Origin of the sequence: Bradyrhizobium elkanii WSM2783, from assembly GCF_000472865.1 — a bacterium.
Lineage (GTDB): Bacteria > Pseudomonadota > Alphaproteobacteria > Rhizobiales > Xanthobacteraceae > Bradyrhizobium > Bradyrhizobium elkanii_A.
This window is the reverse complement of the sequence record NZ_AXAP01000045.1, coordinates 1-56175: the sequence shown is the minus strand read 5'-3', so window position 1 is coordinate 56175 and position 56175 is coordinate 1. Positions and strand designations below refer to the sequence as shown.

The following is a 56175-nucleotide window of genomic DNA, read 5'->3' as shown; positions in this document are numbered from 1 at the left end:
CCTCGGCCGCGTTTCCAGCCTCGATCACGTCGAAACCGGCGTCCTCGATCATTGCTACGGCATGCCATCGAAGAAGCGTCTCGTCCTCGACGACGAGCACAACCGGGCGACCGCCAGCTAAGTGCTGCATCGGCGCTACCAACCTTGAATAATCGCAGATGGCGCTTTGAAGCCCGAGTCCCACTGCGGGTGCGCTTCACCCTGTTCCTATTGTCGGAAAACGGACATAGGCGGTGCAGAGAGGCCAATTCGCTTGTTGACTATTCGTTCCGAGAAGCGCCCACTGTGTAAGAAGAAGTACCAGAGCTACGGCAGAAACGAACCTGCATCTGCGTCAATGTCATTGTCGGAATTCCGACAGACAAGGCTCTGACGACCCAGCTTTCCGACGAGAAAGCTCGGATAGCCTTATAGCTAGGCACCTCAGCGCTAATCGGCAGCAGCTCGGCTTAGGACGGAAACCGGACCGACACGGACTGCCGGGACTCTTAATGTAACCCTGATCCCGCGCGGAGCGTCCCCTCGGAGCTCGCACCCATCACCCTGCGGTATATCGCCCGACCGACCACGGACACCGCATTTGCACGCACCTTCGCCCACGCCGCTCGACAACAGGCTGCTCGCGTCACTGCCAGGCAGCGAGTTTAGCGCGCTCGCGGTCCATCTAATGACCGTGGTGTTGCCGCAAGGCACTTCTGTCTACGAAGCAGGCACCGAGGTCGAACAGATCTATTTCCCTCACCACGGCATGTTTTCGTTGCTCGCAGTAATGCGTGACGGCAAGGCCATCGAAACCGCGACTGTCGGCCGCGAAGGCGTAGTTGGCGCGATGGCGGGATTAGGTCTCTACAAATCGCTCGTCCGGGTGAACGTTCAATTGCCAATGACGGCCAGCGGGATATCGTCAGCCGCTTTCAGGAGGTCAGTTACCTCAAGTCAAGCGATACGAGACCTCTGCATACGCTATAATGAAGTCCTCTTAACCCAAGCTCGCATTACGGCAGCCTGCAATGCACTGCATCCAATCGACCAACGTTTTTGTCGTTGGCTATTGCAGTCGGCCGATCGCGCAGCGGGCGATCCCATTACGCTGACGCAAGAACTGCTTGCCGATATGCTGGGAGTGCGAAGGACATCTGTGACAGAGGTGGCCGGCAAGATACAGGATCAAGGCATTATCACCTACTCGCGAGGCGTCATTAAAATATTGGACCGCGGCGCGTTGGAGCGACTGTCGTGCGAATGCTATCAGACGCTCGTCGAGCATGAGGCGACTCTAACAAATTGACCCAGCCGCCGATTGAACCCAGCCGCATCCCGCCCTTGATAAAGCAGCCCGGCCGGGGGCACGACCGAGCTGCCCAGGCACAAGTGCACACACGAGTTGGGACCATCTCCGGATATAGACGAGCCGCCGTCGAAGCCCGCGCGCACCGAGCGAGGAATACGTGGCCGATCTGCGGGAGATCATGAAGAAGATCCGCCGAAAACTGAATTAAGCCGCCGCCGCAGTGCTCGCCCCGCTGGGGTGTCATCCCCCTTTCCGGGTCAATCGCCAAGGCCTAGCGCTTGCCTTGGAGCCGCCCTGGCGCGATGCTGAGGCATTGGGCACTAATTCCCGAGAGACCATCTACGGGACCTCTGTGAGGGCCTCAGAGGAGCGCGCGGCAGAAGCTCGGAGGCAGGCCGACAGGCCTGGATGAGGTCAAAAGCATGAGTGTGAAGGTGCGAGAGTTTATCGATTTTTGGATGCAGAATAGCGTTCACGCCGCCGAGCAATTCGGCGATCCAGGCGCCTCGCAAGACGTGGCCGAGTTAACGCGGCGCTGCATCGAAATGGCCAAGAGCGAGGGGATCACGGAAAATGCCATGCGCGACGAGGTCGGTGACGTGGCTGAATATATCCGAGGCCGATTAAAGGCAGCGAACAAATCCGAGTCGGATCGCCAGAAGTAGGCCTTTGATCGGCACCGTTAGGAACGAAGACCTTCCGGCATCGTCAACTTGTGCCCCTGGCCCCACGCCGCCTCAGCTTGGCCCAGGTAAACCTCCAAGGATGGCGGCCCCGACGGTTCTGGGCCGTTTCTATTGGCAAAGGCCGCTATCCGTATTTGAATGTCGGAGCGTCCTGATTTCGTGTGTGCACAATTGAACTTTAAGCCCGGCCCCTTACTGTTTGTGCATCGCCGACGGAACGATGGCATCGGCGCCTGAGAGACACCGCGCTCCCGCCGCACCCAGCGGAGCGCCCCATGTGTGCCAGATGCGACGAGATCGACGAGAGGATCGCCCGTTACCGCTGGATCAGAGAGCAAATTTGGGATCAACAGGTGCACGATGCTACCCTGCAGTTGGTGGCAAAGCTGGAAACTGAGAAGCAAACCCTGCATCCCAAGCAGTAAGATCGCCTCTACCAGCAATGAAAGAGCAACCTTTCCAGCGAGGTGACGCGATGGATGAGTTCAAGATCAAGATCGCGCGCATTGAGATAATTTCGCCTAACGAACGGGGTGAGGACCTTCGCTTAGCGTTTCAGTTCGAGAGCGATCAGACCAGTTTTTCACTGCCAGTCTTGCTGAACTCCCGCGAATTTGACGATACCGAACTCGTCGAAGTTGCGCGAAGCAAGCTGTATGACGTTTTTAGGCAGCTTTGCAGTCAGTGCAAGGGTTGGCAGTTGTCCGATGACGAGCGCCGGGAGCTCGCAAGCATCAGCGCGCGGCCCGCCTGATAGGCTCGGGGGTCGAAATGGCGGAAGGAGGAGGAGCGGCCCCGACGGGACCCGGCAACCAGAAGGCTGCTGTTCATCACTGGAATGTTGACGGTCAGGAGCGCATATACAGTGGATGGCAAAATCACTTAGGACGCGCCTGCTGGAAGTGAAACTAATCGCCCTGCTTCCAACGAAATGGGAGTGGCAGGTTTGCGAAAGCGACGTGCCCATAATGTCTGGTTATGAGACATCGCGCGAAACTGCACAGATCGAGGGGAATAGCGCGCTATTTTACTTGCTGCGATGCCCGATGTGACCATTCGAAGCGCCTGATGCGAATTGTGTCGACTCCCGGATGAAAAGGTTGTCTGGTCGCTGACATCACCGCCCGGCCCATGGCTTCTATCGGTGATGAGAACGCCGGTTGCGCTCCCGCCCAATCGAACAGGGAGCGCCGTTATGCCGCTTCGGCGACGTTTCGAGCTGTCATCATCCACATTCGAGTTCCGCCTGACGCAAGAGGCGATCAACCTTCGCAAACAGGCTGAAGGCATGCCCTTTAGCATTCGTCGCGACGAGCTTTTGCGAAAGGCGGCCCAGATAGATGCTGCCACCCAGATCAATAAGTGGCTGACTTCGCCGGGAATGCGTGCTCCCACGTAATTTTCAGTTTCAAGCCCGACAGAAGCCGCAGGATCAGCCCCAACCGTTACGTGGTAGCCGGCGCAGTAGACCTTCTAACGGGTCGACGCCCGGTCCGGCGCTTCGTGTAGGCGCCGCTAGGAATTCAGCCAAGGAGAATTGACATGATATCGAACAGGAGATCTCTCAGTTCCTACAGCCACAAACTCGAATATGCTTTGCTTGTTGTGGTGCTGGTTGCGATGGCTCTATTGCTCGCCGTCTGATCCAATGCGGATGCAGCGCTGCCACTCGTGAAATTTCCCGGCTGGCGGAGCGCGGCTTTAACTATGCGAATCCTATTCTCGGTCACTGTGACAACGCTCGTCGTGATCGGCACGTTCGCAGTTATTCGTTTCCTCGCGGGAAGCTGATCCATAGTCGACGAACATTTCATCACCCTATAATCTCCACTTGAAGATCGGTGCGTTTCTCCTACGATGCTGTGGTCGTCGCGCCGATCTGGCGTCCTAGCATCGTGGCGGAATGGGTCGCGGCCAACTGGGTACTTCGGCGGCGCTTGGATTTTGCCCCCAAACCGGGGAAGGCCTCCCGGCGACGTCCCCCGCTCCTCCAGTTGCCCTGTTGAAGTCTTGAGCCTCAGTTGGCTTTTCGCGACTTTAGCCCTACATTTTGCCGCGAGACGCATCCTCGGGAGACTCCGCGAATGACCGTCCTTGACGTCTATACCTACGCGCTCCCGTTTCTGATCGTTGCCGCGGTCGGCATCATCTATTGGTGGACCGGCCGCCACGACAGCAAGCATCGTGCTTGACCTTGCAAACCTTCTGGGAGCCTTGTCCCAAGGTCGACTAAAGCACAGGTACTGCTGCTGAGCTCCCACCGCCCTTCCCGAGAGGAACAGGTGTGGCGCTGATCTGACTATCGCCATGTCCGCTTCTGGGCCTTTTGAGACTAGCAGACCGAGTCTGAAAAGGTCCGCTCATCGGGGTAGACCGGAAGTGATCGGCGCAGGGGTCAAAGCGGTCGCACCCTAGTTTGGGCCGAATGGCAGGTGCAGATCACCGACGAGTACGGCAAGATATTTCAGCTTAACAGGTTCGAGGAGCTACTCAGATTTGACCGAAAGCCTCCGATCAGGTTTTGAGCTTCCGCGCTGCTTCGGCCTCGCGAGCCAATCGCTCCGCCTTTAACCGCTCGTGGTTTGCATGGAACGCCTTTTGAGTGCGTTCATACTCGGCCATCGCTACCTTGACGTCCGCCTCCTTGAAGGCCTTTCGTGCCTCACGCTCGGCCACGGTGGGCATCTTCCGTTCGTATGTGTAATTCCTCATTTCCCTCCTCCTTTGCGTTTGCTCACTACGCAGTTTTGGGGTCGAAAGTCGCATCGGAGTTTCCCGGGAGCGGCCTAATTTGCCCTTTTGTGTTTACACTTAACTACGTCGGCGAGTGCAAATCGCCTAGAAGCCAGCGTCCAAGAGCCTTGGACTTCATGGGATCTTCATACGCGGCCAGGGCCGTAACTACGTGATTGCAGACAGCACATTCAAACGTATGCAAGTCGACGCCTGGGCATGCTGGCTCGATGCTGGTAAGCATCATCTCGGCCTTGCACTTCGGACAGGCAGGGCGCCCAAATGCAACCGGCGGAATGGCGGACGACATGTGTTGAGATTGGGGCATATGACGCCTCCCCTCGAATAAGCGGGAGCGCAACACTCTCTCTCACCGGTGGATGCCCGTGATGCGGCGGTGATGGAAGCTATATGGATCCCGATCGAACCAAATAGCCAGTTAATTCGTGTTCGGTTGCCGAATTCGTGGTTACACAGCGATTCAAGGGTCAAAACAGAGGCGGCCGCGCGCCATTCGCGCGGTGCGATCAGGACGCTAAATATTTCAGATTGGACGGAACGATTCACCTGGGCTGGTCTTGGTCCTCAGCAAACGGCGATCCTATCCCCGAACGCTAAGCCACCGACCGGTCGACATTTTGCCCAATGCCCGGCGGGAGGTCTCAAAATGGCCTCAGATGCGCGCGCACTGAGGCCATTTTGCTTGTTCAATGACCCGTCTGCGATATTGGGCAGCACTCAAGAAAGTGCACGATCTCACTTGATCGGCGGAATGGTTCGCCCAGGCGGCGATGTCCTGAGCCTACGCGCTTATGTTCAACTGCCGCAGCACGTCAGCGATGAGTTGCTTCACGTCCTGATGGCACCGTTGTTGAAGGCGATGGCGTGCCATGCCCGAGCGGCTCCATCCAATCGAGGACTTGGCGGGAGCGCAACCGGCGTTCTCATCACCGAAAACGGCCGCGAAACCGTAGTCGGGGGATGCGCCTTTATCCCGTGCAATACAACAGTAATTCCCCGGGAAGCAACAAAAGATACTGTTGCACTGCTCGCGTTGATCGGGGTTACCCGTCGATTATGGTTGAGGTGGCTATCTAGCCACAACTCGATCGACGCACTATTGGAAAACAGGGAGTTATCTTTTCACAATAGCTCCCTGTCGGCGGTGAACGCCCGCCCGTCAACCCATAACTCCCGTTCAGGTACCTTTCCGTTTTGGATGCTCGCAGAGGCGCCTTCCACAACCTAATGCACGCTGACGCCGAAACAGGAGCACACGTGAGAGACGGTGACCAGAGATCGGTAACCGCGCGGAGCCGATCCCAGACGCGGAAACTTGCCCTTAGAGCCCTCTCAGTGTTGAACTTCTTTCAAGCGAACGACGACGCCGGTGGGTTCGGGCCGATGTGTCGTCAACTTTGTAAAGCTCGCGTCGCTCCAATCTGCGAGACTTATTAGCTCTCCTTCCTCAGCCTCCATCCCAGGAACTTCGAGCAACTCCAAAACATGCAACCCCGTGGGGTCGAGAAAGAAAGTATGCTGCCCGAACAATTCGCGAAATTGTGCAACTGCTGGATGATCCTCAGCAAGCACCTGCGCTGGAAACTGAGACAGGGTTTTGGTTATCTGTGCTTCGTTTAATTTCATGGCGTGTTCCTGATCTTTAGCATCCGAACGCCCTTCCTCGGTTCCCCGTCATCATAGCTTCTCGGCCCCACAAGGCGGCGTTACGCGGAGTATTGCGAATACCGCGCGGACGACGATCCGCCTCCCGCGGCTTGTTAGGTCTCCCGTGTGCCACGAGTAGTGGCGGGCAGCATTTGCGCACGCTTGATCAAGACTTTCTCCCTTTTAGGCGGCGCGGCGATGAGTCCGTCGCGGATGGCCTGTTTCCGAGCAAGCTTACGGGCACGGCGGACGGCGTCAGATTTCTCTCTGGTCCTTTTCTCCGAGGGCTTTTCGTAAGAACGACGGCGCTTCATTTCCCTGAACACGCCCTCGCGCTGCATCTTCTTCTTGAGAACGCGAAGCGCTTGGTCGACATTGTTATCGCGAACGATTACCTGCAAAGTTGTGCTCCTTCAGAGTTGCAGGGCCAGATTGGCTGAAGATCGTGGCAGCTGAAGCGCGGCAACGACTCCTTCGCAGTAGATCCCGCTCGACTAACGATCCAAGTTCAAGGGACAGATTGCCCCTCGCGCAAAAGCCCGCTCAATCCCGGTATCGCGCCGGCCGCACAGTCATTCCAGTACATCCGTGGAGTGACGAAAGCTGCTTATGCCAGGGCAAGAGTTCTCGGTGCTGGACCGGGCCGAACTTCCGGTCGATCCTGACCTAGAACTTCATCCGCTAACCGTGGGCGAGTCCACGAATTCCGGCCCGCTCGATCGCGCTATGCCCCTGTACCTGTAGCCATATTCTCCGAAACGCAAACGCGCAGTTCGCTTGGAGCCGCCCAATTCCACAAATGCAATCCGACGATGTCTCTGGAAAGGGCCCAGGTTGGACCAACAACAAGGCACACAGCTAATCGAATGACGATAAGGTATGCGCTTTCCTCTAGAGCACAAGGCTTCTTTTTGCGCTGTCCGAGATTTAAGAATGCGGCGTCAATGATCCGCAGGCTGCGGATCATTTCCGATTTCAGCAAGGATGATGTGTCCGCGCTCGCGCCCCCGCTCGTCATATGAACGCGCGGGTGGCAGAAACGATTTAATGGCATCAATCTGCGCGGCCAACCTTCGGCCTGCTCGATGCTTCTGTTGCTTCGATCTCCTCGTTTCGGCTTTCAATTGGTTTGTTCAGGCGGCCGCACGGGCCTCGTGAAGGGCGAGCATCTCGGCCTCATCCTTCGGCGCCTTCGGTGCCGATGGGCGGGCTTAGACGCGGCACGTAGGCCATCAGTTCTTCGGCTGGTCGACTTCACGCCGGAGCGTTCGTGCTACGTCGTTGCGCGAACGTTAGCCCGTTTGTGATCGAAGAAGAGACGCGGCCAAATGCGAGCCCACAGATTCAAGGAGAAGGTGATACGCTCGGTCGACGATTTCGTCCAAAGAGTGGGTACGGGCGAACATGGCCTGCGCCCGGTCGAGCAACTCGTTGCGAGTGGGCATCCTGTTCAGATGAACGGCCGGCAGCGCGTCGGCGCCATGACAGTTTGCTTTGTTAATCGCTTCCCGCAGGGCGGACAGTTCGGATGAGTGCATCGCTGATGTAATAGCAAGCGCCATACGCTCAGGGTTGAAACGTTTAACAAGGTCCTCGGCCGCTCGATTGATGACCCTCGCTCCGAGCCGATGTTCGTTACGCCTCACCTGCTCGGGCGGCGCCTTTAAGTTCCAGACGATACCCAGGAGAGATAGCGCCTTTAAGATGTAGAAGGTCATATCAACCTCCCACCAACGAAAGCCTTGGCGAACGCTGCTTTGGTAGGCGTGATGATTGTTGTGCCAACCTTCACCCATCGTAAGCAGCGCCAGCAGCCAATTGTTGCGAGAATCATCCCCGGTTACGTACCGCTTACGTCCGTGAACATGCGCGAGGGAGTTGATGGAGAAGGTTACGTGATAAAGCAGCACCGTGCTCCACAAGAATCCAACCACCAGCCCTGACCATCCCGCGACGAGAAAACAGCAGGCGGCGAGTGCTATTGCAGGCAAGACCTCAAATTTGTGCAACCATCTTAATTCGGGAAACGATGCGAGATCCGCAACCTTCACCAGATCAGTCGTATCGTGTTGTCGCGCGAAAATCCAGCCAACGTGGCTGTATACGAAACCTTTATGCCGGGGCGAATGCACATCTCGATAAGTATCGGAATGCAAATGATGATGCCTGTGCTTGGCCGCCCACCACAGAATGCTCTTTTGGACGCTGCTCTGAGCGAGCGCCGCAAGGATGAATTGAAACAGTCTGCTGGTGGAATATGACCGGTGCGAGAAGTACCGATGATAGCCGGCACCGATCGCGAACATCCGCAGCCAATAGATCGCTACACCGAGAACGGCCGCCTGCCAAGTAATGCCGGACCAGAACGCCGCGGCGCATCCCAGATGGATCAAAGCAAATGGAAGAACTGACGGGTAGACAATATCATCATGCTGTTCGTCGACGTCGATCTTCGACATATCAACAAGTCCCAATCGCTTCTTGTCGGACGTATGCAAAGGATGGCCTAAAAGGTTGGCCAAATCACCTGGAGAGTCCCCTCAGTCGCTCGACAAAAAGCAACCCCGCTGCTGGCACACCAAACGGCGGGGTCTTTACCAGAAACTTTGCCAGTACATCCGTGGTCAAAGCATCGGCAGCGAGCGCGGAAGTTTATTCCGCGCGCAGATTTTCCGCCGCAGATTTGCCGGTCCGGCGGTCTGCGACGATCTCGAAAGAAACCTTCTGCCCCTCATTGAGAGTGCTCAGGCCTGCACGTTCGACCGCGCTGATATGAACGAAGACATCCTGGCTGCCCTGATCCGGCTGAATAAAGCCGAAACCCTTTTGGTTGTTGAACCACTTCACTGTTCCCGTTGTCATGGGAGATCGTCCTTCGATGTGCGTGTATTTGAGACCGCGCCAAGCGCGATCGGTTAACTCGAGATCTGGGAGGAGGGTCGTCAGTCAGGCGCGCTATTCGCGACGAGGCCAAGTCGTTCGGCCGAAAACTCGAATATTCAACACATAGTTACATTGCAGTCGAACCGCAAGGGAATGTTTTGCGGCCAGATGGCGGGCTTTGAACGCGAGGTCCGCGGAGAGACCCTCGAGAACGGGAATTCGGGTGGATCCGCTCTAACGGTTGATCGTTAGCCCGATCAGATCACGAGGAGGCTCGCAATCGGAACGGGGCCAATTGGAACACGGTATTTAGCCTTTCAGCAGCGGCGAACTTCGCGCTTTCCCTTGGCTTGCTTTTAGGTCAAACTATGTTCGCACATGTCGATAAGGGCTAAATGACAAAAACGCCCTCGGCCATCCGCTGTCCAAGATCCCATGATGGGATTTCGGGCACCGTCGTTGTTGCAAGCCTCTATCGTAAAGTGGGCAGAGAACCAGCCTGACAGACCGTCGCTACCAGAGGCCGTCCGGCGCTTGGTCCAGCTGGGACTGACGGTGAAGACGAAGCGCCGTTCCAGGAACGAAGGGCAGAAACAGCGCGCCCGCACAATGGCCGGTGAAACCATCGACGAGATGGCCGATCTCACGGCCAGTCAGCACACCCGGGCCAGCCGCAAGCGACGCCTCCTCAAAGGGCCGGAAGAGTTTCAAGACGTCCGAGTGGATCGGCCCGGAAGGAAGACATGATCGTGACGCCATTCACTGGCTGGCGAGTTGGGGCTCAAGTTCGAGAAGTGACCGATCGGGGCGCCAACGAGAATAACAAACAGCCTTGAATAGCATCGTACGTTAACAAGATCACCTGGACCACAGACCGGGAGGTTAACCGAGCCGGGCCGCTTATGTGCACGCTTGGATGGCTCCTATAACGGCGGACGATCTCCCGCCCTCTGGCGGATCAGGGCAATCTTACTGCTTCGCCTGTAACCTCGGGCGGACGTCCAACGGGTTAGGTGCGGCCTCGCTGAAGCCGCAATAGTGGATCACCGTACGGCACAGCAGCCGCAAATCTTAGGGGAAGACATATGTCACACGCCTATGAGCTAAATGACGACGTTCACCATCAGCCCCAAGGACCACAACGTCGTTCCGCAACTAATTCTTCGATGATTTACACCGTCGTTCGGCATATGCCTGTCGAGGCAGACGGACGGCTTAGATACCGGATAAAAAGCAAGACCGAGAATATCGAGCGGGTAGTGACGGAAGACCAGCTTTCTTATCCTCAATGATCTCCTTAGTGACTGTAGGACTCCGGCTATGCTGAATGATCGCGAAAATATCCTGAACGCGCTCCGTGAGAAGCCGCTCAAAGTCTACGAAGTCATGAAACGTGCTAATGTCGTGAATGAGGAGACGTGCCAATCGCTTCTATTGAAAATGCGAGAGGAAGGCTTGGTCAAGTTCGATATCCATTTGGGGCGCTGGCTCATCGGATGATTCGCAAATTGTGGCCCGTCCAGCACTGATCGCAAAAGATCCGCCGCGCGCTGAGGGACACCTTTCCGTGTTGGCGATGTCTCGGCGGACACCTCAACCGTCCCGCAGGTTTCGTGTGATTGATCTGCATCCTGCTCTGGCTGCCCGAATTCGACCCCATGCCGATGTTCGGCCGGGACGCATTGGGAAAACGGACCTGGGCCTTGTGCTAAATCAATCACGACCGGCCAGCCGTGAGATTGATGCCAAGGGCAAGGAAATTCCGAAGTCCTCCAATAAGAGAGTTCGCGAGCAAAAGCCAAAGGACCTTAGGAAGATGGTAGGCGAGGACATTGAGGAGTAGCGCGAATTCATTGAGAAACTGCGGCAGAAGATGCATTGAAGGCGTCTTGGCTCGACGTCCGCCGAAGCTCAGTTATTCATCGGTCGCTTCGTCTGCCTGCAGGCCGCCGGTTCCCATCGGCTCTGGTCGTGTCGAATCGGTTTTGGAACGATGCGGGGCGCTGTGCTTTCGCAGTGCTGATGTGCGATGATCCGTTACTCAGACGAGCCGACCGAGCCATCCGCGAATGCCGGATAACCCGGGAACAGGCTCGCGAAAACCTTCAGAAAGCGCGCATGAATGCGGCCCGTGTGAGGGCAACAGTGCGCATCATTCGCGCGGAGCGCTCTCAGCTGGGACCGGCTGATCGGGTCGCTTCTTCTCAGGAAAATCCCGCGGCGAACAGAGCTTCAGGCTGTGCGGATGGAACGTCGTCCGAGCGGACCTCCGCCTCAGGTTGTAAATAATTTCGGCCTGCCACGCCTGGTTTTCGGCAGTCAGCCGCTCGGCCTCCTCGATAGCTGCGGCGGCGCGGGCCAATAGCTTTTTCGCTGGCACCTTGGTCATCGGACATGCCCCTATAACTCACATGGATTAATGTCGGTTCCGCACGCCTAAGTTCCACTTTGAACCAAAGATCCCTGCGATTGTTGTTCCGCATCACCGGCCCAGGCTCCGCCCGTAGGCGTCGGTGGCTGAGAGACCTGTCGCGCTCCCGCCTGCACAGCAAGGGAGAGCTTCATGGATCAGTGCACGCCGTCTCGTTTGTCGCGCGAACGATATTTCCGTCAAACAATCGAGCTGACGCGCCAACGGTTGCGCCAGTCGCTTGAACTGCTGCGGCAGTCGGTGCCTGACACGTTCCTCGGCCGGAAGACACAAGAGCCATTTCCTAAGCAGAACGACGGGTGAGGCCAATTCAGTTGGCGGCTCCTTCGCGATATGAAGCGATGTCAGCTTCTAGGCCATGGGCAAAGTGAGGGCGCCTGTAATTGACGTCCGCTTAGCGGGGCATCCGTCAACGGACCAGATTGCTCGCGCTGAGTTTTTTGCATTTTGATCCGGAACGGACATCCGCCGGGCGAAGCGCGTCATGTTACCCATTGGTCCGAAATCTAACCCCCTCGGTGTCCTAAGTTGATTTTTTCACTCTCCCAAGCTGTATCTTAGGAACATGTCCCCTACTATCGATTAGCCATAACGACGTGAGGAATGCCACGCGATGCCACGTTACTATTTCGATATGCGTGACGGAGATGAACTTGCCGTCGATGAAGAAGGACTGGTGCTTTCAGATGTGCGGGCTGTTCAAGCTGAGGCGGCCAAGTCCTTAGCCGACATGGCACGCGAAGCAGTCCACGGTTCCCCAGTTGCCGGAAAGCACCACATGGCGATCGAGGTCCGGGACGGCTTCGGCCCTGTGATGCAGGTCAAGTTCACCTTCGAGGTTGAGAAGCCAATTCATTAAGACTGCCTCAGTTGGCGGCCTCATTGGCTCCACGTTGATGTTGCCCGATAAGCGGCTCTGTGTCCGCTTCCGGGTGCAATGCGGATCTCTCCCGCGCTGCAAGGAGACACGAATACCTCAGCTGCCCCTTTAGCTGCAGCTGGCTTAATCACCAATCCGGTACATCCTGGCTCTCACGATGCTTCAGATTTCAGAACAACAGTCCGGGTTCATGCCGTCGACTTTGTTGCCGGGAATGCTTTCGCGCGAGATCCTCTCCCGAGCGAGAGCACCTGAAATGCAACAGGGGAGCAAGTTTCTTTCTAGATTCTGTCCCTCCGCCATTTCTACGCCACAGCTCTCCCTTGTATCCGATTGTTCGAATCTACCGCGAAATCACCGAAGAACTCCGCGATGTTGCGCTAATTCGACGCGAGAGCTGTAGTTTTTTCGCCGTGGGTTAGGAGGATGATTCTTCCGCCACTCTACTGCTCGCCTCGGAATCCCGTTGTCCGAAGCGATAGCAAGAACAACGAGTAGCGTGACAAAGCGGTTGCGGCCGCATCCGCGATGTTACTCGCAGTCATGGCGCAAATCGTGGGTTTGACCGTGGGTTCGGAGGACGGATTCGCGAGCGAGCACACGCGCCCGGCAGCTCAAGTCGCTTGACGTCGGACCCAATATTTGGGTCGGCATATTCCGTACTGCATCGTAGCGCTTAGCCGCGGAGTTGACTGACGCTCTTTCCACTGTTTCCTGCGCTAGCCTAGATTTCTTCGCAAACAGTTCGACTATTGGCGCCCCCTGCAATTCATTTGGCGCTGACGGCCACAGCGCGGCTCATCCCAAGTTTCTAGGGTCAGTTCGTCAGGCGTCGCCGGAAGGACAGGTTGCCATAGGCGGAGCCAAGCCTCGAACAGGCTGCCTGACGCGCTGCTAACAAATGAAGGATTCTCAGAATGACTTACCTTTCAAGGCGCGCAACGCTTGCGCTCGCGCTCGCCACCAAAATCTTGTTCGTTGCGCCTGTGGCCGATGCTGAGCCGTCGCCCGCGGACGCAATCGTCGGCGTGTGGGAGGCCGACGATGGCACCGTCAAGCTCGACATGTACAAGGCGGGATCAGAATTCCAGGCGCGCATGCTCTACGGCAACGAGATCGTGGAGGCGGACAATATCACCTTCAAGAAAGACACCAAGAACCCGGATCCCGCGCTGCGTTCGCGGTCGCTAAAGAACGTCGTCGTCGTTACCGGCCTCCACTGGACCGACGGCGAGTGGAGCGGAGGTTCGATCTACGATGCCTCCTCCGGCCGTATCTACAACTGCAAGGTGACGATGCAGGACGGAAAGATGAACCTCCGCGGGTATCTCGGCATTCCGGTGATGGGTCAAACCCGGGCCTTCCATCGCGTTCGCGGCTGATACGTCCGGCCGCCACCGCTCTTTTGACCCGTACCCGGCTCGGTCCGTTAACCAAGTCCCGCTTCCCCCTGGAATCGAGCCGGCATCGGCGCCAAGTAATTGGCGTGATCTGCAACTCGGTTGGCGGATTTCGACAGTGCGCGGTCGGCTGGCAGACCCTAGGTTGGCCCGAACACTGAGAGGTTGAGATGATCGATAAACGGAAGAAGACAGCGCTTGTGACCGGGGCATCCTCGGGCATGGGCAAGGAGATCGCGAAGCGCCTGATCAAGGATGGTTTTCAGGTGTACGTCGCCGCGCGCCACGTCGACAAGATGGATGACCTCGTCAAGCTCGGGGCCCGGGCGTTGCGCATGGACATCTCGAAGGAGACCGAAATCAAGGCGGCGGTCGACACGATCCTCGGCCAAGTGAACGGCGTCGACGTGCTCGTCAACAACGCCGGCTTCGGCCTGTACGGTCCCGTCGAGGACGTCAGCATCGAGGAGGCGCGATACCAGTTCGAGGTCAATCTGTTCGGCGCCGCCCGCCTGACGCAGCTCCTGCTGCCGAAGATGAGGGAGAAGCGCGCCGGCACCATCGTCAACATCACCTCGATGGGCGGCAAGATCTACACCCTGCTGGGCGCCTGGTACCACGCAACCAAGCATGCGCTCGAAGGCTGGTCGGATTGCCTCCGGCTCGAGCTCGCCCCCTTCGGCATCAAGGTGGTGGTGGTCGAGCCTGGCCTGATCGAGACAGGGTTCGGCGACGTGGTCGCCAATGGCCTGCTCGAGCGCTCGGGCACGGGGTCCTACGCCAAGCTGACCCAGGCGGTCGCGAAATCGACCCGCGACGCCTACGGCCAGGGCCGCGGCACCGATCCGAGCGTGATCGCCAATGTCGTGTCCAAGGCGGTGAGGGAGGCGAAGCCGCGTACGCGTTACGTCGCCGGCAAGTACGCACAGCCGATGATCAAGATCCGCGAGTGGTTCGGCGACCGCATGTTCGATCGCGTGATCATGAGCCAGATGCGCTAGGACCAGTTATGAGTGCAGCGGCCGCAGACAGGTGCAAGGTGCCACAGGCCTTCTGGCAGACCGTCGAGCGCATAGGCGTGCCGCCGCCCGCTCTGTTGCGGCAGGCGCGCCTGCCTGCGACCCTGCACCTGAACGAGCAGGGGCACGTCACCACGGATCAGTTCTTCGCCCTTTGGAGGGCCCTGGAGGAACTGAAGCCGGAGCCCGGTCTCGGCGTCGAGCTGGTCCAGCGGACAGACACGGCCGTGCATCCCCCGTCGAGCCTGGTCGCGTTCTATGCGAAGGATTACCGCGACGGGCTGCTTCGCATCGCGCGCTTCAAGCGGCTCTGCTCGCCGGAGCAACCGCGGATAGTGGAAGGCAAGGACGAATGCGTCGTCACGGTCGAATGGCCCCACGCAAGTGAGCCGGAGCCCGGGATTTCCACGGACGTGACCTTCGCGTCCCTGGTCGAGCTCGGGCGCCGCGGCACCGGACAGCACTTGACGCCGAAACGCATGGAGCTTGTCCGCCCTCGTCCGAAGAGCGACGTCTACCAGAAATATTTCGAATGCCCCATCCGCTTCGGCGCGGTGCGCAACGCGCTGATCCTGAAGCCGGCCGATCTCGATCGTCCGTTTCCCGGGTACAATCAGGCGCTGCTCGAGATGCTCACACCGGCGCTGGCCTCAGCACTTGGCGAGCTGCAGGCGCGTAGCTCCATCAAGGAGCAGGTCAAGGTCGTACTCAAGCGGAGCCTTGCGAGCGGACGGCCGGAGCTATCCGATGTCGCGCGTGATCTAGGCCTGAGCGAGCGCACCCTTCAGCGCCGCATCACCGAAGAGGGCACAAGCTTCCGCGATCTTCTGGTCGAAGCGCGCCAGGAACTCGGGCGGCAGCTTCTGTCCGACCCGTCGGCCGAAATTGACGAAGTCGCGTGCCTCCTGGGCTATCAGGATGCGAGTTCGTTCTATCGAGCCTTCCGATATTGGGAAGGCGTGACGCCAAGCCGCTGGCGGGAGCTGCACGGCAACAAACTTCACTAGCCAACGGAATCCGGATGCATTGAACATTGAGGCGGCCGCTGCATGCGGCTCTTCGATTTCGACCTGGTCCACTCCAGCCTCTCCTTTGGCGGTTACTGCAAGTTCGTTGGCGTGGTTCGCCACTGCTGATTGGCTGCTCGAGCGATACTAAGAACCCGACAGCATTTGCTGAAGCCAACTCACCAGGGAACATCGCATGTCAAGCAAAGTATGGTTCATCACCGGCGCATCCCGCGGCTTCGGCCGCATCTGGGCCGAGGCCGCCCTTAGGCGCGGCGACAAGGTCGCAGCCACCGCCCGAATCCTGGCGGACGTGGCCGATCTTGCGGAAAGCTACGGCGACGCCGTGCTGCCGTTGGCGCTGGATGTGACCGACGCCGTCGCGGTCCAGAACGTCGTCACCAAAGCCTTTACGCATTTCGAGCGGATCGATGTTGTCCTCAACAACGCGGGCTATGCGCTCGTCGGCGCGATCGAGGAGGCGCATGAGGCCGATGTGCGCGCCGAGTTCGACACCAATGTCTTCGGTACCCTTCGGGTCATTCAGGCAGCGCTTCCCCTGCTGCGGCGACAGGGCAGCGGCCATATCATCGGCGTGTCGAGCGTCGCCGGCATCGTCGCCGGACCCATCACGGGATTCTACAACGCCTCGAAATTCGCGCTCGAAGCCATCCATGAAAGCCTGGCGCAGGAAATCAAGGGCTTCGGGCTGAAGGTCACGATGCTTGAGCCGGGCGCGTACGCGACGGGATTCGCCAGCATGTCCTCGCTCAAGATCACGCCCGTCATCGCAGCCTATGGCAATACCCGAGCCGAGGTGTTCGCGGCGGGGGCCAAGCTCGAATTCGGTGACCCGCAAGCGACGGCGGATGCAATCCTGAAGATCGTGGACGCCGAGAACCCGCCGTTGCGTTTCTTTGTCGGCACGGAAGGTCTGCCGCGCGCCCGCGCCGCCTACGCCGACCGCCTCGCTACCTGGGAAGCGTGGGAAGCGCTCTCCAACGCCGCGCAAGGTGAGGCCAGGCAGCACAGCATCGCATCGTAGCGCGACAGAGCCGGTCCTCGGCGCTCGGGCGTCGAGGCCGCCTCGAGGTGGCTGCCGTTCAGATCCACCATTTGCCCCGAGCAGCTTTGCTCGCAACCAGAGAGGACATCTCGTTGGATACCGCTGTCGTTCTGGACTTCTTTGAGTTCATCCGCGCCTTCGTTGCCAATCCGAGGCAGGTCTCTGCGGTCGCTCCGTCGGGCCAGACGCTTACGCGTCTGATGACGCAGGAGATCGTTCCCGGTGCCGGCCCGGTGATCGAGCTGGGGCCGGGGACAGGCACCTTCACGAAGGCGCTGCTCCGACGCGGCGTGCCGGAACGCGACTTGTTGCTGGTAGAATACGGTTCCGACTTCGTCCGTTTGCTGCAAGAGCGCTTCCCGAGGGCGCGGGTGCTGTGGATGGATGCACGTCAGCTTTCGCAATACGAACCCTTCATTGCCCCCGCCGCCGCGGTGGTCAGCGGACTTCCGCTCCTGTCGATGTCGCCGCGCAAGGTGATCGCAATTCTCAGCGGCGCCTTCCGCCACATGCGCGATGACGGCACCTTCTATCAGTTCACGTATGGGCCGCGCTGTCCGGTGCCGCGCCCGATCCTGGATCGTCTCGGGTTGAAGGCCAGCCTCGTCGGGAGAACGGCGTTCAACATCCCCCCGGCATCCGTCTATCGAATCCGACGGCGCCCGCAGCGGCGCATTTAGGGATTGTACCTGCCTGGCAATTGCGACGGCCAAGGCAAGAAGCTATAGCCGAGCTCAAGCTCAGTGACGCGTACTTGAACTCGCGGATCCACGAAAGCCAATCGCGTGAATTACCCTTCCCCAACCCCGAGCTCTTCGAACCTGCATTTAAAGATGTCGTTGGCTGCAATCAGTCTCTTCATCGTATTGCGGGCGTCGTCACCGTCGGCCGCCACGTCTAAGTCGCGGGAGGAAGGCGCTGAGGTTTGCGGGCAGCGTGCGAACGGGATAGGCCAATTGCTAGTAGCCAGAACCGTTGGTTCCCCCGTATTTGAAGGAAAAACAGTTTGCACATCAACGAGGATTGACTGACACTCTCTCCGCCATTTGCACGATTTTGTACCCGAACTACGATTTCGCGCGCTGGGGTTCGTTAGTTGTGCCGAATGCACGCCAGTGGCTTGCATGAGGGACTCCAAGTGATCGTCCCATCAACAAGGATGTGGACGCGCCGATCTTCCAGGTGCCGTTGGGGCGAAGCATCAGCGGCAAATCTTCGGGCGCGATACCGAGCCGTTCGACTAGCTCGCGACCATCGGGCCGCCCGGGTTTGCCGCGCGTTCGTCTCTTCATCGACTCGGTTGCCGCTGTTCTCGGCCCCGGACGGCGTCTTTGGCGGTTGTGCTAATCGATAAAGGCCGCAAGCTCCTCCGGTGTCCCTGAGGGGAAGGCTTCCTTGAGAAAGTCGAGGAACGCGGATACGCGAGCGCTCAGCAATCGGCGCGACGGATAGAGTGTCCAAAGGACGATTTCCGGTCCGTCGACATCACCCCAGTGGACAAGCTTGCCGGCGGCCAGATCGTGACTCACGAGCGACACAGGAAGGCGTGCGGCGCCCACGCCTGCGCGGACCGCATCGCGGACCATGACGATCGACGACAGGCGAAGCACCGGGTCGGTCGTGATCCGAGAGTTTCCGCTTGACGACTTCACATCCCATACGGATGTCAGATCGCTCACCCCGCGCACCACGGTCGGAACGGCAAGATCGCGCGCAGGACGACTTAAGTCGGGGCTCGCCACCACCACCAGCCGATCGCGCATCAGGATTCGTCCGACAAGGGTTTCGTCCGGATCCGGATTGACCCTGATCACCAGGTCATAGCCTTCCTCGATCATGTCGACGGCGCGGTCTTCCGTCGTGACCTCGAGCCGAACCTCCGGGTATCTCAGCGCGAACGCGGCAGCCAGCTTTCCCATCGCGGTCTGCGAAAAAAGCAGAGGCGCGCTGACCCGTAACCGGCCTCGCGGCTTGTCCCCGCCCGAAGCGATCGCCGCCGCCGTTTCGTCGAGCTCGGCGAGCAATGCTCCCGTCCGCTCAAAAAGCGCTCGACCTTCCTGAGTAAGCTTCAGTGTGCGCGTTCCACGCTCGAACAACCGCAGATCGAGGCTGCTCTCCAGCTCCGAGACTCGGCGGGAGAGCGTCGCTTTCGGGCGCCCGGCGGCCCGGGCGGCCCGTCCAAAGCCTCCATGGCGGGCGACGAGGTTGAAATCGGCGAGGGCCAGCAAATCCATTCGTTCCACCAGTGAGACGATCTGTCTAAATATAGCGTCTATCTGGCTGAATTTGGATCACTAATTTGCGGGGTGTCGCAACCCACCCGGAGTGATCCCCATGACCATCCTCGTTACCGGCGCCACCGGCAATGTCGGCCGCCACGTCGTCGAACAACTCGTCAAGCGCGGCGCCGATGTCCGTGCCCTCGTGCGCGATCCTGCAAAGGCCAACTTCCCGGCAAGCGTTAACGCCGTGAAAGGCGACCTGCTGGACGTCGACTCGCTGCGCAGCGCGTTCTCAGGCGTCTCGACCCTGTTCCTGCTCAACGCAGTGGTGGCGGACGAATTCACCCAGGCGCTGATCGCGCTCAACCTGGCGCGAGAGGCCGGCATCGAGCGCATCGTGTACCTGTCGGTGATCCACAGCGACGTCTACGTGAACGTGCCCCACTTCGCCGGCAAGTTCGGAGTCGAGCGGATGATCGAGCAGATGGGCTTCAAGGCCACCATCCTGCGCCCCGCTTACTTCATGAACAACGATCTCACGATCAAAGACGTCTTGACTGGCTACGGCATCTACCCGATGCCGATCGGCAGCAAGGGCCTCGCCATGATCGACGTGCGCGACATCGGCGAGATCGCTGCCATCGAGCTCGTCCGCCGCGAGACGTCCGTCGCGTCGCTTCCGCTCGACCGGATCAATCTCGTCGGTCCGGATGTGCTGACGGGCGCGAAAGCTGCCGCCATCTGGTCGGAGGTGCTGGGTCGCACGATCGCATATCCGGGCGACGATACCGCCGGCTTCGAGAAGAACCTGAGGCAGTTCATGCCGAGCTGGATGGCCTTCGACATGCGGCTGATGAGCGAGCGCTTCCTCACTGACGGAATGATCCCCGAGGCCGGCGACGTCGAGCGTCTGACCGCTCTCCTGGGCCGTCCGCTGCGCTCCTATCGCGACTTCGTCGCCGAGATCACGGCCGCTGCCTGATGGCAGCGGCTTCACCCAAACGCGACAACCAAGGAATACGACCATGATCTATTCGACCGCCACCGTTCCGGTGAATCCGGAAGGCGAGATTCCGCTGACCCGCGCGCAGGTGTGGAAGGGCCTTGTTCTCAAGGCCCGCGACGCCCGGCTGTTTCTTCCGCCCAATCTCTGCACGCGTTGCGAGGTGGTAGAAGAAAGCAAGACGCACATCGTGCGCGAAGCCACGATCGCCGGCGACGATCTGCGCGAGATCATCGCCTTCGAGCCGGAGAAGAAGGTGACCTTCTTCCAAGCCACCGGCCCGCGCGAAGGCGTGATCGTCAACGAACTCTTCGAGGACGAGGTCGGCGCCCTGCAACTGCGGTTCTATTGCTACACGGGGCTGCGCGGCAAGAAGCCGAATGGCCCCGAAGAGCAGGCCGAGCAGGCGCAGTTTGACAGCGACAAGGGCTACAAGGCCGCCCTGCTGTCCACGCTAAAGCGGACCCGCGAATTGTTCGCGGAAACCAAGCTCTGATCATCACCGAAAACCGAAACCGCGGCACGACCTCCTGAGAGGCGTCCCGCCATTCAAGGAGGCATCCATGAGCAATCCCACGAACGACAGCACCAGGACTTCCCCATCGAAACTGTTGGTCCTTGGCGCGACCGGCGGCACCGGATGTCTGATCGTCAGCCAGGCATTGGCGCGCGGACATCAGGTCACCGCGCTGGTGCGTTCAACCCAGAAGGCAAGCGATTTGAAAGGCGCCAAGCTCGTCGTCGGAGACGTCCGCGACGAACAAGCGTTGCGCGAAGCCCTCGAGGGACAGGGCGCCGTCGTGAGTGCGCTCGGCACGCCGGCAAACCCCTTCAGCGAGGTGACGCTGCTCTCGACGGCAACGCGCGCACTGGTGAGCGCGATGAAGGCCGAGCACGTGTCCCGCCTGGTTTGCATTACGGGGATCGGCGCCGGCGACAGCGCCGGACACGGCGGCTTTCTCTTCGACAACTTGATCTTTCCGCTTCTCCTGAAGAAGGTGTACGCCGACAAGAACCGCCAGGAAGCCATCGTCAGAGACAGCGGGCTCGACTGGATTCTCGTTCGGCCCTCCGTCCTGAATGATCAGCCCAGCCGCGGCTCGGTCCGGGCCATGACGGATCTCTCGGACTTCCATGGCGGAAGCATATCGCGACAAGACGTTGCGGCGTTCGTCTTGGATCAACTGCGCGCCGATGTCTGGCTGCATCGTGCTCCGTTGATCACCTGGTGAACGCGATTCCGCGCACCGTCTGGTCCGTAACGCGTAGGAGTGTGCGGAATGCGGGCTTGACTATGCTGGCGTTCATGATGTGGGGCGCGCCAAGCGGGGTCGGCATCATTCTGCGCGTGGAAGCCATCATCCCCGTAGGCGACATGCTGCTCATTCTTGCAGAAGGCCCCACGAAAAGCGCCTTCGGTATGCACGGTCTCACGGCCGTGATCATGGTCGAAGTGCTAGAGTTGGACGCAATGCATCGCCGCATGCAACGTGGCGCTTTTCTCGGCTGGAGCGGTTTGCTGTTAGACAGAAAGTCGATAATATAGCGATAATACGTGAGTTTTGGTATCAGGAAGGGCTCAGTGACCAAGGAACGAGAGTTGCCTCTCATCGCCCTTCGGGCGTTCGCCGTCGCCGCACGTGCGCACAGTCTGAGTTCCGCGGCGAAAGAACTCGGGGTGACTCACGGAGCGGTTAGCAAGCAAATTCGGTCCCTCGAGAGTTGGCTGGGTCAACACGTATTCACGCGTGAGGGAAGGGGTCTTACGCTGACCCCCTATGGCAAGATTCTCGCAGAACAGTTGGGGCAATCCTTCAAGGATATCGGAGCCGCTTGCGAGTACGTGAGACGCCAGCGAAGCAAGACGGTTCTTGCCATAGAGGCACCCTCCACATTCGCAATGTATTTTCTGATGCCCCGATTGAGACGTTTCGAGGTGCGCAATGCCAACGTGTCGGTTTGGATTTCAACGCGCATGACCGGCGAGACCCCCGACATATCGGCCAATGATTTAGTGATAACGAGAGGCACAGCGGAGCGGATTGGATCGTACCTCAAGGATACCACGGCACTTTTCACCGAGAATCTTACCCCTGTCAGCGCGGAGGTCCTCTTGCAACGTCGCCCCGTTAAGAAGCCGGCTGATATCCTCAAGCATTCTCTGATCACATCGGCAACGCGTCCGGGGCACTGGGAAGCGTGGCTGCAGGAGGCCGGGGTCCGCGATTATCTGCTTGAAGGCGGCCACCGATTTGATCACATGTTCGTCGCGATGCATGCGGTGCGCGAAGGATTGGGATCGATTGTAGCACCCAAAGAGTTCTTCGCTGGCCCGAGCAGATGGAAGCTGCGCTGTCCGCTCCCAGGCATCGCTGTGAAAGGAGAGCAGTACTTCGCGCATTCTACTTCGAGAGCTGATCCGCGACATGTCAATCGCGTCGTGGATTGGCTGAAAGAAGAGATCGGGAAGTAGCGCACCCACGAAACGTGCCGGTCAATTTTATCCGGCGCCGGCGGATTTCTGCGTGCCAGAAAATTGAGTTCGGACGTCTCTCCGCAAAACGATTTTGCGGATGTCATCTGCTGGCTGGGACAGTTACTACAACTCACATATAGGTGCATTTAATTCGATTGAAACTCTCGCTCGCGAGCGGGAATGTGCCGCCATGCACGATTTGCCCACCCTGCAGGCGGTCATCCTTGATTTGGATGGCACGCTCGTCGACAGCGCGGAAGACATTCGCGCCGCGGTCAATTCGCTTTTCGCCGAAGTCGGTTTGAGATCCATCGCTACCGCCGAAATCAGGGCCATGATCGGCGACGGTGTGCCCAAGCTTATCGAGCGAGCGTTGATGGCGGCCGATGCGAAACCCATGGACATTCTAGATCTCGTGCCGCCGGCATGCCGTGCCAAAAACGCAGCGCCGAAAGGCGCAGCTTCATCCACCACATCCAAGCAGGAGCCTTATCCATGAACCAACGCCTCGCGCCCTCGCAGAATCCCGCAACGGGAGTCGACGTGAACGGAAGATTTTATGCTGCGCCCAAGCGTCCGACCGTCGTAGTGTGTGTCGACGGTTTCGACCCCGCTTATCTGGAGCATGGCATTGCGAACGGCACGTTGCCCACTATGAAGTCCTTCAAAGAACATGGCTTTGTTGCAATCGCGGATTGCTCGATGCCGAGCACGACGAACACCAATAATACGTCAATCGTCACCGGCGTGCCGCCGGTCGTGCATGGAATCAACGGAAACTATTATCTCGATGCCGAAACTGGCAAGGAGATCATGGTCACCGACGCCAAACGCCTTAGGTGCGGCACCATCCTCGGTGCATTGAGTCGGGCTGGCGTAAAGACGGCTGTTGTGACCGCGAAAGACAAGTTGCTGAAGGTACTCGCTTACGAGATGAAGGGGATCAACTTTTCCTCGGAGTACGCCGGCAAAGCCAATCTGAAGGAAAACGGTATCGATAACGTCGAAAAATTGGTGGGGCGCACTACGCCGGACCAATACTCGGCAGATCTCTCGCAGTTCGTCTTCGACGCCGGTGTCAAGCTCCTGGCGACTGAGCATCCAAAGCTCATGTACCTGTCAACCTCCGACTACGTCCAACACAAACATGCGCCGGGCGAGCCCGAAGCTGACGCGTATCATCAGGCTGTCGACAAGGCGATCGCGTCCCTCATCTCGCTTGGAGCAACTGTTGCGATTACCGCAGATCACGGGATGAACGACAAGTCTGCCAAGGATGGCACTCCCAATGTCGTGTACCTCGAGGACGAATTGAACTCACGGTTCGGCGACGGCTCGGTGCGCGTGATTTGTCCGATTGCGGATCCATTCGTTCGTCATCACGGGGCGCTCGGTTCCTTTGTTCGGGTGCACCTGCGAAAGCCTGGCGATGTCCACGCGATGATTGCCTTTGCCAAGACGTTGCCGGGAATCGAACTCGTCTTGGACAAGCAGCAGGTATGTAGGCAGTTCGAACTGCCCATTGACCGCGAGGGAGATTTTGCGGTCTTCAGCGATCGGAACACCGTGGTGGGCGCTCGACGGGAGGACCATAATCTCAGCCAGTTGGCCGGCCATCGGCTGCGCTCGCACGGTGGCCTCGGCGAGCAGAAGGTGCCGTTCCTGATTTCGCGTCCGATCAGCGAGCAATACAAGGAAAAGGCAAAAGCCGGACCGCTGCACAACTACGACATTTTCGATTTCGCGCTGAACGGAGTTGTCGACTAGACAGCAAAGCGCCAATCGAGAGCGGCGGTCCGTAGCTGCGCGAACCGCTGATCGTTCCGTCCGTCAATGTCTATCCCTACAAGCACGCGATAGGCTTCCCAAAGGTTTTGCAAGGCCGTCCGGCGCAACACGGAGGGGTCGCCCACGTTGACCCAGGGGCGCTTGCGCCTTGCTCACATCGGCGCTCGCCAGCCGGCCGACCTGGACAGCGCCGGCCGGCTGCGTGCGTCAATCGGCGTGCGTCGCTTAGGGACGAACGCGGATGATCGTCTTCCCCTTGCGTCGCTCGGTCGGGTTTAAGGCGGCGACGGCATCCTCGAGGGGCGAGACGTTGCCGATGTTCGTCCGCAGTCGTCCGTCCCGCACCCGCTGGACGATCTCACTCAGTTGGGCACGATCGGACTCGACGACGAAGTCGACCGCGAGGCCGTCGGCGGGCCGTGCCTCGGCCGGCCCGACGATAGACACCAGCGTTCCTCCGGCTCGAATCAGGCCTGCGGACCGCTTCCCGATGTCGCCGCCGATGACATCGAACACGAGATCGACTCCGCCGACGTCTTCCAGGGCGTCGTTGTCGAGGTCGACGAACTCCTTCGCGCCGAAGTCGAGCACCGTCTGACGGTCGGCGGCGCGTCCGGTACCGATGACGTAGGCGCCGGCCTCTCGTGCGAGTTGCGTCACCATCGACCCGACTGCGCCGGCCGCACCGTGCACGAGGACGCTCTGCCCCGCCTGAAAGCGGCCGTGCTCGAACAGTCCCTGCCACGCGGTCAGGCCCGAGATCGGCAGGCTCGCGCCGACCGTGAAGTCGACATCGCCCGGCAGCGGCGCGAGGTTGCGTGCCTCGATCGCCACATACTCGGCCAGCGTGCCGTCGCGATACCAGTCCGCGAGGCCGACCACCCGCTGTCCCACCGACAGACCGGTCGTGCCATATCCGAGAGCGGTGACCACTCCGGCCAGCTCGTGCCCCGGGATCGACGGTGTTCGATCACGGTCGAGGCGATCGGTCCAGGTCGAGGGCCACGCCAGCTCAGTCGGGACGAATCCCGACGCATGAACCTGAACGACGACGTCGTTTATCGCTGCCTGCGGCTCGGGCCGCTCCACCAGCGTCATCCCGGCCGTTCCCGCCGCCTGGTCCGTCACAACGATCGCTTTCATGGTAATTTCTCCTCGGTCATTTGTCTCTTTGGCTCGGGAGCGTGGACGCGCCGGCTATCCACAAAATGTCAGCCATTGCCGAAGTCCGGTCTCCATCCCTGCGATCTGCGCTGTCTGCATTGGCCGGGGTTCCCACCAAGCCTGATGCATCGGGATCGCTCCGGTCGCCGGTGTTGGCGAATAGATGCGTTGCGGCTGGTCATAAAACAGTACCAAGATTGCCAATTTTGGCTGTACCATCGCGCAATGGCTGGCCTCCGCCGGTGACGTATCCGGATCCGCGTGGCGATCGGAGCTCGAAACGAGATCGCGGCTTACTTGGGGCTGGTCCGTGGCATTCAGTGCAGCCCCTCTCCGGTGCTCGTGACAGGCGGATTCTCAGGTGCGCTCGGTCTGGCGATCCGAGGGCTTCAGCTTGAAAGGATGGGAGCCTGGATCGAGGATCCAGGCTTTTCGCTCACTCGTACCGCGCTTGGTCTGGCTGGCATGGCTGTGACAGCTGTCCCGGTCGATACGGAAGGACTTGATGTCGCCGCTGCTGTCCAGACCGCCGGTGGAGCGACATTGGCCGTTGTAACGCCAGGCCAGCAGGCACCGCTCGGAATGACGATATCGCTGCCGCGGCGGCTTGCACTGATCGCCTGGGCTCGGTGGAACGACGCCTGGATCATCGAGGACGATTACCTGAGCGAACTGCAACTGAAAGGACGGGCCGCTCCGGCTCTTGCATCCTTGCGCTGTCGTCGTGATGCTCAACCTTCCCAGGATTTGGCAAGCGCCCGCGCCATGTCGCGGGATCTTCATGGAGCGGGCGAGGTACCTTTCGAGCAGGCGGGCAGCAATGTCGATTGTTCAAACAAGAAGCCGCCGCGCAGGCCATTGGAACAAAAGCATGCAATGTCGGTTGGCCACCAGTTGTCCAAGGAGGAGAGCAATGGATTGGAATCGCGTTGAGGGCAATTGGAAGGAAATGAAAGGTAAGGTCAAGGAGCAGTGGGGGAAGCTCACCGATGATGACCTCGACGTCATCGCGGGAAAGCAGGACCAGCTCGAAGGACGTTTGCAGCAGCGTTACGGCTATGCGAAGGACCAGGCCAGAAAAGAGATCGATGACTGGTACGGTCGTCAGAAGTGGTAACTTCAAGAAGCCCCGCTTTTGCGGGGCTTTTTTCTCGGAAGTCCGGGTTTCGACCTCCTTCAGGACAGGAACGAAATGTCGCACCGGCACGTTCTTCCTCTGCAATCGAAATGGAGGAACGAGATGAAGAGCTACCTTCTTGCCGCCACCTTGATGGTGTCGTTTGCCGCCCCCGCTTTGGCTGAAGACGTTGGCGTTGGGGTTCAGGCCGGACCGGTCGGCGGCGGCGTCACTGTCGGTGAGCCTCGCGACCATCGCGACCGCGATCGGACCACCGTCATCAAAGAACGTGAGCCGCGCGAGACCGACAGGACAACGGTCATCAAGAAAGAAAATGAGGACGGGTCTCGCGAGAAAACCGTCATTCATCATGACAACGACTGACGGGACGACTGGTGAGGACGGCCGGCAACAGCCGGAGAAAATTGGAAAAGGCGATCGGGCCATCAAGCGGGCATTCTTGGATCCGCAAGATACCGTCCGGCCCTTCAACTTCTGAAAGAGCCTCCGCTGCCTAGCGGGGGCTTTCTCATACGAGGCGGCATGGTCGTACAAGCGTTTGGTCGGAGGTCGGACCCGTGCGATTCCCGTCCGCGACGAAGTGCGCTATCATCCGATTCGAGCGCGGCCCACGCCTCCCCCCTCCGATCGGGAAAGTATTGTTCATACCGGGCTACCTGATCATCGAACCGACTGTTCGAGCGCCAAGCATAAGGAGGGATTGCGAAGATTGCTCGCAATAGGAGGTTGCCGATGAAGCTGTCTGCGCCGATCTACCATTTGAAGCGCAAAGCCAAACGACTATCCCGCGAGGAAGGTATTCCACTCCATGTCGCGCTGAATCGCATCGCCCTTCAGGAAGGCTATAGCGGTTGGAGCCTGCTTGCGGCGAAGCTGTCCGCGTCCAGGCCCACCGGCAAGCTGCTTGCTCGGTTGAAGCCTGGTGACCTGGTGCTGGTGGGCGCGCGCCCGGGCCAGGGCAAGACGCTGATGAGTCTTGAGCTCGCCATTGAGGCCATGAAATCCGGCAGTCGCGCCGTGTTCTTCACGCTGGAGTATACCGAAAGGGACGTTCTGGATCGCTTCCAGGCCATCGGCGCGGAGTACGCGCGGTTCGACGGACTGTTCGAACTCGACTGCTCCGACGCGATAAGTGCCGATTACATCACGAGGGTGTTGGCGACGGCAGCTCGCGGCACCCTGGTGGTGGTGGACTATCTGCAATTGCTCGATCAGAAACGTGAACACCCCGGATTGGCCGAGCAGGTTCGCGTGCTGAAATCGTTCGCGCGGGAGCGGGGGCTGATCATCGTCTTCATCTCGCAGATCGATCGCTCCTACGATCCGGCGAAGAAGACGTGTCCTGACATTGGCGATGTCCGGCTGCCTAATCCGCTGGACTTGCGGCTGTTCAACAAGACGTGCTTCTTGAACAAAGGCGAAGTCCAGTTCCGGGCCGTGAGCTAGCGCGGGCCAATCCGGTCCTGCTCCTGTCGTGTGCCAAATCGATCGCGCGCGACAGGGGCTACAACGCCCCGTTGCTCCGTTTCTGATATCGCCAATGGTGTTCACGCCTTCGGCAGGCTCGGCGGAAACCAATCGTTAGGATTCGGTCGGGTCCGCTTTTTCCGGCTTCGATTCGTTCTTTGAGAACGAAATGAAGTCAGATGCAGAACAGTCAAAGACAGGTGCATCGCCCGCAAAACAGCGCGCCCCGCCGCGGGCGTGCTAGTCGCCTCTCTTGCATTCACTCTCGCACGCAACCACTGTCCGGCAACGCGCTAAGGGGCGGCCGCGATGGCTTCGATCTCAATAACGAATTCCGGCCGCACCAAGCCGGCCACCATTATCAGCGTCGTCGCCGGCGGCGTTCCCGGAAACTGCCGGTCGCGCGATCGCCTGTAGCCCTCCATGTGCTCACGGGCCGTCACATAGACGCTGAGGCGGACGACGTTCGCCAGCGTCATCCCGTCTTCGGCAAGGATCGCCGCAATGTTTGCGAAGCATAGATCGGCCTGCGCTTCGCTGTCCGCGGGAATCCTCTCATCTGGAGCGATGCCGAGTTGCCCCGCAGTGATCACCAGCCGGTGGCCTGCCGGCACGGCGATCCCGTGGCTGTATCGCGCCAAGGGCGGTCGAATCGACGAGGGAGACAGTGCACGCATGGCGACCATCCTGAATGGAGACAAAGGGCAGATGATGCAGTCGATGTTAGTCAAAGCTACGACGCAGCGTCAATGAGATGACGTCGCCACGTTCGGCGGAAACCAATCGTTAGGACGCTGTCCGGACCGATTTTCGCGGCTTTGATTCGTTCCTTGAGAACGAAATGAAGTCAGACGCAGAACAGTCGAAGGCAAGATGCATCGCGACGGAAAACAGCATGCCCTGCCGTTGGCGCGCTAGTCGCCTTTCTTGCCATCGCTCGGAGGCGTAGGCCTCGGTGGCGGTGGGCTGCCCACGCTGCCGGGGGTACCACCGGTCCGGGCTCCAGGTTTGAGTGGCGGCGCGCTTCCGCCCACGGCGCCTGTTGCAGCGGCCGGGTCTCCAGGCCTGGGCGGCGGTGGACTGCCGACGCCTTGCGCAAACACCTGAAGTGGCGCGAGTGCGAGAGCTGCGGCGATCAGCATGGAGAGCTTACTTTTTGACATTCGCTTCTCCCAATGATGTCCCACGATAACCTTCAGGCCAGGTGCGAAGTTCCTCATCGACCCATCCGATCGATCTCGGCCGCAGCGAGTCGCGCGATATGCAGATCGATCTGCGCCATCGGATCGCCGTCGCCCAAGTACCAGGCTGCAGACAGACCGGTCCAAGCCAGGATCCAGCGAAGCAGGCGAAGCCGGTCGAGCTTTGCGGCTTCTGCGACGATGTCCAGACGACGTGCAAAGCGGCCCGGCACGGTGGCCACCGGCCGCGTCGGGTCGGCGAGATCGGGATTGGTGAAGATGTTGGCGAAGTCGAAGCCGCGCTCGCCCATGATGTGCTTGGGATCAATCGCGAGCCAGCCGCGCGCGCCAAAGTCCAGCACGTTGTCGTGGTGCAGATCGCCATGCAGGACGACGATGTCGCGCTGGTCGCGGAGCAGGGCTTCGGCCGTCTCGGTGCAGCGGGGAAGAATCCCGCCGTAGGTTCGCGCGGCTGGCGCGAGTTCGCGAAACCATTGCGCCAGCGGCATCAGCTTCGGCAAGGCCTTGGTGCGGGGCGCATGAAGGCGGGCGGCTGTCCGGCACAAAATGCGGCAGGCCTCATCGTCCTGCCCCGTTCGGGCCATGTCGCTGAGAGAGGCCGGACCGGTGGCGCGCTCCAGCAGCAGCGCGTGTTCGTCGTGCGCCAGCACGCAGGCTGCGCCGTCTCCATCCCACCATTCCATGACCGCGCCGCCGAGGCGTTCGTCCTCCTCGAACGACAGCTTGAGCATGGCGGGTTCGCCGTGCCGTAGCACCGGCAGCAGCCGCGCCGCATGGGTGACAATGGGTTCGCCATCAGGGACGAGGCGCCATTTTGAGAGATATGAATCGAACATCCGGTGAGCGTATAGCGGCGTTTATCGTGTTGTTCACGCGCTCGTGTAGAGGTAATTCATCGTTCTTTTCGCACGAGCGCGACGCATTCCTTGCGCCGCTTGGCGACGCGCCGATTTCTGCGATTTGCGCACAAGTCTTTCAAGCGCGGCGCGCTTTTTCCGAATCGGTGTTCCGCGATAGCTGTGCTGCCAGATCAGTTGCAGCCATTGCGAGTCAGGCGGGCATGTCCCTCAAACGATTACCAGAACCACGCTGTTGCGTGGGCGATGATTGCTGCCGTGATCCTCACCAAGGCAGTTACGGAGAAACAAGATGAACAGCCTCAAGATATCAGTCGCTTCGGCCATGATGCTTTCGGCTTTGGCGGCAGCGCCGGTGTTCGCGCAGCAAGCGATTCAGGAGCCCGGCCTGCACGCATTCTATCATCCCAACTCGGATGTGCTGAATTCGGGGGCGAGCGCAAACAAGCTCGTGAATGACGCCAGCGCCTACGCGGCAATGGAAGGCGGTCGTGCTTCGCAATGCGCGCCGCGGGTTCGGTCTCAGAAATCCGGATCGCGAGCCGTTGCTGCAGCGGACAATCGGCAGCTTCGCTGCGACTGACGCATCGTTCATCCTGAATGTCGAACGACAGTGCGGGTTCGCTTCGGCGGCCCGCGCTTCACACGCTGAGAACCGGAGCGCTTTGGTCGCTTCCCTGGTTCCGGATCTCGCCCGGGTCCTCGGAAAGCAAAGCGCGAATTTCTCGCAGCTCTTCCAGGATGAAATTCAGCACCACGCGCGTGCGCGGCGCAAGATGTCGGCGTGAGGAGTAGACCAGGCTGAGCGGAATGTTCGGCGACGGGAAGTTGTTCAAGACGCGGATAAGCTGGCCACTGCGCAGATCGTCGAACACGTCGACGAGCGTGAGATAGGCAATCCCGTATCCGCCTCTGGCCGCCAGATGCACAGCGCTGCCGTCATTGGCGAGGAATCCGCCCGACACGCGAAATTGCTGGGTGCCTTCGTTGGTCACGAACGTCCACATATCCGAATTCTGGCTGGTGGCGTGCACGATGCAGGTATGCTCTGCAAGTTCGGCGGGCAAGGAAGGCTCGCCATGCTTTTCGATATAGCTCGGCGCCGCCACGGCGACGCGCGAAATCGTGCCCGCGTGACGAACGACCAGCGATGCATCCGATATTTCGCCGGCGCGCATCGCGAGATCGAGACGATCTTCGATCATATCGCCGATCCGATCGCTCACCACGAGTTCGACCTTCAGCCCCGGGTGATCCGCGAGCAACTCGGGAAGACGCCGCGCGAGGAAGCGACCTGCGGTCCCCGTCACGCCGACGCGGACCAGGCCTATGGGAGAGGCGCTCTGTCGTCCCACGGCCGTCAGCATGCCCTCGACGCCGTCCAATATCGGTCGGGCGAGAAGGACAAGCATCTGTCCGTCGTCGGTGAGGCTGATCTTTCGCGTGGTGCGATGGAATAAACGAACGCCGAAGTGTTCTTCGAGCTGCGAAATCTGGCGGGCGACCGCGGCCTGGCTCACATCACGCTCGCGCGCGACGGCGGAAAACGAAAGAACTTCCGCTACGCGTACGAGAATGCCGAGGCTGCCGAGAAGGTCCATCGCCGGTGCGCCTGTTCTCTAAGGCTCTGCCACCTGCAGACGTGCTTTCTCCAGCCTTTCCTTGAGAGAGAATAGTTTTCCACTGAGCTCATCGAGTTCGCCGGGCGCGAACTCCGCGAAGATAAATTCAATCAATGAATCTCGTCGCGGTGCCAATCCTTCCAGATGCTCCAACGCTCGATGCGTTAGCGACAGGTTGACGATTCGTCCGTCTCGTCGCGATGTCTTTCTCTGGATTAAGCCCTCTTTCTCAAGGATTTTTGACTGCGTTGTGACAAACGACGCTTCGACGTTCAAAATTTTCGAGACGTTGCCGACCGACAACCCGTTGTCGTCGGCGGTATCGGCGAGGATCAGCATGATCTTCCATTGCGGGCCGGTGATTCCGAGCGTTTTGGCCCAGGACTGATAGAGTTCATCAAGAGATGCGTGGAGCGACGCTATTTCCCGACCAAGCTGTCGAACAGAGTCTCGCTTCCTCATTGCGAATACATCTGCTCCGTTCATTGGTCATGTCACCGAGTGTAGCTTGGCTGCAACAAGATCGATTTTGTTGTCATTTGATAATGGTGTTATCTAGATCATGACAAATAAGTTCGTTACTTATGCTCGGGCAAGGGGGCTGGTTGGCTGGACGCGATAAATTTTCCGTCAGCTTGAGACACTTGTAATTGGGCATTACGCGAGAGCGATGGGTCTCAGGCCGCTCGTTCCGCTTCGACTGACACCAGTCCGTCAGATCAGGAGGTTGCAATAAAATGACTGTCGTTAGGACATTCGTACTTGGTGGGGCCGCAAGCCTCATCACTCTGGCGGGCGCGCAGGCGGCCGATCTTCCGGTGAAGGCGAAGGCCGTCGAATATGTGAAGGTCTGCTCGCTGTACGGCGCCGGCTTCTGGTACATCCCGGGCACCGACACCTGCATGAAGATCGGTGGCTATCTGCGCGTGGACGCGACCTTCAACGGCGGCATCCATGGCACCCCGGCATGGAACGGCGATATCGGTCAGGGGAACCGTTATCGCGATTACTTCGCTGCTCGTTCCCGTATGGCGCTGACGATCGATACCCGCACCGCCACCGAATATGGCGTGGTCCGCACCTTCGGTCAGGCCGACTTCCAGTTCTCGACGCTCGGCGGCAGCACCTACAACCCGAACTCGATCAACACCGGCTTGCCGGTTGCCGGCTCGCAGTTGCTCGACACTCCCGGCGGCGGCTATGTCGCGGTCGAATACGTCTTCATTCAGTTTGCCGGTTTCACGTTTGGTAAGTCCGCTTCCGCCTACGCTACTCCGTGGCAGGGCTTCCCGGGCAACATCAACTCCAACCTGCTCGGCGGCCAGAACACCGATACCGGTGTGAACAACATCCAGTACACCGCGCAGTTCGGCAACGGCATCTCGGCCAGCATCGGCTTGGACGATCCGACGGTCTGGGATCGCACCGCGGTCTACAACCTGTCGCTGCCGCTGAACGCGACGTTCAACACGGGCAACGCCTATGCGGGCGTTCACGCGCCTGACGTGGTCGGCAACATCCGCATCGACCAGGCTTGGGGTCTGTTCCAGATTTCGGCCGCGGCGCATGAAGTGAGCGGCTCCTACAACACGCTCAACGCGGCTGGCGCGCCGGCCGGCGGCGTGGGTCTGCCGGGTGCGGCACCGACCGCGGCCTCCGAACTTTCCGGTCACCCTGATACCAAGTGGGGTGGTGCGGCGATGATCGGCGTGAACATCAAGAACATCCCGACCGGCCCCGGCGACGACATCAAGTTCGACGTCAGCTACGCCAAGGGCGCGACCAAGTACGTGATCTCCAGCTCGTCGGCCTCGCCGAGCTTCGCGATGTTCGGCAGCAGCGGCGCGTTCGGCGCCTATCAAAGCATCGGCTTCGGCGCCACCACCGACGGCGTCTACCTGCCGGTCGCGGCTGGCGGCGATGGATCGCTGCATCTGACGGAAGCTTTCGGCATCCGCGGTGCCTTCAACCACAACTGGGATCCCTACTGGTCGACCAGCTTCTTCGGCAGCTATTCGGCGGTCCGGTATGATGGTGCGGCGAAGGCGTTCATGTGCCTGAACTACACCACGCCGGCCAAGGCGGTCAGCGCGGACTTCGTCTGCAACCCGAACTTCAACGTGTCGCAGCTCGGTGCGGTCACTCGCTGGACCCCGGTCAAGAACCTGACCTTCTCGGCTGAATTCCAGTGGTTCCACCTCGACCAGAGCTTCCAAGGCACCGCCGTCCTGGGCCCGTCGGCGCCCAAGCCTTCGGCCCGCTACGAGTTCAAGGACCAGGATACCTACCTGCTCCAGCTCCGCGCGCAGCGTAACTTCTGAGGACAAAGAGCCGCAGCGCAGCTCGTCTGCGGCTCTACCAACGTCAACAGAGACCTGCCGCAAACAGATCTTCGTGTTGACCTCCAGGGACCTCCGGCGATGCCCCGCCGGAGGTCTTTCCTTTGAGATGACATATTATTCACGTGACATGGTGTCCGCGCGACATATTGTTGTTGCGCGTGTTCCGCTTTTGCTCATATTTTATGCAGAACCGGCCGGTGAATTTCGATTTTCGCTCTGGCGTTTCCTATGGCGGCCGATGCAGCATCCCGCGCCCTGTCGGCGCTCCAGGGTCGCTTCCAGAAGGAGCAGTCGGGGGCGCCGTCGGTCATGCCCATCCTGTCCCGCGAGCATATTGAACCAGCAGAAATGTCTTACCTTGACGATTCCCTTGGCTATGCCCTCCATCGGGCGCAATTGGCGGTGTTTGAGGGAATTCTTCAGTGTTTCGCTGAGTCCGACGTAACGGCTGCGGAATTCCTGGTGCTTGTCGTGGTGGCGGAGAACCCCGGCATCAACCAGGCTGATCTCGCCAAGAGCCTTGAAGTGGAGCGCCCGAGGATCGTTCCGACCCTCAACAGCCTGGAACAGCGCGGGCTAGCCAAGCGGACCCAAGTCGCCCAAGATGCCCGCGTCAGACAGATCCATCTCACCAAGAGCGGCCATCAGCTCGTGAAGGTGCTGCAACGGCGCGCCCGGGACCATCAGAAAAGGATCATGGCGCGGCTCGATGAAACCGAGGCAAAGGTGATTCTCTCCTGCCTCTGGAAACTTGCAGGGCGGGATTGTCCGGACGAAGAGCGCGTCCGTCGGAACGGAGCGCAAGTCCGCAGCGTCTGAGCCTTCGCCGCGAACGTGCTGTCGTCACCGCTGTCGTTTCTCGTTTTCGCCGCGGCTGACGATCACGCCTGGACGTTGATCAGCTTCGCCGCCGTCAGGCCGAGGATGTCGGCCTTCTCCTCATCGCTCAATGACGTGCATGCGAAGATGTGGTCGACCGGCTGCAACTGCCATGGATAGGGATAGTCGCTGCCCAGCACGAGCTGCGACGCGCCGACCTGCGCGGCCAGATGCCGGATGGCCTCCGGCGTGAACACCAGCGAATCGAAATAGATCTGCTTGAGATATTCGGTCGGCCGCTTCTTCAGCTTGATGTCGGGATTGCAATTGGCCGGGCTGACCAGGCAGGCGTGATCCGCACGATCCGCATAGGAAGGCAGATAGCCGCCGCCATGCGCGGCGATGATCTTCAGGCCGGGGAAGCGGTCGAACGTGCCTTCGAAGATCAGGTGCGCGAGCGCGATGCTGGTCTCGGTCGGGTAGGCAACGAGGTTGGTGAGCCAGCCATTGCCGGCAAGATGCTTGTTCAACTCCGCGATCCCCTGCGGGTGGATGAACAGGGGGACGCCGAGCTCTTCAGCCTTGGCCCAGACCGGGTGAAATTTGGGATCGGAAAACGGCATGCCCTCGACCATGCCGCCGATCGCCGCGCCTTTCAGCCCCTGTTTCCTGACCGCCGTCTCCAGCTCCTTCACCGCGAGATCGGGCGCCTGCAGCGTCAGCGACGCGAAGGCCGCAAAGCGCTCGGGCTTGGATGCACAAAGCTCGGCCAGCTTTTCGTTCTGCATCTCTACGATCTTGCCGGCGAGCTCACGATCGCGGCCGTACCAGAACGGATTGATCGATAGCACTTCCATGTCGACCGCCTGGGCGTCCATCGCCGCCAGCCGGTGATCGAGATTGATGAAAGCTTCCTCGGCGCCGCGCACCGGAGGCACCTGGATCTTGCTGGCATCGTTACCCAGCAGTGCGCCGGCTTCCCGGATCTGGCAATGCGCGTGAACGTCGATGGTCTTCACACGTTTGCCGTTGAGGCTGACCGGCAGCGTCTGGCGCGCCGGCTGCTGCGCGTGCGCGCTGCGCAACAGGCCGCAACTGCAGAACATGATGCTGGCGGCAGCGCCGCCCTTCAAGAAGTTTCGACGGGTGGTCACGCAGGTTCCTCCCAGTTCTATTTTTGAAGTGTGCAAGGTAAGGTAGAAAACGCGGCCTCAACAAGGCAGCCGGTGCGCGCCGCACAAAATGCAACCGCGGCAACTTTTCAGAGGCGCTTCTCGAAGAACGTGTCCGGATATGGATCGTCGTTGAAACGCTCGATCTCGTTCCAGCCGCTGTTGCGGTAAAGCCGCTGCGCCTCCGGCAGCGCGCTGTTGGTATCGAGACGCAGGACCTTGATGGACAATTCGCGCGCGATGTCCTCGGCGGCCTCCATGAGACGATGTGCGAGCCCAAGGCCGCGCGCTGATGGCGCGACCCACAGCCGCTTGATTTCCGCGATCTCGCCGCCACCGCCCTTCAGTCCGACGCAGCCGATCGGCAGGCCGTCCGATATCGCGACGAGGAACGCGCCGCGCGGGCGGATCATGTCCACGGCTTCCGGATCGCGGGACAGCGAGACGTCGAAGCCGTTCTCGAAGCGGCGCGCCAGTTCGGCATAATATTCGCCGAGGCAGTATCTGGCGTCGTCGCGCCTCGGGTCGATTTCCTCGAGCACGATGCGGCTGCGCCCGAGCGCGGAAGCGACCAGGTCCATCGCACGCAGAAGTTCTTCCTGCCGCGAGTGGCGGGCCAGGAAGTCTTTGGCCTGGGCGTTGGAGAGCGCTTCATAAGCGCGGAATTCGGAACGGCCGGCCTTGGTCAACCTCGCGACGCGGCGGCGTGCATCCTCGGGATGTGGCACGGTCTCGATCAGGCCTTCGTCTTCCAGGCCGCGCAGCAGGCGGCTCATCAGGCCGGAATCGAGCCCGAGATAGTCGCGGATCGCCGCGACATCGGATTGCCCATGCCCGATCGCGTTGAGCACGCGCGCGCTGCCGAGCGGGCGTCCGCGCCCGAGAAAGGAGGTGTCGAGGGCGCCCACCTCGGAGGTGACGGCGCGGTTGAAGCGGCGGACGCGCGCGATGGGGTCGAGCGGCATGATATCTGACTTTAGTCAGATAAATTGTCCTGTCAATCCGCGGGAGATCTGGGCTGCGCACTGCGTCATGTCGTTCGCCAGATCCGGGCTCGCCAGCAGGCACCTATCGCGCCCGTTAACCCAACCTCTTAACAATCCGTAAACACCTGCAAGCGCAGCCTCCGCACCGGAGGTGCAGCATGCTCATCTACCCCGTACCTGTCGAAGTGACGAAGGCGAGGGTTCAGCTTCTCGCCTATCAGATGGAAAAGGCCCCGCCTCGTGTCATCAGCGAAGCCGTCCTTGACGTCTTCGCGGCCAAGAACAAGGTCGAGCGTGACGCTGTCGCTGTCGATATCAAGGCGTAGCGCGCGGCCGTCCTTGCAGTGAGAAAAGCCGCCCCTCACGTTGCGCCCACGCGATCTCTGTTGAGCAACGGTGGCGCGGACCTATCGGAGCGCTCGGGCGTTGATGGCAGACCATCCCGGTGATGGTGGCGCCATTGTCTCACCGTAAGGTCATGCAAATGAAGCGGCAGTTCATCATCGCTCTCGGCGGGTTGACGTTCCTGCTCGCGTCATTCGCTTCCGGGCAACCGATGGCGCAAGACGCGGGCGCATCGGGACAGCAACTGTTCAACAATTCCTGCCGGACCTGCCACACCACGAAAGAGGGTGACAATCGCTTCGGTCCTCACCTGCACAACATCATCGGCCGCAAGGCCGGCTCGCTGCCGAATTATCGCTACTCCGAGGCGATGCAATCTGCCGATTTCGTGTGGGACGAAGACAAGCTCGGACGCTTCATTCAAAATCCGGATGCACTGGTGCCGGGCAACGGCATGACACCCTATACCGGAGTCCGTTCTGCCGAGGACAAGGCGAAGATCATCGCTTTCCTCAAATCGTCCGCCCCATGAGTCCGCAGCTCCCGTCGTCGCGCGGGCGGGCCTTCAGTGCGTCGGCACGACGAAGACCTGGCCGGGATAGATGCGGTTGGGATTGCGGATCTGTTCCTTGTTCGCCCGGTAGATGACGGCATAGCGTTGCCCCGCACCGAAGGCGCGCTGGCTGATGCGCCAGAGGCTGTCACCGCGGGAGACGGTGGCGGTCGTGATCTTCGGCACCACCACGGCGGAGGGCGAGCCCTTGTCGGACGGAGCGGTCGTCTGGGCAGCGGCCAGCTTGGTCGGGGCAGCTTCCGAGGGCTTGGCCTGCGCCGGCAAGGAGGCAGTGGTCAATGTGCTCGGAACGTTGAACGGCACCTCGGCACGCGCGCGGACGGCGCCCGAAGCAGCCTCCACCTCGTCCAGCCTGATCCGGTAATTGCCCGCCGCCACGCCGGCGTTGATCGCGACGGAGAGGCGACCGTTGTCGTCCGACGTCACGGCGGCGACAAAGCTGTCGTTGAGATAGAGCCTCACCGCGGCGCCGGGATGCGCACGACCGCTGACACGGAGCTTTCCGCCCGGCTCGGTCTCGACCGCTTCCACGACGATCACGCGCTCCGCCCCCGGCGTCGGGGCGGGATCCTGCGAGAGCACCTTCACAGGTTTATCCGGCGCTATCAGCGCTACGATCGGCTGTTCCTTCCCGGCAGGCTCGAGCGCCACCGCGACGCTCTGCTTGGACGCGGTCTCCTTGCCGTCCGGCTGCTTGACGCGCAGCGTCAGATCGTAATTCCCCGGCGGCAGCGGACGCGGGATCATGGCGAATTGTCCCGATTGATCGGCGACGATGCGATCGTGCAGTTCGCCGTTGCGGAGCAGCTCCACCGTCGCACCCGGCGTCGCCCGGCCCGCGATCACGGCTTCGCCTGTTGGCTCGATGCGGACAACGTCGAACTCCGGCGTGCCGTCGCTGCTACCCGGCGCGGGAGGCAGGCCGGTAAGCGCTGTTGCGAGGTTGGCTGCCTCGGATTGCAGGGCCGATAGAGCCGATGGTGCCTGATCGCGCTTGTCCGATGCCGAATCCTGCGCTGCAGGCGCAGACGTCGTGGCGGAACTGGTTGCGACCGATGGCGTTTGCCGCGCGGGAGGAATGAGGAAGAACAGCGCGACGACGCCGGCGATGGCAAATGCCAGCATCGGCACGACCATTCGGCTTATCGACGTGGCGCTCATGATGTTCATCCGTTTGGCCGAATCGCTTAATGGCGCGAGGCGCAGCATGTCGGGAACACTGCTCCCATCTGTTCAGTCCATCAAGTAGCCTTCAAGTCGCTTGGTAGATTGGTCAGCCGGACTGACCTAATCCTCCAACGTTCCTCAGTGCCAATCCGCCAGGTTGATCGCGAGCGCGATGGCGCCGACCAGGACCAGGCTCACGGCCCAGACCGTCTCCAGATTGAACCAGCTTCTCGCCACGTACCTCACGCCGAGATAACGATACACCAGCCACGCCAGGCATCCGCCGGCGGTGATCATGGCTGCGGTGTGGACCAGGGCAACCAGCAGCGCCATCGCGAGGTTCTGGTTGACGACGCCTGCCGCCGCCTCGTGGCCGTCATGGATGCCGGAAGGCAGGCAGAGCCCGAGATAGAGCGGCAGGATCATCAGCCCGGCGCCATGGGCGATCGCGACCGCGAACGACCACAGGCCAAGTTGTGTCGGCGGTATCCGTGCCAGTGCGCGCGGATGGCGAGGCCTGAGCAGTCGCGTGACGCCAAAGACGATGACGAGCAGGCTGGCGCCGGCCTGGATCGGGCGCTGCCACTCGACCAGCGCGATCAGGAGCGCGAACGGCAACAGCACCAGCAGCATTGCCAAGAGGTGACCGACCGACAGCGGCAAGAGCGCACTTGCGAGTGCACGAGGGGATTTCTCCATCAGGCCCGCGGCGACCGCGAGCGGCCAGCCCATGCCGGGATTGATCCCGTGATAGAGGCCGCTCGCGACGATGCCAAGCCAGAGCCAGAGGATGGGCGTATCTGCTTCGTTCAATTCCAGACCGACGGATAGCAGAAGGAGTCCGTCGAGCAGTCGCCGCCTTCGAGGCGGATCTGATGCGCGCGGTAGCCATCGGGGAAGCTCACGAAGTAGTCGCGGGCGAGCTCCAGCCCGCCTTGCGGCCCGACATTGGCCATCACCTTGGCGCCCGGCACGCCGTCGGGATAGAACTGGTCGTCCCAGCTCGAGTAGAGCGAGTTGGTCCAGTACACACGTTTGCCGTCGCGGCTGATCTCGACCATCTGCGGACCGCCGGCGAAGGCTTTTCCATTGGGGTGAGGTGTGCGGCGCGCGATGCCGCCGATATGCACGGAGCCGGCAAGTTTCGGCTTCCTGGGATCGCTGACGTCGTATTGGCGCATTTCGCCGGTGCCCCAGCAGGCGACGTAGAGGAAACGATCGTCCATCGACAGATCGATATCGGTCACCAGCGGCGGCACCGCGCCGAAGCCCTGCAATAGCGGCGGCAGTTTTTCCTTCGGCGCCGGCTCGGCGGGAATCGTCGCCGTCTTCTCGATGTGGAACTTGCCGCCCTCGCGCCACCAGGTCCAGATCGAGCCTTCGAGGTTGGTGGTGTCGACCACGACGCCGGCGAAGCCATACTCCCTGACGGGATCATGCGCGGGGCGTACCTCGAGCGCCATCTGGTGGTTGGCGCCGAGATCGATGGTCTGCACGTTGCGGCGGGCCCGAAGGTCCCAGAAATGCAGCCTGTGGCCGTATTTGTTCGACAGCAGATCTTCCGGCACGATGCCGTTCTCGAATTGCGGCGGCAGCCCCCATTCGCTGCTCACCATGTAGTCGCGCGGCAGATTCCACCAGAAGTCATAATGCAGCATCTGCGGGCCGCGATCGATCTCCCAGCGTCCGAGCACGTCGAAGGTTTCACAGTCCATGATGAAGATGCCGGGAGGCCCCTTGGTGCCGTCCTTGCCGCCACCGCCCAGCGTCGAGACATAAATGCCGTCCGGCCCGCAATGGATCGTGTGCGGCCGCGAGTAGCCGGTCTTGTCGAACACTTCCTCGGGCTCGATGATCTTGTGAATCTTTGCCTCGAGCGGCGATGGCTTTGTGTCGATCACATAGATGCGCGAAGATCGCAGTCCCGGGATGATGAGATAGCGGCGTTCGATAAAGGCATGTCCCGTGAGCGGCGACAGCGCGGAGGAACAGGCGTTCCAGCCGAAATGATGGAATTCATCGCCCTTGTTCGGCATCGTCACGGTATGAACGATCTGGCTGTAGGTCTTTGAGCCCGGCTTGACGTCGATCACCGCGAGCGCGTCGGGCTTGGAGAAATCGGGGCTGAGCAACAGCGTGTAGGCAAAATTCTCCGGCGGCGCTTCCATGGCAAGCTTCGGCGACGCATGGAACGTGGGGTCCGGTCTCATCGTCATGACTTCCTCCGTTATATCGGCTTGGGCCAACGGCTCGGACGGTCGGAGCGAGGAAACGGCTTGTTCTGGGACTTGCGATCGGGGTTCCGCGGGCGAGGGTTGGCAGCGCCAGCTTACGGCATCGCGCGCCCGTGCGGAATATGCTTGTGGGCGGACGGCGGTGCGGCGATTGGGCCCTGCCGCGGAGTTGTGCGACATCCGCGGCGCGTCGCACTGCGCTCGGGGCCACGCCGAATGGGCAAGTATCTCTGTGATTCCGGTATTCTTCCGTCAACCAAGCTTATTCAGCTTTCGGCTAGGAATCCCTGCCAACCTCTCGTCATTGCAAGTGGTCGCCGACTGAAGCGTGATGACTTTTCCTCGAATTGTGATCCCGCTTTAGCTTCTTAGTTTGAGCATGATTTTTTCGGGGAGGCGGTAGTCACGCTTCCGGATCATGCTTTAGCGACAGCGAATTCCGGAATGATTTGAAACCCGGACCGGCCCGGTTGGCGGTCTCTTCCACAAAGGAGGCCCCTATGCTCAAGGGCTTCGCAATTGCGGTCTTGCTGCTGCTTGGTGCATCGCAGTTCGATCAATACTGCTACGCAGGCCGTTACACGGATGCTGCGCTGTCAATGCTGAGGCAGATCAGGCACTCATTTCGGATCTGACGCCCGGCGCTGTCTGCACCGGATCATCGTTCGGGGCGTATACTCGCACGCCTGGGACGCGCAAGCTGCCAATGGCCAAGCCTGCGTTCATTCGGGCTCGATCTCGCGCAGATTTCAATCTATGATTGATAAGAGCAGGGTTCGGCGAGAGGCGTGAACCGGGAGGGTCGAATGCGTTTCAAGATGCTGACGCTTGTCGCGTTGGTCGCGAGCTTTCAGTTTTATGGCGCATCCAACCGGCTTGATGCCGCAACTGACGGTGAAGGTCCTCAGGAAGTCCTCTGGCCGACAAAATCCTGGCAGACGTCGAGCCCCGAAGAACAGAGGATGGACTCGGCTAGTCTTGTCCGGCTGATAGAGAATGTCGGCACTTATCAGCAAGACAGCCTGACGATCATCCGCCACGGAAAGATCGTCGCTGACGTCTACTATGCGCCGTACATCGCCGGTATCAGCCACGATTTGAGATCGGTGACCAAGAGCGTCGTCGGCACGCTGACCGCCATCGAGCTGCAAAAGGGCGAGCTTGATAGCGTTGATCACCCTGTCATCGATCTGTTTTCAGACAAGCAAATCCAAGACGTCGATGACCGGAAGAAGGCGATGACGGTGCAAAACCTTCTCGACATGACGTCAGGCATCGAATGGGTGGAGAAGGCATATCGCCCCGGCGAGACCATCATGAAGATGTACGAGAGCCCCGATCGGACGGCCTTCGTGCTGAACCAGCCGATGGCTGGCGCGCCCGGTGCCACATTCAATTACAATGGCGGCAACCCTTATCTGCTGTCCGCGCTCGTCAACAGGAGGTCCGGGCAGAGCGGCTTCGATTTTGCGAAGAAGGAGCTGTTCGAACCGCTCGGCATCCATAGTGCCCGATGGGGAAATGTGGATGCGCAGGGTGTGTCGGACGGCGAAGCGGGCCTGTATCTCTCGCCGCACGACATGGCCAGGATCGGCTACCTGTATCTTCACAACGGGCAGTGGGAGGGAAAACAGCTTATCCCGTCGTCATGGGTCGAGAGGGCGAAGTCCGGGCCCGTCGCCGCGACGTTTGGATTCCACTATGCGAACCTGTGGTGGTCTTATCCCGAAAAGGGCGCCTACATGGCGCGCGGCCGGCATTCGCAATTGATCCTGATCATACCGAGGCTGGATGTTATCGTCGTCATGACCGGCGCCCTGCGGGACAACGAATTCTATTCGATTTCCGGGCTGATCGACGACATCTCGGGCGCGGTCAAATCCGACAAGCCGCTGCCCGAGAACCCCCTCGCCAAGGCGTTGTTAACCGACGCGATACGCCGAGCCGCGGCCGAAAAACCGTGCGCCATCGGCGGCACGCCGGAGCTGGCCAAGGTGGTTTCGGGAAAGGTCTATCATTTCTTCGACAACAGGCTGCGGTTGAAAAGTTTCACGCTGAATTTTTACGACACGGATTCGTCCTGGGTGATCACGACCTATACCGACAAGTCAGATGGCCGGTTCACAGGATTGGTCGGACTGGACGGAACCTATCGCAAGAGCCCTCCGGCGCAGTATGGGATCAACGCCGCAAGAGGGCGCTGGACCAGCGACCATACGTTCGTGATGGAGCGCCGGATCCTGGGGCATGGCGAAATTCAGACCTGGGCGCTGACCTTCGACGGCGACAAAGTGAAGGTGAATTTCGAAAACACCGACGGCTTCAAGGCGGAGCTGCAAGGCGAGAGCACCGAGTGAATGCAGCCCGCTATGACGGCGGGGTCTGGTCCTGCAACACATCGCGCGTGAGCCGCGCGATGTGTCGATCGAATATCGGAAGCGGCTATTCGCGTCGGTTGGTCGACGAGACGGTCATGACTATCTCGCCGACCAAGGAAGCCAATTCAGTCCGTTCAGCGTCACGACAGCGACTGCCCGACGCCGGTCCGGCGGCGAAGCCTGGATACTTCGACCGGAGCGATTTCTCCATCGAGCCAGTCCTGCTCGCGCGCCAGAGCCCTCCAGGAATCTTCCAAGCGCTTGAAGTAAGTTTTCGTCTGCTTGTCAGTCGTCCGCTTTGCAAGCTTTGAACAGATCACCGCGTTATCCAAGAGATGCTGCGATTGCTTCATGGAAAGCCCTCCGTTTCGAAAGAAACGTAAGCAATCGACAAGGCCATTCAACGAAACTTCCGTGACGATTTGGTCACGCTCATGAACACCTGTTCATCATGAGCGTGCAGTCGCGGGCAAGCGAATGAAGTCAATTCGCGGCTGCAAATGTCTTGTGCAGCGATTTCCAAACGCGCTTACACCTCGACGTTGCGAGGAGCGGGAACATCACGACATTGTCCGCGTTGAGGGTGCCGTTGGAATGCTTCAATGAAGGGCGACCCATGAACAAAGCAACGCTGAACGGAATCGCAACCGCAAGTGTCCTGGCGCTCGCGCTCGGCATCGCTCCGGCTAATGCTCAAGAGGCCGGGCGAACGAAGGTCGGCACGCTCACTTGCAGCATATCGCCAGGGGTCGGGATGATCGTCGGGGGACAGCGGCAGCTGAGCTGCATCCTTACGTCGGCGAGAGGCAGAGCACGCGAGCCTTATGATGGCACCGTCAGCACGCTCGGGCTCGACATCGGCGCCACATCCGGCGGCCAACTGACATGGGCGGTTTTTGCGCCGACGACACTGCGCCGCGGCGCGTTGGCGGGAACCTATGTGGGGGCGACCGCCGGCGGCACGGTCGGCGCCGGCGTGGGCGCCAACGTCCTGGTCGGAGGATCGGACCGCACGGTCACCTTGCAGCCGCTGTCCGTGCAGGCGCAGACGGGCCTGAATATCGCGGCGGGCGTATCCAACATGGAGCTACGGCCGACCGCTGCGCCGCCTGCACGTCGCAGGGCTCAGTGACTGGAACGAGCCCGGCTCATTGCTGCGTGCCGGCGTCCTTGTTCCGGAATGCTTTCTCTCCGGCATCGGACACTTCGACCCACGTCTTGTCGGGCGCGGCGTCGGCGACGTAGTTGTCGTGCCAGTTCCACCACTTGTAGGTCGGGGTCTGGGGATAGCCTTCGGGCGAGTCCTCCCAGACCTCCTGCCGGCCCAGCGGCGTGATGTCGAGATAGTTCCAGGTGCCTCCCATCTGCTCGTCGCCTCGGTTGTTGATGAAGTAGGTGCGGAACACGCGGTCACTGTTGCGGTAGAACACGTTGGTGCCGTGCCACTCGTTGACGCCGAAGTCGGCGTCGAAGCCATCAGTGATGGTGAACCATGGCATCTGCCAGCCCATCCGCGCCTTCAGCCGTGCGATGTCCGCCTGCGGCGCGCGTGAGACGAAGACGAGGGTGGTGTCACGGGCGTTCAGATGGGCGAGGTGGGCGACCTGATCGGCCACCATGGAGCAGCCGCGGCAGGCGTGATCAGGCCAGCCGAACACGCCCGGCTCGAAGAAGGCGCGATAGACGATGAGCTGACGCCGGCCGTCGAACAGGTCGAGCAGGCTCGCCTTGCCCGCAGGCCCCTCGAACGTATACGACTTCTCCACCGCCATCCACGGCATGCGCCGGCGTTCGGCGGCGAGGGCGTCACGGGCGCGGGTCTGCGCCTTCTCCTTCACGAGCAACTGCTGGCGGGCCGCTTCCCACTCCCGCGGCGATACGACCGGTGGTGTGTGCATGGCGCGCTGGCTGCCTTTCCGTCCGTTCTCTGTCGACGTGTTCATGGCTCCGGAAACCTCCTGATTTGGACGAATGCGCGGCCTCGTGGCGTGAGGCGCGATTCCATTCGCCGCAAGTTGGCAGCGGAAATCGAACGGTGAGAGTAACAAGTGTGGCGCTATTCGGTTCGAGTCGCTGATTGCAGCCGCTGCGCGCGAGGCAGACATTCCCCGTCGATTCGATTGTGGCTTGGGGCCCAGAAGCAGAAGTGTCACTGACGCATTATTGGTGCGCTGCCATAAGGTGTTGGGAGCGGCCTCACCGGCCCCCCTTGCTTGATGTACCGTATGGCTTGATGCAGACTCTGCTATCTCAAGACTTGTCTATTTGAGGCAAATTCGCGACTGAAGGGCAGGCATTGCCTGCGAGGCTGACATATGAGCGCAGGGCTCGACATGTCCGCAGCGCAAATGTTGCGTCATGGGCGCGACGTGCTGTTCGCGCTGTGCCTCGTGGTCGAACTTGTCTGCGGTCGGGTCACGCCGGCCCACGCGCTCGAACAGGTGTCGCTGCAATTGAAGTGGAAACATCAGTTCCAGTTCGCCGGGTATTACGCTGCGGTCGAGAAGGGATTTTATCGCGACAACGGCCTCGATGTCTCGGTTCGCGAAGGCGGCCCTGGCGTCGACGCGGGCCTCGAAGTGGCCAAAGGCGCTGCTGATTTCGGCGTGTGCACGACCAGCGTGCTCGTCAACAGCGCCGAACGCGCCAACAATGTCGTCCTCGCTGTGATCTTTCAGCACTCCGCGGCCATCATCCTGGTGCTGCACCGCGCCGGCATCCATGCGGTCTCCGAGTTGAAGGGCCACGCTTTGATGGATGCCCCCGGCAGCGACGACATCGCGGCGATGCTGAAGCACGAGGGGGTCGGCTACGCGGACCTGCCCCGCATCGCCCATTCCGGGAATCCGCGTGATCTGCTCAGCGGCAAGGCCGATGCGATGGTCGCCTACAGCACCAACGAGCCGTATTTGTTCGAAGAGTACGGCACGCCATATCTGGCCTTCTCGCCGCGTGCCTACGGGTTCGACTTTTACGGCGACAACCTCTGCACCTCAAAGCGCCAGATCGCAGCGCATCCGGAGCGCGTAGCAGCGTTTCGCGAGGCGAGCTTGAGGGGGTGGGCCTATGCGCTCGCCCACAAGGAGGAGATCGCCGATCTGATACGAGGCAAGTACGCCGCGCAAAAAACTCAGAAGGCGCTGCTGTTCGAGGCCGCGCGGACCGAGCTGCTGATCGAGCCGCATCTCACGCCGATCGGTCAGCAGAGTGTCGCGCGCTGGAACGCCATCGCGCGCGCCTATGTCGACCTCGGCATGTTGGATGAAGCGAAGCTCCCGGAAGGCCTGATCTATGCGTCTGACGATCAATCATGGCGATCGCAGATGCGGGATCCGAGACCGTGGGCCTTCCTTGCGGTCGTTGCTGCCATCCTGCTGAGCCGGATTCTTTATCGCCGGATCGCGCCCGCAATCGGTGCGCTGCGACTGAGCGCGGCGATGTCGGGATTGTTCGTCCTCCTCAGCATTCCCGCGCTGATATTCATCCTGGCCTACAATTACTGGCAAAACTCGGCCACGATCAATGCGACGCTGAACGACGTCGTGGCCAAGACCAAGCGGGCCAGCATCGATGACGCCCGAGGCCTGATCAATCCGGTCGAGGCCACGCTGGAATTGCTCGCCTCCTTCGCCGCGGAAGATCCCGAGATATTCAAAAAGGAGGAGAGCCGCGAGTTGCTCCACGAGGCGCTTACATCGGCGCCGCAGATCGATGCGGTCTATGTCAGCTTGGAGGACGGCTATCATCGGGTTGTGACCCGGATCGACGATGACCGCCGGCGCTCCGATCCCAAGATTCCGGCGACAGCGAACTGGCATTCCGGCTATATCGACAGCTTCTCCGGCTCGCCGCGACGGGTCCGGCACCGCACGTTCTACGATACGTGGCCCCACGTCGTAGGGAGTTATGACGTTGGGACAATCGAGGACATCAGGACCCTTGCGGGTTACCAGGCGGCGAAAGATGCCCGCGCACTGATCATCGAGGGGCCTAGGCCAAATCCCGACACCGGCTTTCCGGTCATCATTGTGAGAGTCCCGATCATCAAGGACGGCGCGTTCGTTGGCTGTGCTTCGGCAAATATCACGCTCAACGTGCTGTCGCAGTTTCTCACCAGCCATCGCGCCAGCCCGCGCAGCACCACCGTGATCGCCAATCCGACCGATGGCACGATCATCTCTTATCCTGACCCGAAGAAAGGCGTGAGACTGGAGAACGACCGCCTGGAAATGGCCAGGCTGGATACGATTGACGACCCCAATGTGCGCGAGGCTCATCGGCTACAGAGCGATACCAATCGCGACGATTTCCTGTTCCGATCGCCGCAGGGCGGCGAAGAGATCAGCGCCTCATTTGCCCGCTTTCCAGGAAGTTTCGGCAAACCGTGGGAGGTTATCACCCTGACGCCGACCGATGATTTTATCGGGACCCTCAAGCGAACGAACAGGCAGATGGTCGCCCTGATCGCCGCTCTCACCGGCATCGAGTTGCTGCTGATCCATTTCTTCTCCCGCAGATTGTCACGGCCGATCGAATGCGTGTCGCAGGACTTGCGGTCAGTCGAGGACCTGACGTTCTCACACGGGGTCGCGACGCCATCAAAGATCAAGGAGATCAAGGAACTTCAAACCGCCGTCAAGCTGTTCGAGACGTCGCTGCGCTCCTTCTCTTCGTTCGTACCGCTGGGCATAGTCAGGAATCTGATCAAGACGGGGACCCCGCTGACGCTCGGTGTGGAACAGCGCTTCATGACGGTGCTTTTCACCGACCTGAAGGACTTTTCCACCCTGTCGGAGCAAATGGCGCCGAATGATCTCCTCGCGCAACTTTCGCACTATTTCGAAGTCGTCTCGCACGCGATAGCGGAGGAGTCCGGTACGGTCGATAAGTTCATCGGTGACGGCATCATGGCGTTCTGGGGCGCTCCGGTCCATCGCGACGACGACGTGTTGCGTGGCTGCTGTGGCGCGATGCGGGCGACGAGGCGAATGGAACAGCTCAATGCGGACTGGAGCAAGCAGGGGCGACCGTCACTGCATCTTCGGATCGGGCTGGATTGCGCCGAGGTGCTTGTCGGCAATGTCGGTTCAAGCGAGCGGCTCAGCTACACGGTGATGGGAGACGGAGTGAACGTTGCGGCGCGACTGGAGGGCATCAACAAGAATTTCGGAACCACGATCTGCATCAGCGACAGCGTGGTCGAGGCTGTCGGGCCGGAAATCGTGGCAAGGCCTATCAGAAAGGTTCAGGTCAAGGGTCGCAAGCGGGAGTTCATGATCTATGAGCTTCTGGGCATCAAGGCCAGCGACGATCCGGAGCTACGGGCGTCGGACAATGCAGCCAGACTGTGCGATTTGACGTGGGACGCCTCGTTACATTTCGAGCGAGGTGAATTCGATCAAGCCGCCCGCTGCTACGAGGGTATTTTGACTGCCTTCCCCGATGATCCAGTTGCAAAGTCGCTGCTCGCGATGTGCTCGGCAAAGGCATCGGCTTAGTCCAGGCTCTTGGACGGAGTCAATTCGGGCGGCGCGCCGCCGTTCAGAGGCGCAACTGGCTTAAGGCCAGCTAATTGCGCTTCGGCCTGACGGCGTCGGCGGTACCCTGGATGAAGGCCTGGATTTTCACAACGTCCGCTTCCGTCAGCTTGCCGGTGAAATCAGGCATGCCCTTGTCGCGGAACGGACCGTGGAAGACGATGTCCTTCAGATTGGCGATCTCTTCGGCCGGAACGTAGCCGAGATTTCTAATGTTGCCTCCGGGGCCGACACCAGGCACGCCGTGGCAGGCTGCACAGGCCGCCGCGACATAGATGGCACCGCCTTCCCTCACATCCTTCGGATCGTACTTCACGCCCTGCAGGAGACCTTCGGTCTGGTACCTCGCGAACTCCGGTAGCTTCGCCTTGCCGCCCAGCGCAAATGTATAGACCGTTCCCGGGTTCTGGTACTCGGTCACTCGCTGAGAAATGCCGAAAGCGCCGCCCCAGCCGACCGCAATCGAGACATACTGTATGTCGTCGATCATGTAAGTTGCGGCGGCCGCGACCACGCCGGTGCCGGTCGGGGTTTCCCACAGCCTGGTTCCCTTTGCTGCGTCATAGGCGATAAAGCGGCCATCCGCCGTCCCCTGGAAAACCAGGTTGCCCGCGGTGGTCAGAGTACCGCCGTTCCACGGCGACACGTGCTCGACCCGCCAGACTTCCCTTTGATGCGCCGGATCCCAAGCGAGCAGACGTCCGAATGCGGACGATTTCGGAGGTGTGCTGTTGAAAACGAAGCCGATATTCCCGCCCAGTATGGAGCCAACCTTGCCCGGCGCAGCCGCATTCTGCGTAAACGACTTTTCCGGCGTCACACTAACCGGTATGTGCTGCACCGGAATGTAGACGAGGCCGGTCTGGGGATTGAACGACATTGGATGCCAATTGTGAGCTCCGTCTGGCCCGGGAATGGAGTCGTATGGACCGTCGCCGCGCGCAGCCGGCAACTCGATCGGCCGCCCGTTGGCGTCGTATCCCGTCGCCCAATTCACATCGACGAAGTTCTTCGCCGAGATAAACTTGCCGTTGGTACGATCGATAACGAAGAAGAAGCCATTCTTCGGCGCGTGCAAGATCACTTTACGCAGTACACCGTCGATCATGATGTCGGCGAGGATCATCGGCTGGGTTGACGTGTAGTCCCAATTATCGCCGGGCGTCTCCTGGTAGTGCCAGATATATTGGCCGGTGTCGGCGTTGAGCGCGACGAGCGAGGCGAGGTAGAGATTATCGCCGCCCGACGGACTGCGGAATTTGCGATTCCAGGGAGAACCATTTCCAGTACCGATATAGACCATGTTCAAGTCGGGATCGAACGTGATCGTGTCCCACGGAGTCCCGCCGCCACCGTTGATCCAGTATTTGCCTGCCGGGTCCCAGGTCTTGGCCGCGGCTTCCATCGAAGCGTCTTCAAACGGCTTCGATGGATCCCCGGGCACAGTGAACCAGCGCCAGAGTTGATTACCTGTCTCGGTGTCGTAGGCCGTGACATACCCGCGCGCACCGTACTCGGCGCCGCTCTGGCCGATCACGACCTTGCCGTTGAACGCGCGAGGCGCGCCGGTGATCGTATAGGAATGCGCGTGGTCGATCAGCGTATCTTTTTCCCAGACCTTCGCGCCGGTCGCGGCATCTAGCGCGATCAGGCGCCCGTCATAGGCCCCCACGAATACCTTGCCCTTGTAAATGGCGACGCCACGGTTGACCACGTCGCAGCAGCCCTTGTAGCCCTTTGACCGGTCGACACCTGGATCGAACGACCAGAGTTTTTTTCCGGTCCGCGCGTCAATCGCATGGACCACGCTCCAAGACGCCGACTGATACATGATGCCGTCGACGACGACGGGTGTCGCCTCGACACCGCGCGATGATTCAAGATTGTAGCTCCAGACCAGCCCAAGATCTTTCACGTTGTCGGTGTTGATCTGATTGAGCTTGCTGAACCGCGTTTCGGCGTAGTCGAGGCCGATGGTTGGCCAATCCTTGGATGTTGTGGCGTTTGCCTTGATGAAGTTGCTGTCGACCGCCGAGGTACTCGCCTTGATGCGGTCGAGCGTCGCGCTGGTGATGCTCTGTGCCGATGCATTGACAGGGAGAGAAAGACCAAGGAGAACCGCAAGAACAACTTTTATGTCACTGAAGGAACTCTGGATCTTGAACCGATATCCCGGTGTCGTCCCTGGCCATTCACCCTTCAAGTTTGATAGCGCCATGTGTCGTCCCCGGCCTACGCCTTGCGCTGTTTGATATGGCGTATTCAAACTGCCTTCCCGCTACGGCACTATTTCAGTCTCCCGAAAAACGGTTGCAGTTGTAGGCGTGCGGCCATCACATGGCGGGGACTGCCGATGCCGTAGCCCTGGTGGAGCGTTAGCGTAACCCGGGGCTGCTCGTCGTGTTGATACGGATGTCCCGGGTTTCGCGTTCGTTCCACCCGGGCTACGCAGAGAGACGAACTCGGCTCTCGTCAATCCGGCACCGGCACGTCGAACGTGTTCAGCGTGACGGAGACCATGCAGTAGACGCCGACGAGATAGGACAGCTCGGCTGCACCGTGCTCGCCGAACTCCTGTACCGCCGCGCGATAGGTCAATTCCGGCAGCACGCCGCCGTTCACGAGCGCCGAGGCCATATCATAGGCGACCGCTTCCTGCCGCGTCAGGTCGAGCGGGCGCTGGCCGGCGACGATGGTGGCGAGCTTTTCGTCGGAGAGGCCGCGCGCCTCGGCGACCAGCACGTGAGCATAGAGCTCATAGCCCGAGCGAAAATGCGATCCGGTGACGAGGATCGCGACTTCGCGCACCGGTGCCGGCAGCAGCGGGTTCGAGGCGACGGCCTTCACCAGATCCCAGACCGGCTTGCCGAATCTCGGCTCGCGGAGCCAGGGATTCCAGGGGCCGAGCAGCGCGCCGTCGGCGCGCATGTTCACGAAGCCCTTGAAATGGCGTTCGATGCCCTTGCGCATGTCATCGTAGAGCGGCTTCTGCTCGTCGGTCAGCTCGGTCGGATCGAGGATGGGAAGGCGCATGGCAAAGCTCCTCCTTCTGATGAAAGCCCAAAGAAGAGGGAGCGTCGCGTCCATGGCGGCACGAAGCAAGTGAAGTTGCCGTGACATGCGATCGGCAAGATGCGGCCGATCCGGCTCAAAACTCCAGCGGCGCGTTGTCCACGACCTCCTTCATCACGAAGAAGGTTCGCGTCTGCCGGACGCCAGGCAGCGCGATCAATTGCTCGCCGTGGATGCGGTTGAAATCTTCCATGTCGCCGACGCGGATTTTCAGGAAGTAGTCGAAGTCGCCGGCGACGAGGTGACAGTCGAGGACGAATTTGAGCTTCGCAATCGCCTGCTCGAAGGACGCAAAGCTTTCGGGCGTGGAGCGATCGAGCACGACGCCGACCATGACGAGCGCGCCCTTGTCCACCTTGCGCGGGGTGACGATCGCACGGACTTCCCTCACGAAGCCTTCCTCGAACAGGCGCTGGGTGCGGCGGTGACAGGTGGCGGGGCTGACGCCGGCCTTCTCGGCCAGTTCGGCGTTACTCAGCCGGCCGTTCTTCTGCAGCAATCGCAGGATCTTGAGGTCGATGCGATCGAGCTTGGCAGTCATGGAAGATTCTTTCATTATTCGGCCGGTCTGCGAGAGAAATGGCGGTATGAGTGCACATTTGGCGCAGCAGAGCATAAAGCAGTCAATCGAAATAGAGAGCACCTTTCGCGCCGCCGGTGCTAGGAATCCGCATCGACACCACGCCATCAAGGGGGACCACGATGCTGGAAAAATTCGCGCGCTATCCGCTCACCTTCGGGCCGACGCATATCGAGAAACTGGAGCGGCTGTCGACGCATCTCGGTGGCAAGGTCGAGATCTTTGCCAAGCGCGAGGACTGCAATTCGGGGCTCGCCTTCGGCGGCAATAAATTGCGCAAGCTGGAATACATCATTCCTGATGCGATCGCGTCCAACGCTGACACGCTGGTCTCGATCGGCGGCGTGCAGTCGAACCACACCCGCATGGTCGCGGCCGTCGCCGCCAAGCTCGGCATGAAGTGCCGCCTGGTGCAGGAAAGCTGGGTGCCGCATGAGGACGCGGTTTATGATCGCGTCGGCAACATCCTGCTCAGCCGCGTGATGGGCGCCGACGTGCGGCTGGTCGATGACGGCTTTGATATCGGCATCCGCAAGAGCTGGGAGCAGGCGATCGAGGAGGTGAAGACCGCGGGCGGCAAGCCCTATGCGATTCCGGCTGGCGCCTCCGTGCACAAATATGGCGGGCTTGGCTATGTCGGCTTCGCCGAGGAGGTGCGGGCGCAGGAGAAGCAGCTGGGCTTCAGCTTCGACTACATCGTTGTCTGCACCGTGACCGGCTCGACCCATGCCGGCATGCTGGTCGGCTTCGCCGCCGACGGCCGCGCGCGAAACGTGATCGGCATCGATGCCTCCTTCACGCCGGCGCAGACGAAGTCGCAGGTGCTCTCGATCGCACGCAATACCGCCGCTCTCGTCGAGCTCGGCCGCGAGATCGTCGAGGACGATGTGGTGCTGCTCGAGGATTACGCCTATCCCGCCTACGGCGTGCCGTCGGACGCGACGAAGGAAGCGATCCGGCTGTGTGCACGGCTGGAAGGCATGATCACCGACCCCGTCTATGAGGGCAAATCCATGCAGGGCATGATCGACCTCGTGCAGAAAGGCTTCTTCCCGGCCGGCTCACGTGTGCTCTACGCCCATCTCGGCGGCGCGCCGGCGATCAATGGGTATGCTTACACGTTCCGAAATGGGTGACGGCATCCACCCCACTGCCGTAGCCCGGATGGAGCGTTGGCGCGCCCGCGGCATGAGGCCCCGGATTGCGCTTCGCTCCATCCGGGCTACGGGAAACACTTTGTGGTTGACGGATTTTGATTCAAAGAACAAAATAGGAACATTGCGCGCGCAACTTGCGGATGACTTGCGAAGCTTCCTATGATGGGGCGCTGGCTGGGGAGTGAAGTATGAGGTTTGCGATCAGCGCGGTTGTCGCGGCCGCGTGCGTTGTTTTGTCCGTGACGTCGTCGCATGCGCGCGGGCCGTATGGCTCGATCACGATAGGCAACTGGCAGGGCGGCGCCTATACCGACGACAACAGCGGCAACTTCACTCATTGCGCCGCCGGTGCCTCCTACCAGAGCGGCATTTATTTTCTGGTCCTGATCGACGCCCGCGGCAATTGGCGCCTGGGATTTTCCCATCAGGGCTGGCGGTTGACGGCCGGCGAATCCTTTCCGATGACGCTGACCTTTGACGGCCAGCAGCCCTTCAACGTGCATGGGCGGCCGCTTGGGGCACAGCTCGTGGCGGTCGACATGCCGCTCAATTCGTCGCTGATCAATCAATTCCGCAAGGCGCGGACGATGAGCGCGTTCGCCGAGGGCCAGCTCTTCCAGTTCAACCTGAACCAGACCGCGCAGCTATTGCCCGCGCTGGTCACTTGCGTCGAAAGCGTCAGGAAGAACGGGCTCGCCAATGCCGGTGAGTTCGCGGTCGCACTGCCGAAGCAGGCCCCACCAACGCCGGCCGCGCCGAGTGCCGCCGCACCCAATGCTGCCGCACCGAAGCAGGCCAGGGGCCAGACCGGCACCGGCATCGTGATCTCCAGCAATGGTCACGTGGTCACCAATCACCATGTCATCGATGGCTGCGGCGAGATCACGGGCAATCTCAGCGGCGAGGCACCCGTCAAGCTGCGGCTGGTTTCCAGCGACGAGACCAACGACCTTGCGCTGCTGCAGGCGCCGACCCCGTTTAAGGAGGCCGCGGTGATCAGGGAAAATTCCGTGCAAACCGGGGACGGCGTGATCGCGATCGGCTATCCCTTTCACGGGCTCTTGACGTCCGATTTCACGGTGACCACCGGCATCGTCAGTTCGCTGAGCGGCATCTTCAACGACACCCGCCATTTGCAGATCAGCGCGGCGGTGCAGCCGGGCAATAGCGGCGGGCCGCTGCTCGACTTCACCGGCGCCCTGGTCGGCGTGGTCGCAGCCAAGCTGAATGCGCTCAAGGTCGCGCGGGCAACCGGCAACATCCCCGAGAATATCAACTTCGCCATCAAGACCGGCGCGCTCAGGGATTTTCTCGACAACAGCGTCGTGATGTACCGGGTGACCGAGCGGCGCGAGATGAAGAAGGAGACGGCCGATATCGCCAAAAGTGCCCGCGGCTTCACGCTTCTGATCTCCTGCACGGCGAATGAGCAAAACGCCAGCGCGAAGAAGCCGGGCAATTAGTCCAACGCATGATTCGAATCAGTTTGAACCGTAGCCGCGGTGAAGCTGCGCTCCCTCTCCCGCTTGCGGCAGGGCTGTCCGGGGAAAATCAGCCATAGCAAAATGCCAATTGGTTCGGGGAAGTTCGCGATTTGGGCTTACTGGGATTGATAGGTGGCGGCTCGTTGATCGCGGCCAGGGATCGACGGGTGAACAGAAACTGGCGGATCAGTTCGGCCAGCCTGAGAGGGAGCATCTTGACGCAGTTGGCGCGCGCGGCGATGCGCAACAACAGGTAGGCAATCATCGCAGCGAGCACCTGCAGGCGGATAGCATTGTCGTTGGTGCCGAGGAACTTGCGAATATC

The 56175-nt window shown here is 60.5% G+C and carries 55 protein-coding genes and 2 pseudogenes (1 of these 57 only partly in view); 33 read left to right on the top strand and 24 right to left on the bottom strand.

All coding sequences use genetic code 11. The features are described 5' to 3' along the window. A protein-coding gene (locus YY7_RS0131035; RefSeq protein ID WP_028166627.1) for a response regulator crosses the window boundary here: on the bottom strand, positions 1-130 show its start. 266 nt of this gene lie to the left of the window's left edge; the window shows 130 of its 396 coding nt (coding positions 1-130); its start codon is at positions 128-130; its stop codon lies beyond the left edge, outside the window. Positions 131-667: 537 nt separating this feature from the next. Between YY7_RS0131035 and YY7_RS0131030 the strand changes: the two genes are divergently transcribed. From YY7_RS0131030 to YY7_RS0131010, 4 genes are all read left to right on the top strand, one after another. Then, complete coding sequence (locus YY7_RS0131030) at positions 668-1288, top strand: Crp/Fnr family transcriptional regulator (RefSeq protein WP_080663918.1); 621 nt, start codon at positions 668-670, stop codon at positions 1286-1288. Positions 1289-1713: 425 nt separating this feature from the next. Continuing rightward, positions 1714-1956: a hypothetical protein gene (locus YY7_RS0131025; protein WP_028166625.1), complete on the top strand. Its 243-nt coding sequence runs from the start codon at positions 1714-1716 to the stop codon at positions 1954-1956. A 496-nt stretch (positions 1957-2452) separates the two neighbouring features. Next, positions 2453-2731, top strand: a complete 279-nt coding sequence (locus YY7_RS0131015) for a hypothetical protein (protein ID WP_028166624.1) — start codon at positions 2453-2455, stop codon at positions 2729-2731. Positions 2732-3172: 441 nt separating this feature from the next. Next, positions 3173-3376, top strand: a complete 204-nt coding sequence (locus tag YY7_RS0131010; RefSeq protein ID WP_028166623.1) for a hypothetical protein — start codon at positions 3173-3175, stop codon at positions 3374-3376. 1115 nt (positions 3377-4491) lie between these two features. On the opposite strand, the gene YY7_RS0131000 is transcribed toward YY7_RS0131010, so the two are convergent. From YY7_RS0131000 to YY7_RS0130980, 5 genes are all read right to left on the bottom strand, one after another. Beyond that, positions 4492-4662: a hypothetical protein gene (locus YY7_RS0131000; protein WP_245287468.1), complete on the bottom strand. Its 171-nt coding sequence runs from the start codon at positions 4660-4662 to the stop codon at positions 4492-4494. Between the two features lie 1401 nt (positions 4663-6063). After that, complete coding sequence (locus tag YY7_RS0130995; protein WP_028166621.1) at positions 6064-6357, bottom strand: hypothetical protein; 294 nt, start codon at positions 6355-6357, stop codon at positions 6064-6066. Between the two features lie 134 nt (positions 6358-6491). Further along, positions 6492-6779 carry a 30S ribosomal protein S21 gene (rpsU, locus tag YY7_RS0130990; protein WP_028166620.1) on the bottom strand — a complete coding sequence of 96 codons (288 nt, stop codon included), beginning with the start codon at positions 6777-6779 and terminating at the stop codon, positions 6492-6494. An 891-nt stretch (positions 6780-7670) separates the two neighbouring features. Continuing rightward, positions 7671-8837, bottom strand: coding sequence for an acyl-CoA desaturase (locus YY7_RS0130985; RefSeq protein WP_028166619.1), 1167 nt, complete (start codon positions 8835-8837; stop codon positions 7671-7673). A gap of 193 nt (positions 8838-9030) precedes the next feature. Continuing rightward, positions 9031-9240 carry a cold-shock protein gene (locus YY7_RS0130980; protein WP_028166618.1) on the bottom strand — a complete coding sequence of 70 codons (210 nt, stop codon included), beginning with the start codon at positions 9238-9240 and terminating at the stop codon, positions 9031-9033. Between the two features lie 1341 nt (positions 9241-10581). On the opposite strand from YY7_RS0130980, the gene YY7_RS53320 reads away from it, so the two are divergent. After that, positions 10582-10761, top strand: a complete 180-nt coding sequence (locus YY7_RS53320) for a hypothetical protein (protein WP_035691339.1) — start codon at positions 10582-10584, stop codon at positions 10759-10761. A gap of 652 nt (positions 10762-11413) precedes the next feature. On the opposite strand, the gene YY7_RS62135 is transcribed toward YY7_RS53320, so the two are convergent. Then, a complete protein-coding gene (locus YY7_RS62135; RefSeq protein ID WP_028166617.1) occupies positions 11414-11650 on the bottom strand; it encodes a hypothetical protein in 237 nt (78 codons plus the stop codon). 174 nt (positions 11651-11824) lie between these two features. Between YY7_RS62135 and YY7_RS60780 the strand changes: the two genes are divergently transcribed. The 7 genes from YY7_RS60780 (at position 11825) to YY7_RS53315 (ending at position 17744) form a co-directional block, all read left to right on the top strand. Beyond that, positions 11825-11995 carry a hypothetical protein gene (locus tag YY7_RS60780; protein WP_155255384.1) on the top strand — a complete coding sequence of 57 codons (171 nt, stop codon included), beginning with the start codon at positions 11825-11827 and terminating at the stop codon, positions 11993-11995. A 310-nt stretch (positions 11996-12305) separates the two neighbouring features. Further along, complete coding sequence (locus YY7_RS0130960; protein WP_028166616.1) at positions 12306-12551, top strand: DUF6894 family protein; 246 nt, start codon at positions 12306-12308, stop codon at positions 12549-12551. A gap of 938 nt (positions 12552-13489) precedes the next feature. Then, positions 13490-13954 carry a DUF2147 domain-containing protein gene (locus YY7_RS0130955; RefSeq protein WP_035691335.1) on the top strand — a complete coding sequence of 155 codons (465 nt, stop codon included), beginning with the start codon at positions 13490-13492 and terminating at the stop codon, positions 13952-13954. A 188-nt stretch (positions 13955-14142) separates the two neighbouring features. Then, positions 14143-14973, top strand: coding sequence for an oxidoreductase (locus YY7_RS0130950; RefSeq protein WP_028166614.1), 831 nt, complete (start codon positions 14143-14145; stop codon positions 14971-14973). Positions 14974-14981: 8 nt separating this feature from the next. Next, positions 14982-15998, top strand: coding sequence for an AraC family transcriptional regulator (locus YY7_RS0130945; protein ID WP_028166613.1), 1017 nt, complete (start codon positions 14982-14984; stop codon positions 15996-15998). A gap of 196 nt (positions 15999-16194) precedes the next feature. Beyond that, entirely contained in the window at positions 16195-17043 is an 849-nt protein-coding gene (locus tag YY7_RS0130940) for an SDR family NAD(P)-dependent oxidoreductase (protein WP_028166612.1), read from the top strand. Between the two features lie 113 nt (positions 17044-17156). Beyond that, positions 17157-17744, top strand: coding sequence for a class I SAM-dependent methyltransferase (locus tag YY7_RS53315; RefSeq protein WP_035691358.1), 588 nt, complete (start codon positions 17157-17159; stop codon positions 17742-17744). A gap of 663 nt (positions 17745-18407) precedes the next feature. Here YY7_RS53315 and YY7_RS0130930 read toward each other — a convergent pair. Beyond that, complete coding sequence (locus YY7_RS0130930; RefSeq protein ID WP_028166611.1) at positions 18408-19298, bottom strand: LysR family transcriptional regulator; 891 nt, start codon at positions 19296-19298, stop codon at positions 18408-18410. A 100-nt stretch (positions 19299-19398) separates the two neighbouring features. On the opposite strand from YY7_RS0130930, the gene YY7_RS0130925 reads away from it, so the two are divergent. The 7 genes and pseudogenes from YY7_RS0130925 to phnA all read left to right on the top strand — a co-directional run bounded on the left by YY7_RS0130925 (position 19399) and on the right by phnA (position 24532). Next, positions 19399-20268, top strand: coding sequence for an SDR family oxidoreductase (locus tag YY7_RS0130925; RefSeq protein WP_028166610.1), 870 nt, complete (start codon positions 19399-19401; stop codon positions 20266-20268). 43 nt (positions 20269-20311) lie between these two features. Then, positions 20312-20785, top strand: a complete 474-nt coding sequence (locus YY7_RS0130920; RefSeq protein WP_028166609.1) for an SRPBCC family protein — start codon at positions 20312-20314, stop codon at positions 20783-20785. A gap of 67 nt (positions 20786-20852) precedes the next feature. Then, on the top strand, positions 20853-21521 hold the full coding sequence (locus YY7_RS0130915) for an NAD(P)-dependent oxidoreductase (protein ID WP_028166608.1): 669 nt from the start codon (positions 20853-20855) through the stop codon (positions 21519-21521). A 41-nt stretch (positions 21522-21562) separates the two neighbouring features. Further along, positions 21563-21745 (top strand): annotated as a pseudogene (locus tag YY7_RS58655) (DUF4267 domain-containing protein); the annotation flags it as partial. 126 nt (positions 21746-21871) lie between these two features. After that, the gene (locus YY7_RS0130905; protein WP_028166607.1) at positions 21872-22762 is read left to right on the top strand and encodes a LysR substrate-binding domain-containing protein; all 891 of its coding nucleotides are present in this window, start codon (positions 21872-21874) and stop codon (positions 22760-22762) included. 100 nt (positions 22763-22862) lie between these two features. Next, positions 22863-23264, top strand: a complete 402-nt coding sequence (locus YY7_RS0130900) for an HAD hydrolase-like protein (protein ID WP_245287467.1) — start codon at positions 22863-22865, stop codon at positions 23262-23264. Further along, positions 23261-24532 carry a phosphonoacetate hydrolase gene (phnA, locus tag YY7_RS0130895; protein ID WP_035691332.1) on the top strand — a complete coding sequence of 424 codons (1272 nt, stop codon included), beginning with the start codon at positions 23261-23263 and terminating at the stop codon, positions 24530-24532. The genes YY7_RS0130900 and phnA overlap by 4 nt, the downstream gene beginning before the upstream one ends. A gap of 246 nt (positions 24533-24778) precedes the next feature. On the opposite strand, the gene YY7_RS0130890 is transcribed toward phnA, so the two are convergent. Beyond that, the gene (locus YY7_RS0130890) at positions 24779-25696 is read right to left on the bottom strand and encodes an NADP-dependent oxidoreductase (RefSeq protein WP_028166604.1); all 918 of its coding nucleotides are present in this window, start codon (positions 25694-25696) and stop codon (positions 24779-24781) included. Positions 25697-25978: 282 nt separating this feature from the next. Here YY7_RS0130890 and YY7_RS58650 point away from each other — a divergent pair, with 282 nt between their 5' ends. From YY7_RS58650 to YY7_RS0130870, 4 genes are all read left to right on the top strand, one after another. Beyond that, entirely contained in the window at positions 25979-26650 is a 672-nt protein-coding gene (locus YY7_RS58650) for an aminotransferase class I/II-fold pyridoxal phosphate-dependent enzyme (RefSeq protein WP_349642691.1), read from the top strand. Then, positions 26631-26834: a CsbD family protein gene (locus tag YY7_RS0130880; RefSeq protein ID WP_028166602.1), complete on the top strand. Its 204-nt coding sequence runs from the start codon at positions 26631-26633 to the stop codon at positions 26832-26834. The genes YY7_RS58650 and YY7_RS0130880 overlap by 20 nt, the downstream gene beginning before the upstream one ends. Before the next feature lie 123 nt (positions 26835-26957). After that, positions 26958-27218, top strand: coding sequence for a hypothetical protein (locus tag YY7_RS0130875; protein WP_028166601.1), 261 nt, complete (start codon positions 26958-26960; stop codon positions 27216-27218). 369 nt (positions 27219-27587) lie between these two features. Next, positions 27588-28301: a DNA helicase gene (locus YY7_RS0130870; protein ID WP_028166600.1), complete on the top strand. Its 714-nt coding sequence runs from the start codon at positions 27588-27590 to the stop codon at positions 28299-28301. Between the two features lie 314 nt (positions 28302-28615). Here YY7_RS0130870 and YY7_RS0130865 read toward each other — a convergent pair whose 3' ends face one another. Beyond that, positions 28616-28999 carry a RidA family protein gene (locus YY7_RS0130865; RefSeq protein WP_028166599.1) on the bottom strand — a complete coding sequence of 128 codons (384 nt, stop codon included), beginning with the start codon at positions 28997-28999 and terminating at the stop codon, positions 28616-28618. Positions 29000-29538: 539 nt separating this feature from the next. Next, positions 29539-30360: an aminoglycoside phosphotransferase family protein gene (locus YY7_RS0130860; protein WP_028166598.1), complete on the bottom strand. Its 822-nt coding sequence runs from the start codon at positions 30358-30360 to the stop codon at positions 29539-29541. Between the two features lie 267 nt (positions 30361-30627). On the opposite strand from YY7_RS0130860, the gene YY7_RS60775 reads away from it, so the two are divergent. Next, the gene (locus YY7_RS60775; protein WP_155255383.1) at positions 30628-30840 is read left to right on the top strand and encodes a hypothetical protein; all 213 of its coding nucleotides are present in this window, start codon (positions 30628-30630) and stop codon (positions 30838-30840) included. A 182-nt stretch (positions 30841-31022) separates the two neighbouring features. Here YY7_RS60775 and YY7_RS53305 read toward each other — a convergent pair whose 3' ends face one another. Then, the gene (locus tag YY7_RS53305; RefSeq protein WP_063623407.1) at positions 31023-31982 is read right to left on the bottom strand and encodes a LysR family transcriptional regulator; all 960 of its coding nucleotides are present in this window, start codon (positions 31980-31982) and stop codon (positions 31023-31025) included. Positions 31983-32000: 18 nt separating this feature from the next. Continuing rightward, positions 32001-32489 carry a MarR family winged helix-turn-helix transcriptional regulator gene (locus YY7_RS0130845; RefSeq protein ID WP_028166596.1) on the bottom strand — a complete coding sequence of 163 codons (489 nt, stop codon included), beginning with the start codon at positions 32487-32489 and terminating at the stop codon, positions 32001-32003. A 251-nt stretch (positions 32490-32740) separates the two neighbouring features. On the opposite strand from YY7_RS0130845, the gene YY7_RS0130840 reads away from it, so the two are divergent. Then, positions 32741-34324: a porin gene (locus YY7_RS0130840; protein WP_028166595.1), complete on the top strand. Its 1584-nt coding sequence runs from the start codon at positions 32741-32743 to the stop codon at positions 34322-34324. Between the two features lie 249 nt (positions 34325-34573). Further along, on the top strand, positions 34574-35164 hold the full coding sequence (locus YY7_RS56885) for a MarR family winged helix-turn-helix transcriptional regulator (RefSeq protein ID WP_051397018.1): 591 nt from the start codon (positions 34574-34576) through the stop codon (positions 35162-35164). Between the two features lie 62 nt (positions 35165-35226). Here the strand turns inward: YY7_RS56885 and YY7_RS0130830 are convergent, their stop codons facing one another. Both YY7_RS0130830 and YY7_RS0130825 read right to left on the bottom strand, forming a co-directional pair. Continuing rightward, positions 35227-36318: an amidohydrolase family protein gene (locus YY7_RS0130830; RefSeq protein ID WP_028166594.1), complete on the bottom strand. Its 1092-nt coding sequence runs from the start codon at positions 36316-36318 to the stop codon at positions 35227-35229. A gap of 107 nt (positions 36319-36425) precedes the next feature. Then, positions 36426-37301 carry a bifunctional helix-turn-helix transcriptional regulator/GNAT family N-acetyltransferase gene (locus YY7_RS0130825; protein ID WP_028166593.1) on the bottom strand — a complete coding sequence of 292 codons (876 nt, stop codon included), beginning with the start codon at positions 37299-37301 and terminating at the stop codon, positions 36426-36428. A 179-nt stretch (positions 37302-37480) separates the two neighbouring features. Here YY7_RS0130825 and YY7_RS60770 point away from each other — a divergent pair, with 179 nt between their 5' ends. Continuing rightward, positions 37481-37648: a hypothetical protein gene (locus YY7_RS60770; protein ID WP_155255382.1), complete on the top strand. Its 168-nt coding sequence runs from the start codon at positions 37481-37483 to the stop codon at positions 37646-37648. 158 nt (positions 37649-37806) lie between these two features. Further along, on the top strand, positions 37807-38199 hold the full coding sequence (locus YY7_RS0130815; protein ID WP_245287466.1) for a c-type cytochrome: 393 nt from the start codon (positions 37807-37809) through the stop codon (positions 38197-38199). 33 nt (positions 38200-38232) lie between these two features. Here YY7_RS0130815 and YY7_RS0130810 read toward each other — a convergent pair whose 3' ends face one another. The 3 genes from YY7_RS0130810 to YY7_RS0130800 all read right to left on the bottom strand — a co-directional run bounded on the left by YY7_RS0130810 (position 38233) and on the right by YY7_RS0130800 (position 41624). Further along, positions 38233-39402 (bottom strand): LysM peptidoglycan-binding domain-containing protein, encoded by a 1170-nt coding sequence (locus YY7_RS0130810; RefSeq protein ID WP_245287465.1) that lies wholly within the window; start codon positions 39400-39402, stop codon positions 38233-38235. Between the two features lie 144 nt (positions 39403-39546). Next, positions 39547-40221: a hypothetical protein gene (locus YY7_RS0130805; protein ID WP_028166590.1), complete on the bottom strand. Its 675-nt coding sequence runs from the start codon at positions 40219-40221 to the stop codon at positions 39547-39549. Next, complete coding sequence (locus tag YY7_RS0130800) at positions 40218-41624, bottom strand: selenium-binding protein SBP56-related protein (protein ID WP_028166589.1); 1407 nt, start codon at positions 41622-41624, stop codon at positions 40218-40220. Before YY7_RS0130800 ends, YY7_RS0130805 begins: the two co-directional genes overlap by 4 nt. Before the next feature lie 824 nt (positions 41625-42448). Between YY7_RS0130800 and YY7_RS53295 the strand changes: the two genes are divergently transcribed. Further along, entirely contained in the window at positions 42449-43999 is a 1551-nt protein-coding gene (locus YY7_RS53295; protein WP_051397017.1) for a serine hydrolase domain-containing protein, read from the top strand. A gap of 161 nt (positions 44000-44160) precedes the next feature. On the opposite strand, the gene YY7_RS53290 is transcribed toward YY7_RS53295, so the two are convergent. Then, on the bottom strand, positions 44161-44424 hold the full coding sequence (locus YY7_RS53290; protein WP_349642690.1) for a hypothetical protein: 264 nt from the start codon (positions 44422-44424) through the stop codon (positions 44161-44163). A gap of 212 nt (positions 44425-44636) precedes the next feature. On the opposite strand from YY7_RS53290, the gene YY7_RS0130775 reads away from it, so the two are divergent. Beyond that, positions 44637-45152, top strand: coding sequence for a DUF992 domain-containing protein (locus YY7_RS0130775; protein ID WP_028166588.1), 516 nt, complete (start codon positions 44637-44639; stop codon positions 45150-45152). Between the two features lie 16 nt (positions 45153-45168). Here the strand turns inward: YY7_RS0130775 and YY7_RS0130770 are convergent, their stop codons facing one another. After that, positions 45169-45963: a DUF899 domain-containing protein gene (locus YY7_RS0130770; RefSeq protein ID WP_051397016.1), complete on the bottom strand. Its 795-nt coding sequence runs from the start codon at positions 45961-45963 to the stop codon at positions 45169-45171. 390 nt (positions 45964-46353) lie between these two features. Here YY7_RS0130770 and YY7_RS56880 point away from each other — a divergent pair, with 390 nt between their 5' ends. Beyond that, positions 46354-49518, top strand: coding sequence for an ABC transporter substrate-binding protein (locus YY7_RS56880; protein ID WP_196237357.1), 3165 nt, complete (start codon positions 46354-46356; stop codon positions 49516-49518). 70 nt (positions 49519-49588) lie between these two features. Here YY7_RS56880 and YY7_RS53280 read toward each other — a convergent pair whose 3' ends face one another. The 3 genes from YY7_RS53280 to YY7_RS0130750 all read right to left on the bottom strand — a co-directional run bounded on the left by YY7_RS53280 (position 49589) and on the right by YY7_RS0130750 (position 53170). Further along, complete coding sequence (locus tag YY7_RS53280; protein WP_080663916.1) at positions 49589-51775, bottom strand: PQQ-dependent dehydrogenase, methanol/ethanol family; 2187 nt, start codon at positions 51773-51775, stop codon at positions 49589-49591. A gap of 254 nt (positions 51776-52029) precedes the next feature. Then, positions 52030-52590 (bottom strand): carboxymuconolactone decarboxylase family protein, encoded by a 561-nt coding sequence (locus YY7_RS0130755; RefSeq protein WP_028166586.1) that lies wholly within the window; start codon positions 52588-52590, stop codon positions 52030-52032. Between the two features lie 115 nt (positions 52591-52705). After that, on the bottom strand, positions 52706-53170 hold the full coding sequence (locus YY7_RS0130750) for an Lrp/AsnC family transcriptional regulator (protein WP_028166585.1): 465 nt from the start codon (positions 53168-53170) through the stop codon (positions 52706-52708). Between the two features lie 161 nt (positions 53171-53331). On the opposite strand from YY7_RS0130750, the gene YY7_RS0130745 reads away from it, so the two are divergent. Both YY7_RS0130745 and YY7_RS0130740 read left to right on the top strand, forming a co-directional pair. Next, positions 53332-54345 carry a 1-aminocyclopropane-1-carboxylate deaminase gene (locus YY7_RS0130745; RefSeq protein WP_028166584.1) on the top strand — a complete coding sequence of 338 codons (1014 nt, stop codon included), beginning with the start codon at positions 53332-53334 and terminating at the stop codon, positions 54343-54345. A 209-nt stretch (positions 54346-54554) separates the two neighbouring features. Further along, the gene (locus YY7_RS0130740) at positions 54555-55829 is read left to right on the top strand and encodes a S1C family serine protease (RefSeq protein ID WP_028166583.1); all 1275 of its coding nucleotides are present in this window, start codon (positions 54555-54557) and stop codon (positions 55827-55829) included. Positions 55830-55917: 88 nt separating this feature from the next. On the opposite strand, the pseudogene YY7_RS62130 reads toward YY7_RS0130740, so the two are convergent. Further along, a pseudogene (locus tag YY7_RS62130) lies at positions 55918-56175 on the bottom strand (IS4 family transposase); the annotation flags it as partial.

Coding starts and splice junctions, on each gene's coding strand:
- YY7_RS0131030 (WP_080663918.1), top strand. CDS start 668: ATGACCGTGGTGTTGCCGCAAGGCACTTCTGTCTACGAAGCAGGCACC.
- YY7_RS0131025 (WP_028166625.1), top strand. CDS start 1,714: ATGAGTGTGAAGGTGCGAGAGTTTATCGATTTTTGGATGCAGAATAGC.
- YY7_RS0131015 (WP_028166624.1), top strand. CDS start 2,453: ATGGATGAGTTCAAGATCAAGATCGCGCGCATTGAGATAATTTCGCCT.
- YY7_RS0131010 (WP_028166623.1), top strand. CDS start 3,173: ATGCCGCTTCGGCGACGTTTCGAGCTGTCATCATCCACATTCGAGTTC.
- YY7_RS0131000 (WP_245287468.1), bottom strand. CDS start 4,662: ATGCCCACCGTGGCCGAGCGTGAGGCACGAAAGGCCTTCAAGGAGGCG.
- YY7_RS0130995 (WP_028166621.1), bottom strand. CDS start 6,357: ATGAAATTAAACGAAGCACAGATAACCAAAACCCTGTCTCAGTTTCCA.
- YY7_RS0130985 (WP_028166619.1), bottom strand. CDS start 8,837: ATGTCGAAGATCGACGTCGACGAACAGCATGATGATATTGTCTACCCG.
- YY7_RS0130980 (WP_028166618.1), bottom strand. CDS start 9,240: ATGACAACGGGAACAGTGAAGTGGTTCAACAACCAAAAGGGTTTCGGC.
- YY7_RS53320 (WP_035691339.1), top strand. CDS start 10,582: ATGCTGAATGATCGCGAAAATATCCTGAACGCGCTCCGTGAGAAGCCG.
- YY7_RS62135 (WP_028166617.1), bottom strand. CDS start 11,650: ATGACCAAGGTGCCAGCGAAAAAGCTATTGGCCCGCGCCGCCGCAGCT.
- YY7_RS60780 (WP_155255384.1), top strand. CDS start 11,825: ATGGATCAGTGCACGCCGTCTCGTTTGTCGCGCGAACGATATTTCCGT.
- YY7_RS0130960 (WP_028166616.1), top strand. CDS start 12,306: ATGCCACGTTACTATTTCGATATGCGTGACGGAGATGAACTTGCCGTC.
- YY7_RS0130955 (WP_035691335.1), top strand. CDS start 13,490: ATGACTTACCTTTCAAGGCGCGCAACGCTTGCGCTCGCGCTCGCCACC.
- YY7_RS0130950 (WP_028166614.1), top strand. CDS start 14,143: ATGATCGATAAACGGAAGAAGACAGCGCTTGTGACCGGGGCATCCTCG.
- YY7_RS0130945 (WP_028166613.1), top strand. CDS start 14,982: ATGAGTGCAGCGGCCGCAGACAGGTGCAAGGTGCCACAGGCCTTCTGG.
- YY7_RS0130940 (WP_028166612.1), top strand. CDS start 16,195: ATGTCAAGCAAAGTATGGTTCATCACCGGCGCATCCCGCGGCTTCGGC.
- YY7_RS0130930 (WP_028166611.1), bottom strand. CDS start 19,298: ATGGATTTGCTGGCCCTCGCCGATTTCAACCTCGTCGCCCGCCATGGA.
- YY7_RS0130925 (WP_028166610.1), top strand. CDS start 19,399: ATGACCATCCTCGTTACCGGCGCCACCGGCAATGTCGGCCGCCACGTC.
- YY7_RS0130920 (WP_028166609.1), top strand. CDS start 20,312: ATGATCTATTCGACCGCCACCGTTCCGGTGAATCCGGAAGGCGAGATT.
- YY7_RS0130915 (WP_028166608.1), top strand. CDS start 20,853: ATGAGCAATCCCACGAACGACAGCACCAGGACTTCCCCATCGAAACTG.
- YY7_RS0130900 (WP_245287467.1), top strand. CDS start 22,863: ATGTCATCTGCTGGCTGGGACAGTTACTACAACTCACATATAGGTGCA.
- phnA (WP_035691332.1), top strand. CDS start 23,261: ATGAACCAACGCCTCGCGCCCTCGCAGAATCCCGCAACGGGAGTCGAC.
- YY7_RS0130890 (WP_028166604.1), bottom strand. CDS start 25,696: ATGAAAGCGATCGTTGTGACGGACCAGGCGGCGGGAACGGCCGGGATG.
- YY7_RS0130880 (WP_028166602.1), top strand. CDS start 26,631: ATGGATTGGAATCGCGTTGAGGGCAATTGGAAGGAAATGAAAGGTAAG.
- YY7_RS0130875 (WP_028166601.1), top strand. CDS start 26,958: ATGAAGAGCTACCTTCTTGCCGCCACCTTGATGGTGTCGTTTGCCGCC.
- YY7_RS0130870 (WP_028166600.1), top strand. CDS start 27,588: ATGAAGCTGTCTGCGCCGATCTACCATTTGAAGCGCAAAGCCAAACGA.
- YY7_RS0130865 (WP_028166599.1), bottom strand. CDS start 28,999: ATGCGTGCACTGTCTCCCTCGTCGATTCGACCGCCCTTGGCGCGATAC.
- YY7_RS0130860 (WP_028166598.1), bottom strand. CDS start 30,360: ATGTTCGATTCATATCTCTCAAAATGGCGCCTCGTCCCTGATGGCGAA.
- YY7_RS60775 (WP_155255383.1), top strand. CDS start 30,628: ATGATTGCTGCCGTGATCCTCACCAAGGCAGTTACGGAGAAACAAGAT.
- YY7_RS53305 (WP_063623407.1), bottom strand. CDS start 31,982: ATGGACCTTCTCGGCAGCCTCGGCATTCTCGTACGCGTAGCGGAAGTT.
- YY7_RS0130845 (WP_028166596.1), bottom strand. CDS start 32,489: ATGAACGGAGCAGATGTATTCGCAATGAGGAAGCGAGACTCTGTTCGA.
- YY7_RS0130840 (WP_028166595.1), top strand. CDS start 32,741: ATGACTGTCGTTAGGACATTCGTACTTGGTGGGGCCGCAAGCCTCATC.
- YY7_RS56885 (WP_051397018.1), top strand. CDS start 34,574: ATGGCGGCCGATGCAGCATCCCGCGCCCTGTCGGCGCTCCAGGGTCGC.
- YY7_RS0130825 (WP_028166593.1), bottom strand. CDS start 37,301: ATGCCGCTCGACCCCATCGCGCGCGTCCGCCGCTTCAACCGCGCCGTC.
- YY7_RS60770 (WP_155255382.1), top strand. CDS start 37,481: ATGCTCATCTACCCCGTACCTGTCGAAGTGACGAAGGCGAGGGTTCAG.
- YY7_RS0130815 (WP_245287466.1), top strand. CDS start 37,807: ATGAAGCGGCAGTTCATCATCGCTCTCGGCGGGTTGACGTTCCTGCTC.
- YY7_RS0130810 (WP_245287465.1), bottom strand. CDS start 39,402: ATGAGCGCCACGTCGATAAGCCGAATGGTCGTGCCGATGCTGGCATTT.
- YY7_RS0130800 (WP_028166589.1), bottom strand. CDS start 41,624: ATGACGATGAGACCGGACCCCACGTTCCATGCGTCGCCGAAGCTTGCC.
- YY7_RS53295 (WP_051397017.1), top strand. CDS start 42,449: ATGCGTTTCAAGATGCTGACGCTTGTCGCGTTGGTCGCGAGCTTTCAG.
- YY7_RS0130775 (WP_028166588.1), top strand. CDS start 44,637: ATGAACAAAGCAACGCTGAACGGAATCGCAACCGCAAGTGTCCTGGCG.
- YY7_RS0130770 (WP_051397016.1), bottom strand. CDS start 45,963: ATGAACACGTCGACAGAGAACGGACGGAAAGGCAGCCAGCGCGCCATG.
- YY7_RS56880 (WP_196237357.1), top strand. CDS start 46,354: ATGTCCGCAGCGCAAATGTTGCGTCATGGGCGCGACGTGCTGTTCGCG.
- YY7_RS53280 (WP_080663916.1), bottom strand. CDS start 51,775: ATGGCGCTATCAAACTTGAAGGGTGAATGGCCAGGGACGACACCGGGA.
- YY7_RS0130755 (WP_028166586.1), bottom strand. CDS start 52,590: ATGCGCCTTCCCATCCTCGATCCGACCGAGCTGACCGACGAGCAGAAG.
- YY7_RS0130750 (WP_028166585.1), bottom strand. CDS start 53,170: ATGACTGCCAAGCTCGATCGCATCGACCTCAAGATCCTGCGATTGCTG.
- YY7_RS0130745 (WP_028166584.1), top strand. CDS start 53,332: ATGCTGGAAAAATTCGCGCGCTATCCGCTCACCTTCGGGCCGACGCAT.
- YY7_RS0130740 (WP_028166583.1), top strand. CDS start 54,555: ATGAGGTTTGCGATCAGCGCGGTTGTCGCGGCCGCGTGCGTTGTTTTG.